This is a genomic window from Pedobacter aquatilis, assembly GCF_030409415.1.
In the GTDB taxonomy this organism is placed as follows: Bacteria; Bacteroidota; Bacteroidia; order Sphingobacteriales; family Sphingobacteriaceae; genus Pedobacter; species Pedobacter aquatilis.
On sequence record NZ_JAUFPW010000011.1, the window covers coordinates 57672 to 115342 of the forward strand.

At 34.8% G+C, this 57671-nt stretch carries 53 protein-coding genes, 1 tRNA gene and 1 other RNA gene (2 of these 55 cut by a window edge); 34 read left to right on the forward strand and 21 right to left on the reverse strand.

Translation table 11 applies throughout. From position 1 onward, the window contains the following. A protein-coding gene (locus tag QWY86_RS03315; RefSeq protein ID WP_290238732.1) for a helix-turn-helix domain-containing protein crosses the window boundary here: on the forward strand, positions 1-284 show its 3' portion. 127 nt of this gene lie to the left of the window's left edge; the window shows 284 of its 411 coding nt (coding positions 128-411); its start codon lies beyond the left edge, outside the window; the stop codon is at positions 282-284. Between the two features lie 104 nt (positions 285-388). Here the strand turns inward: QWY86_RS03315 and QWY86_RS03320 are convergent, their stop codons facing one another. The 3 genes from QWY86_RS03320 to QWY86_RS03330 all read right to left on the reverse strand — a co-directional run bounded on the left by QWY86_RS03320 (position 389) and on the right by QWY86_RS03330 (position 2483). Continuing rightward, on the reverse strand, positions 389-922 hold the full coding sequence (locus QWY86_RS03320; protein ID WP_290238733.1) for an ORF6N domain-containing protein: 534 nt from the start codon (positions 920-922) through the stop codon (positions 389-391). Continuing rightward, a complete protein-coding gene (locus QWY86_RS03325; RefSeq protein WP_290238735.1) occupies positions 915-2153 on the reverse strand; it encodes a site-specific integrase in 1239 nt (412 codons plus the stop codon). The genes QWY86_RS03320 and QWY86_RS03325 overlap by 8 nt, the downstream gene beginning before the upstream one ends. A gap of 257 nt (positions 2154-2410) precedes the next feature. Beyond that, positions 2411-2483 (reverse strand) — tRNA-Lys (locus QWY86_RS03330). Positions 2484-3222: 739 nt separating this feature from the next. Here QWY86_RS03330 and QWY86_RS03335 point away from each other — a divergent pair. Together QWY86_RS03335 and QWY86_RS03340 are read left to right on the forward strand one after the other, a co-directional pair. Next, the gene (locus QWY86_RS03335) at positions 3223-4509 is read left to right on the forward strand and encodes a sugar MFS transporter (RefSeq protein ID WP_290238737.1); all 1287 of its coding nucleotides are present in this window, start codon (positions 3223-3225) and stop codon (positions 4507-4509) included. A 283-nt stretch (positions 4510-4792) separates the two neighbouring features. Next, on the forward strand, positions 4793-5287 hold the full coding sequence (locus tag QWY86_RS03340; protein ID WP_290238739.1) for a D-glycero-alpha-D-manno-heptose-1,7-bisphosphate 7-phosphatase: 495 nt from the start codon (positions 4793-4795) through the stop codon (positions 5285-5287). Positions 5288-5444: 157 nt separating this feature from the next. Here the strand turns inward: QWY86_RS03340 and fsa are convergent, their stop codons facing one another. Then, positions 5445-6104 carry a fructose-6-phosphate aldolase gene (gene fsa, locus QWY86_RS03345; protein WP_290238740.1) on the reverse strand — a complete coding sequence of 220 codons (660 nt, stop codon included), beginning with the start codon at positions 6102-6104 and terminating at the stop codon, positions 5445-5447. 111 nt (positions 6105-6215) lie between these two features. Continuing rightward, positions 6216-6315, reverse strand: an RNA gene (ffs, locus tag QWY86_RS03350) — signal recognition particle sRNA small type. Positions 6316-6948: 633 nt separating this feature from the next. Between ffs and gltB the strand changes: the two genes are divergently transcribed. From gltB to QWY86_RS03365, 3 genes are all read left to right on the forward strand, one after another. Next, positions 6949-11448, forward strand: coding sequence for a glutamate synthase large subunit (gene gltB, locus QWY86_RS03355; RefSeq protein WP_290238742.1), 4500 nt, complete (start codon positions 6949-6951; stop codon positions 11446-11448). 2 nt (positions 11449-11450) lie between these two features. Further along, entirely contained in the window at positions 11451-12917 is a 1467-nt protein-coding gene (locus QWY86_RS03360; protein ID WP_290238744.1) for a glutamate synthase subunit beta, read from the forward strand. 201 nt (positions 12918-13118) lie between these two features. Next, positions 13119-14165, forward strand: a complete 1047-nt coding sequence (locus QWY86_RS03365) for a metallophosphoesterase (RefSeq protein WP_290238745.1) — start codon at positions 13119-13121, stop codon at positions 14163-14165. Here QWY86_RS03365 and QWY86_RS03370 read toward each other — a convergent pair whose 3' ends face one another. Then, the gene (locus QWY86_RS03370) at positions 14166-15299 is read right to left on the reverse strand and encodes a sensor histidine kinase (protein WP_290238746.1); all 1134 of its coding nucleotides are present in this window, start codon (positions 15297-15299) and stop codon (positions 14166-14168) included. Positions 15300-15456: 157 nt separating this feature from the next. On the opposite strand from QWY86_RS03370, the gene QWY86_RS03375 reads away from it, so the two are divergent. Further along, positions 15457-16929: a glycoside hydrolase family 130 protein gene (locus QWY86_RS03375; protein WP_290238747.1), complete on the forward strand. Its 1473-nt coding sequence runs from the start codon at positions 15457-15459 to the stop codon at positions 16927-16929. A gap of 263 nt (positions 16930-17192) precedes the next feature. Here the strand turns inward: QWY86_RS03375 and QWY86_RS03380 are convergent, their stop codons facing one another. Next, the gene (locus tag QWY86_RS03380; RefSeq protein WP_290238748.1) at positions 17193-19463 is read right to left on the reverse strand and encodes a glycosyltransferase family 4 protein; all 2271 of its coding nucleotides are present in this window, start codon (positions 19461-19463) and stop codon (positions 17193-17195) included. A 126-nt stretch (positions 19464-19589) separates the two neighbouring features. Here QWY86_RS03380 and ku point away from each other — a divergent pair, with 126 nt between their 5' ends. After that, on the forward strand, positions 19590-20360 hold the full coding sequence (gene ku / locus QWY86_RS03385; RefSeq protein ID WP_290238749.1) for a non-homologous end joining protein Ku: 771 nt from the start codon (positions 19590-19592) through the stop codon (positions 20358-20360). A gap of 446 nt (positions 20361-20806) precedes the next feature. Here ku and QWY86_RS03390 read toward each other — a convergent pair whose 3' ends face one another. Further along, positions 20807-21925, reverse strand: coding sequence for an alpha/beta hydrolase (locus tag QWY86_RS03390; protein WP_290238751.1), 1119 nt, complete (start codon positions 21923-21925; stop codon positions 20807-20809). A gap of 284 nt (positions 21926-22209) precedes the next feature. On the opposite strand from QWY86_RS03390, the gene QWY86_RS03395 reads away from it, so the two are divergent. Together QWY86_RS03395 and QWY86_RS03400 are read left to right on the forward strand one after the other, a co-directional pair. Further along, positions 22210-22362, forward strand: coding sequence for a hypothetical protein (locus QWY86_RS03395; RefSeq protein WP_290238753.1), 153 nt, complete (start codon positions 22210-22212; stop codon positions 22360-22362). 22 nt (positions 22363-22384) lie between these two features. Next, positions 22385-23191 (forward strand): mechanosensitive ion channel family protein, encoded by an 807-nt coding sequence (locus QWY86_RS03400; protein ID WP_290238755.1) that lies wholly within the window; start codon positions 22385-22387, stop codon positions 23189-23191. Here QWY86_RS03400 and QWY86_RS03405 read toward each other — a convergent pair. Beyond that, the gene (locus QWY86_RS03405; protein WP_290238757.1) at positions 23188-23565 is read right to left on the reverse strand and encodes a response regulator transcription factor; all 378 of its coding nucleotides are present in this window, start codon (positions 23563-23565) and stop codon (positions 23188-23190) included. The genes QWY86_RS03400 and QWY86_RS03405 overlap by 4 nt on opposite strands. 136 nt (positions 23566-23701) lie before the next feature. Between QWY86_RS03405 and QWY86_RS03410 the strand changes: the two genes are divergently transcribed. The 4 genes from QWY86_RS03410 to QWY86_RS03425 all read left to right on the forward strand — a co-directional run bounded on the left by QWY86_RS03410 (position 23702) and on the right by QWY86_RS03425 (position 27365). After that, entirely contained in the window at positions 23702-25912 is a 2211-nt protein-coding gene (locus QWY86_RS03410) for an ATP-binding protein (RefSeq protein WP_290238759.1), read from the forward strand. A 4-nt stretch (positions 25913-25916) separates the two neighbouring features. Next, positions 25917-26336, forward strand: coding sequence for a response regulator (locus tag QWY86_RS03415; RefSeq protein ID WP_290238760.1), 420 nt, complete (start codon positions 25917-25919; stop codon positions 26334-26336). Between the two features lie 79 nt (positions 26337-26415). Then, complete coding sequence (locus QWY86_RS03420) at positions 26416-27000, forward strand: biliverdin-producing heme oxygenase (protein WP_290238762.1); 585 nt, start codon at positions 26416-26418, stop codon at positions 26998-27000. A gap of 185 nt (positions 27001-27185) precedes the next feature. Then, positions 27186-27365, forward strand: coding sequence for a BF3379 family histone-like protein (locus tag QWY86_RS03425; protein ID WP_010602585.1), 180 nt, complete (start codon positions 27186-27188; stop codon positions 27363-27365). Between the two features lie 429 nt (positions 27366-27794). Here QWY86_RS03425 and QWY86_RS03430 read toward each other — a convergent pair whose 3' ends face one another. Both QWY86_RS03430 and QWY86_RS03435 read right to left on the reverse strand, forming a co-directional pair. Beyond that, positions 27795-28046 (reverse strand): hypothetical protein, encoded by a 252-nt coding sequence (locus QWY86_RS03430; protein ID WP_290238777.1) that lies wholly within the window; start codon positions 28044-28046, stop codon positions 27795-27797. 29 nt (positions 28047-28075) lie between these two features. Next, entirely contained in the window at positions 28076-28759 is a 684-nt protein-coding gene (locus QWY86_RS03435) for a DUF3291 domain-containing protein (RefSeq protein WP_290238779.1), read from the reverse strand. 118 nt (positions 28760-28877) lie between these two features. On the opposite strand from QWY86_RS03435, the gene QWY86_RS03440 reads away from it, so the two are divergent. The 8 genes from QWY86_RS03440 (at position 28878) to QWY86_RS03475 (ending at position 35117) form a co-directional block, all read left to right on the forward strand. Next, positions 28878-29354 carry a GAF domain-containing protein gene (locus tag QWY86_RS03440; protein WP_290238781.1) on the forward strand — a complete coding sequence of 159 codons (477 nt, stop codon included), beginning with the start codon at positions 28878-28880 and terminating at the stop codon, positions 29352-29354. 13 nt (positions 29355-29367) lie between these two features. Further along, on the forward strand, positions 29368-29973 hold the full coding sequence (locus QWY86_RS03445; protein ID WP_290238784.1) for a DNA-3-methyladenine glycosylase: 606 nt from the start codon (positions 29368-29370) through the stop codon (positions 29971-29973). A gap of 51 nt (positions 29974-30024) precedes the next feature. Continuing rightward, a complete protein-coding gene (locus QWY86_RS03450) occupies positions 30025-30513 on the forward strand; it encodes a pyridoxamine 5'-phosphate oxidase family protein (protein WP_290238786.1) in 489 nt (162 codons plus the stop codon). Positions 30514-30579: 66 nt separating this feature from the next. After that, positions 30580-31869 (forward strand): kynureninase, encoded by a 1290-nt coding sequence (gene kynU, locus QWY86_RS03455; protein ID WP_290238788.1) that lies wholly within the window; start codon positions 30580-30582, stop codon positions 31867-31869. A gap of 7 nt (positions 31870-31876) precedes the next feature. Further along, positions 31877-32737, forward strand: a complete 861-nt coding sequence (locus tag QWY86_RS03460; protein ID WP_290238790.1) for a bestrophin family protein — start codon at positions 31877-31879, stop codon at positions 32735-32737. After that, positions 32737-33639, forward strand: coding sequence for a histone deacetylase family protein (locus QWY86_RS03465; protein ID WP_290238792.1), 903 nt, complete (start codon positions 32737-32739; stop codon positions 33637-33639). Before QWY86_RS03460 ends, QWY86_RS03465 begins: the two co-directional genes overlap by 1 nt. A 21-nt stretch (positions 33640-33660) precedes the next feature. Continuing rightward, positions 33661-34344, forward strand: a complete 684-nt coding sequence (locus tag QWY86_RS03470) for a pseudouridine synthase (protein ID WP_290238793.1) — start codon at positions 33661-33663, stop codon at positions 34342-34344. Between the two features lie 38 nt (positions 34345-34382). Beyond that, complete coding sequence (locus QWY86_RS03475) at positions 34383-35117, forward strand: hypothetical protein (protein ID WP_290238795.1); 735 nt, start codon at positions 34383-34385, stop codon at positions 35115-35117. Positions 35118-35123: 6 nt separating this feature from the next. Here the strand turns inward: QWY86_RS03475 and QWY86_RS03480 are convergent, their stop codons facing one another. The 4 genes from QWY86_RS03480 to QWY86_RS03495 all read right to left on the reverse strand — a co-directional run bounded on the left by QWY86_RS03480 (position 35124) and on the right by QWY86_RS03495 (position 38276). Next, positions 35124-36497, reverse strand: a complete 1374-nt coding sequence (locus QWY86_RS03480; RefSeq protein WP_290238797.1) for an MATE family efflux transporter — start codon at positions 36495-36497, stop codon at positions 35124-35126. 66 nt (positions 36498-36563) lie between these two features. Further along, positions 36564-37187, reverse strand: coding sequence for an AlbA family DNA-binding domain-containing protein (locus QWY86_RS03485; RefSeq protein WP_290238799.1), 624 nt, complete (start codon positions 37185-37187; stop codon positions 36564-36566). Between the two features lie 8 nt (positions 37188-37195). Beyond that, positions 37196-37681 (reverse strand): YiiD C-terminal domain-containing protein, encoded by a 486-nt coding sequence (locus QWY86_RS03490; RefSeq protein ID WP_290238801.1) that lies wholly within the window; start codon positions 37679-37681, stop codon positions 37196-37198. Positions 37682-37925: 244 nt separating this feature from the next. Then, the gene (locus tag QWY86_RS03495; RefSeq protein WP_290238803.1) at positions 37926-38276 is read right to left on the reverse strand and encodes a hypothetical protein; all 351 of its coding nucleotides are present in this window, start codon (positions 38274-38276) and stop codon (positions 37926-37928) included. On the opposite strand from QWY86_RS03495, the gene QWY86_RS03500 reads away from it, so the two are divergent. Both QWY86_RS03500 and hemF read left to right on the forward strand, forming a co-directional pair. Then, positions 38261-39490, forward strand: a complete 1230-nt coding sequence (locus QWY86_RS03500; protein ID WP_290238806.1) for an MFS transporter — start codon at positions 38261-38263, stop codon at positions 39488-39490. The genes QWY86_RS03495 and QWY86_RS03500 overlap by 16 nt on opposite strands. 95 nt (positions 39491-39585) lie before the next feature. Beyond that, on the forward strand, positions 39586-40479 hold the full coding sequence (hemF, locus tag QWY86_RS03505) for an oxygen-dependent coproporphyrinogen oxidase (protein WP_290238808.1): 894 nt from the start codon (positions 39586-39588) through the stop codon (positions 40477-40479). On the opposite strand, the gene QWY86_RS03510 is transcribed toward hemF, so the two are convergent. Beyond that, on the reverse strand, positions 40476-41237 hold the full coding sequence (locus QWY86_RS03510; protein WP_290238810.1) for an endonuclease V: 762 nt from the start codon (positions 41235-41237) through the stop codon (positions 40476-40478). The genes hemF and QWY86_RS03510 overlap by 4 nt on opposite strands. A 55-nt stretch (positions 41238-41292) precedes the next feature. Between QWY86_RS03510 and QWY86_RS03515 the strand changes: the two genes are divergently transcribed. The 8 genes from QWY86_RS03515 to QWY86_RS03550 all read left to right on the forward strand — a co-directional run bounded on the left by QWY86_RS03515 (position 41293) and on the right by QWY86_RS03550 (position 46014). After that, complete coding sequence (locus tag QWY86_RS03515; protein WP_290238813.1) at positions 41293-41688, forward strand: MerC domain-containing protein; 396 nt, start codon at positions 41293-41295, stop codon at positions 41686-41688. Positions 41689-41912: 224 nt separating this feature from the next. Continuing rightward, entirely contained in the window at positions 41913-42539 is a 627-nt protein-coding gene (locus tag QWY86_RS03520) for an ABC transporter ATP-binding protein (RefSeq protein ID WP_290238815.1), read from the forward strand. Continuing rightward, on the forward strand, positions 42539-43747 hold the full coding sequence (locus QWY86_RS03525; RefSeq protein WP_290238817.1) for an ABC transporter permease: 1209 nt from the start codon (positions 42539-42541) through the stop codon (positions 43745-43747). The genes QWY86_RS03520 and QWY86_RS03525 overlap by 1 nt, the downstream gene beginning before the upstream one ends. After that, entirely contained in the window at positions 43748-44200 is a 453-nt protein-coding gene (locus QWY86_RS03530; RefSeq protein ID WP_290238819.1) for a hypothetical protein, read from the forward strand. Further along, positions 44197-44649, forward strand: coding sequence for a hypothetical protein (locus QWY86_RS03535; protein WP_290238821.1), 453 nt, complete (start codon positions 44197-44199; stop codon positions 44647-44649). Before QWY86_RS03530 ends, QWY86_RS03535 begins: the two co-directional genes overlap by 4 nt. A 17-nt stretch (positions 44650-44666) precedes the next feature. Beyond that, positions 44667-45098 (forward strand): hypothetical protein, encoded by a 432-nt coding sequence (locus QWY86_RS03540; RefSeq protein WP_290238823.1) that lies wholly within the window; start codon positions 44667-44669, stop codon positions 45096-45098. Positions 45099-45116: 18 nt separating this feature from the next. Continuing rightward, on the forward strand, positions 45117-45551 hold the full coding sequence (locus QWY86_RS03545; protein ID WP_290238825.1) for a Fur family transcriptional regulator: 435 nt from the start codon (positions 45117-45119) through the stop codon (positions 45549-45551). Between the two features lie 16 nt (positions 45552-45567). Next, complete coding sequence (locus QWY86_RS03550) at positions 45568-46014, forward strand: hypothetical protein (protein WP_290238827.1); 447 nt, start codon at positions 45568-45570, stop codon at positions 46012-46014. A 365-nt stretch (positions 46015-46379) separates the two neighbouring features. Here the strand turns inward: QWY86_RS03550 and QWY86_RS03555 are convergent, their stop codons facing one another. From QWY86_RS03555 to gyrA, 3 genes are all read right to left on the reverse strand, one after another. Continuing rightward, entirely contained in the window at positions 46380-47525 is a 1146-nt protein-coding gene (locus QWY86_RS03555) for a tetratricopeptide repeat protein (protein WP_290238829.1), read from the reverse strand. Positions 47526-47611: 86 nt separating this feature from the next. Next, positions 47612-48700 (reverse strand): tetratricopeptide repeat protein, encoded by a 1089-nt coding sequence (locus QWY86_RS03560; protein WP_290238831.1) that lies wholly within the window; start codon positions 48698-48700, stop codon positions 47612-47614. A gap of 29 nt (positions 48701-48729) precedes the next feature. Next, positions 48730-51321 carry a DNA gyrase subunit A gene (gyrA, locus tag QWY86_RS03565; protein ID WP_290238833.1) on the reverse strand — a complete coding sequence of 864 codons (2592 nt, stop codon included), beginning with the start codon at positions 51319-51321 and terminating at the stop codon, positions 48730-48732. A 364-nt stretch (positions 51322-51685) separates the two neighbouring features. Between gyrA and QWY86_RS03570 the strand changes: the two genes are divergently transcribed. Continuing rightward, positions 51686-52897: a TCR/Tet family MFS transporter gene (locus QWY86_RS03570; RefSeq protein ID WP_290238835.1), complete on the forward strand. Its 1212-nt coding sequence runs from the start codon at positions 51686-51688 to the stop codon at positions 52895-52897. A 162-nt stretch (positions 52898-53059) separates the two neighbouring features. Here QWY86_RS03570 and QWY86_RS03575 read toward each other — a convergent pair whose 3' ends face one another. Further along, positions 53060-54409 (reverse strand): PhoH family protein, encoded by a 1350-nt coding sequence (locus QWY86_RS03575; RefSeq protein ID WP_290238837.1) that lies wholly within the window; start codon positions 54407-54409, stop codon positions 53060-53062. A gap of 710 nt (positions 54410-55119) precedes the next feature. Between QWY86_RS03575 and QWY86_RS03580 the strand changes: the two genes are divergently transcribed. After that, the gene (locus QWY86_RS03580; RefSeq protein WP_290238838.1) at positions 55120-57279 is read left to right on the forward strand and encodes an FUSC family protein; all 2160 of its coding nucleotides are present in this window, start codon (positions 55120-55122) and stop codon (positions 57277-57279) included. Here the strand turns inward: QWY86_RS03580 and QWY86_RS03585 are convergent. Continuing rightward, positions 57276-57671: the 3' portion of a hypothetical protein gene (locus QWY86_RS03585; protein WP_290238840.1), read on the reverse strand. The gene runs 42 nt beyond the window's last position; the window shows 396 of its 438 coding nt (coding positions 43-438); its start codon lies beyond the right edge, outside the window; the stop codon is at positions 57276-57278. The genes QWY86_RS03580 and QWY86_RS03585 overlap by 4 nt on opposite strands.

The window sequence follows — 57671 nt, forward strand, 5'->3', positions numbered from 1 at the left end:
AACTTGAACAGAGTGAAGATATTGAAGATTCGACCTTAGACAAAGTTGCCCAAGCTTTAGGAGTAACTGCTGAGGCAATAAAGAATTATTCTGATGAAGCAGTTATTAATAACATTCAAAATAACTATGATAGCTCAGTTGTAAATTCTGGACCTACGGTTAATAACAACTGTACCTTCAATCCGCTTGATAAACTGTTAGAAGCGTTAGAAGGCAATAAGCAACTTTATGAAAGATTGTTAGCAAGTGAAAGAGAAAAGATCGACATTTTAAAAAAGTCTTAGATCCTCGTTTAAATATTAAAATGCAAAAGAGCTTATCACAAATTGTGATGAGCTCTTTTGCATTTTTTGGCACATACTGTTGACCTTTGAAAACTATTGGTCTTTTACAAATCATCTGGTTTGAAGCCTATTCGCTTCCTTATTGGTTTCGGTAATTCTGGCTTATTCAATAATTCATCAAGATATTTAAATACGATCTCCATATTCTTATCCTGATTATCCAACTTTTTTTTAATCTTTTCGACTTCGAGTTTGATTTCCATATTATCATGTAATATGTTTCTGACCCTGGTGAAAATTCGTATAATTTGAATATTCATTTGTACCGCTCTTGGACTTGATAATACGCTCGAAAGCATTGAGACGCCTTGCTCTGTGAAGGCCATGGGAAGGTATTTTAAATTAGTCCCAGATTCCAAGGTGCCAGATTGGCACCTTGCATTATAATACTCGTCAGCCGTGATTTCGAACATAAAATCATCAGGGAAACGTTCAATATTTCTCCTTACCTGCCTTTTAAGCTGTTTATTTTCCACGCCATAAAGGTTAGCAAGATCTGAATCAATCATTACCTTGTAACCTCTAATGAGATAAATCTGGTTAAGGACCAATTCATCAGTAATTATGTGATTATCCATCTGAATTTTTCTTATTTAATTTTTGCAATAATTTTTCTCTCAGCCTGGCCATATCAGCACCAACCTTAATGTCCACAACTTTGGCATATTGTTGGGTAGTTCTGATGTTGGTATGGCCAAGCATTTGGGATACGCTTTCAATTGGAACCCCGTTTAACAGCGTTACAGTTGTTGCGAAGGTATGGCGGGCAATATGTGTTGTTAGTTTTTTATTTATCCCGCATATGGCCGCTATTTCGTGCAGATACTCATTCATTTTCTGGTTGCTATGAACCGGCAGTAGCATATTCCCATCGCACATAGGATGGTCAGCGTATTTATCTAATAGCACTTGCGCTTGTGGGAGAATCGGTATTGCAGAACGGGTATTGGTTTTTTGCCTTACCTTGACTATCCACTGCTCACCATCGATACCTTTATTGATGTGATTTTTTCTTAAATTTTTGACGTCTGTATATGCCAGACCAGTATAGCAGCAAAATAAAAATACATCGCGAACTGTGCCAAGTCTTTCAGAGGAGAATTCCTTTTCAGTAATTTTCTGAAGTTCGTCCTCGTCAATGAAGAATCTGTCTGTCTTCTTTGTTTTGCCTTTATATCCGATGAAAGGATTATTTTCAATTAGTTTATTGTGGTGACTAATGTTGATGATCTTACCGACACTTTTCAATACTTTAACAGTATAATTGTTCGAGCACTTTTTTACCGATCGGATGTAAAAATCAAAATCACTTATAAATTTCTGATCTACCTTCTTTAAATCAAGATCTTCCAGTTTGTATTTTCTTTGAATGAATTCTTGAACATGTTTTCTAAGGACTAGAAAACGTTTGAGCGTACCAAGCGCATAATCTTTTCCGACCAGTGCTCTCATTTCATCATTGTGTTCATCGATAACGTCAAGGATGGACAACATATTAATCTCCTTGCCCTGGAATTTTGCTTTGATTGACGCAATTGAAATTTCTTCATTTGCATTTAACAGCGACTTGTATGCATCGTAGACCTTTCGTTGCAGCTGGTCTAACTGAAAATTCAGAGTCGTTGATTCTTCTTTTTTACCACTGGCTCTACCGGAAAACGAGTTCCACAGGCTAGGATGACAGGAACGTGCAGTAGAAATCTCTGCCCGTTTACCGTTGAGTGTGAGTCGGATGTAAATCGGTGCTACATCACCTTCATAGTTTTTTTGTCTTTTCAAATAGAAAAGAACACTAAAATTGGTTTTCATAATGATAACATTAAGAGTGAAACAAAATTAGGATTGCAGTAAGACCTTTACAAGATGTGCGGGAGGTGAACGGCTTGTAATTCAATTCGTTAAGCCGTCTGGTGAGTAAATTTAAAATTTAGCTCAACTCACCAGATTACTCACCAGACTATGCCAAAACACGCCTAAACGATGCATAAAATGACATTTTCGTAAAAAACTAAAAGCCTGCAAATGTTTGATTTGCAGGCTTTTAGCGTTTTTTGACATTGATTTTGTGATCCCGCTGGGATTCGAACCCAGGACCACTACATTAAAAGTGTAATGCTCTACCAGCTGAGCTACGGAATCAATTTAAAGTTTACGTTTAACCGTTTCCTTTAAAGTGGTGCAAATATAGGGTTCTTAGGTATTTCCTGCAAATAAAATATCTACAAATATTCTATAGTATTGATTTATAGAAAGATTAAATGCTTTTAGGGTAAATTGGTGGTGGTATCAACGTTTTTAGGTTGTATGTCAATTGTCTGATTAGTGTTTTAAATGTTGGCCAATGCATGGCAATAACTAAAAGCTCGTGACAAACAAGTTGCTCATTTCTTAACCCTTCGGTGCAGATTAGTTAACCCTTTGTTAACCCATTCATTACCCATTGTTAACCCTTTGTTAACCCATTCATTACCCATTGTTAACCCCTTGCTTACCTAAAAGGTTAACAAATGGTTAGTAAACGGTATATAAGTAGTAGAAGAACATTGATTTATGCTGCTTGTTGGTACAACCAAAGTGCTAAAGAGTAAGATTAATTTTTTAGACTGAATTTTCTCTTAAATCAATGTTTTGATCTACAATTTGTCTATTTAAAATCTATTAGTTTGTGTTTCGTGTTTAAATTTTAGTGAGTTATACTAAAGCTTAACTCATTATTTTTTTTGTTTCCAGAAATTTGTTTTTTTATACGCTCGTAAGTTTTGTTTGTTCGTTTTAATATTTATTAATGCCATTAGTAAAATTACACAAACGTTTGATGTAAAATATTATAAAATTATTGCTTAGTTTGGCAAAATCAACCAAAACCAAGCAAATCTTTATGTCAAATACTATCAACCAAGTTCAAAATAAGGGACCAAAGCCACTTATTGTTATTTGTGCGCTCTTTTTTATTTTCGGTTTTGTTACCTGGGCAAATGGAACGCTTATTCCATTCTTCAAATTGTCTTTTGGTTTATCCGATATACAAGCCTTCCTGGTAACATTTGCTTCATACATGGCCTATTTCTTTTTAGCCTTGCCATCATCATGGATATTAAAGAAGGTTGGTTTCAAAAATGGTATTATACTGGGCTTATTTATTCTCGCATTGGGTTCACTGCTATTTATTCCGGCAGCAAAAAGCAGAACATTTGGACTTTTCTTAACCGGAATTTTTGTGCAGGGTGCTGCATTGGCTCTGTTGCAAACGGCATCCAATCCGTATTTAACCATAATTGGTCCGATAGAGAGTGCGGCAAAAAGAATCAGTATTGCGGGTATCTGCAATAAATTTGCAGGTATAATTGTACCGTTTATCATGGGCACATTGTTTCTTAAAAATGCTTCAGCTATCGAGAAAAAGATTGAAGCTGCCACGGGTTTAGCTAAGGAGCAATTATTAAATGATCTTTTAGGCAGGGTTAATACGCCTTACTTCGTCCTGGCTATTGTTTTTTCAATATTTGCAGCAATTATCAGATTTACCAATCTACCGGAAATTCAGGTTGAGGAAGATGTTGTAGATGAAGAAGCAGGCAAAGTTGTTCAACATAAAAGCATTTTTCAGTTTCCGCATTTGTTTTTAGGTGCGTTTTGTATTTTCGTTTATGTTGCAGCAGAGGTTATGGCTGGAGATATTATTGGTGTTTATGGTAAAGCTCTGCGCATAAGCGCCGACATCAGTAAATATTTTACATCGCTAACCTTGGGTAGTATGTTGGTTGGCTATATCGTTGGCATAATTGCCATACCGAAATATATTTCACAACAAGCTGCATTGCGGATATGTGCAATTTTAGGTTTAGTATTTACCTTTGTTGCATACTTAACTTCAGGTTACGCTTCTGTTATCTTTATTGCCTTATTGGGTTTAGCAAATTCTTTAATGTGGCCGGCGATATTTCCATTAGGCATTAGTCATTTGGGTAAATTTACCAAAACTGGTTCGGCGATAATGGTTATGGGTATTGCCGGCGGTGCAATCTGGCCGTTGTTGTATGCTTTTATTAAGGATGAGTTGGGATTAGATTTTCAACTTGCGTATTTCGTAACGGTTCTGCCTTGCTACCTATATATTTTATACTTTGCTGTAAAAGGGCATAAAGTTGGATTGAATATTAAGTAGATTTTTGTACAGGCTTAAAATGAAATGTGTTGTTCGTGTTTCGTTTTTCGTTTTTCGTTTTCCGTTTTTCGTTGTTTGTCTTTCGTTGTTCGTTTTTCGCCTTTCGTTTTCCATTGTTTGTTTAGGAATTGATTATTACATTTTGAAATAGATTGCTTGGTACCTCGCAATGACGTGTGATGAGCTATTGACATTTGGAATCTCTTTCTTATACAAGTTATTTTCGCTTATTTTGCCTGCGTAACAATCTGAGGCTTTTGGAAAGCCATTAAATTAATTCCCAATGAATAAAGCTATTTTTTTAGACCGTGATGGTGTTTTAAACCATGAAATATACGATTATATCTGCCGTGTCGAAGATTTCAAAATCCTTGATTATCAAATCCCTGTATTAAAGAAGTTTTTTGATGAAGGTTATTTATTGATTGTAATTACAAATCAGGGTGGTATTGCACTAAAGAGATATTCTGAGCAGGAATTGGCCATTATGCATCAAATGCTTAGAAATGCTTTCGTTGCCAAAGGTGCAGATATTGCTGGTTTTTATTACTGTCCACACCACCCAACTGTTGGCGGCGAATGTAAATGTCGTAAACCTAAGTCGGGAATGATTTTAGACGCAATTGATATGTATGATATCGATCCGTCTTTATCGGTAATGATTGGCGATAAACCACGCGATGTTGAAGCTGCAAACGGAGCAGGAGTGAAGGGGATTTTAATCGAGCCGGATGAACAGATTAACTACGATAAAGTAAAGGAAGTTCTTGCCATGTAAGATGGACTATGCGAGATGGAAAAGGGTAGATGGGAAATAGAAAATAGATAATCGGCATAAAAAAAGTCCTAAGTTTCGAATCAATGTGGTTCTTTTCTTAGGACTTTTTCTTGAAAGTACGCTTTCTGCTTTGAGCTTTTAGCTTTTGACTTTATACTTATTTACCCGCCGCTTTAGCGTGGTCTGCTAAGAATGTTGCTAAGCCGCTATCTGTTAATGGATGTTTTAATAAACCAACAATTGCTGCCAATGGAGCAGTGATAACATCAGCGCCTAATTTAGCGCAGTTTACGATGTGCAATGGTCCGCGGATTGAAGCTGCTAAAATTTGAGTTTCGTATCCGTAGTTGTCAAAAATGGTTCTGATGTCTTCGATTAAAACCAATCCATCGCTAGAAATATCATCTAAGCGGCCTAAGAAGGGCGAAACGTAGGTTGCACCAGCCTTAGCGGCTAATAATGCTTGTCCGGCAGAGAAAATTAAAGTACAATTGGTTTTGATTCCTTTTGATGTGAAATATTTAATTGCTTTAACGCCATCTTTAATCATTGGCACTTTAACAACAATTTTCGGATTAAGCGCTGCTAAAGCTTCACCTTCTTTAACGATTTCATCGTAAGTAGTGGAGATAACTTCTGCACTCACGTTGTCATCAACGATATCACAAATAGCCTTATAATGGTTAATTACGTTTTGATCGCCAGTAATACCTTCCTTAGCCATTAAGCTTGGGTTAGTTGTTACGCCGTCTAAAATGCCTAAATCCTGAGCTTCTTTAATCTGGTCAAGATTTGCTGTGTCGATAAAAAATTTCATGGTTATAAATTCTAAATATTTGAGTTTTTATTGGATTAAACCCTGAAGAATTTAATTAACCCCTTCAGAGTTAACTCCGAACTTTTTCGGAGGGATTAAGGGAAAAGAAAAAATGGGCAAGCAACTTCTATCGCACCGCTACAACCTTCTACCCTTGCTATGTTCCCATCCTGGGGGAGTTCAAAGGGAGCTGGTCGTAAAAGACTTGCCCGGCACAAAGGTAGAAAAAGATGTGGTTTCGCAAAACCCATTTTCCAATTTTTTTAATCTATATGGCTATCATGCTGATTAGTAATTTAATAATTTTGTTTTTTTGATTTGAAGGTGTGGTAATCGTTGTTCGTTGCTCGTTTTCGTTGATTGAAGTAGTAGGTTTTTCGTTGCTCGTTTTCGTTGATTGAAGTAGTAGGTTGTTCGTTGCTCGTTTTTCGTTGATTGTGTTATGCGAAATATGATTTCTGCCATGGTTGAGAAAATCATCCAATAGTATTCTTTATTAGGCTTTCTACTTTAGTTGTTTTGCTTGGCCACGTTTTCTTATTTTGAATATTAAAAGAGCTGGCAATAGGACTTGATATGTTTATTTATAAATAGAGAATTTATATATGAAATTCTTATTAAATCGGTTTAGCTAAGAATTTAGTTGAAAAAGCACATTTTTATTAAAAAATCATCATTATTAGAATTATAAATTTTATGCTAAAATATTATTGATATTTTAATCTATTCATGTTTTTTTACTTAGTAACTAAAATAATTCTAAAAATCGTATCAAGTCTATAATTTGTAATTCATTTTTTTTAACTTAGTGTTTCCTATACACTAACAAACTAACGAGCAAAGAATGGAACCAAACAGTGGATTGTATAATGCGCAATTCGAACACGATGCCTGCGGTATCGGATTTGTGGCGCATGTGAAAGGGAGGAAATCGCATCAAATCATCTCCGATGCACTTACTATTTTAGAAAATCTAGATCATAGAGGGGCAAGTGGAGCAGAACCGAATACTGGCGATGGTGCCGGGATTATGATTCAGATTCCTCACGAATTTTTTTACGATGAATGTCTTAAAGCTGGCTTTAGCCTTCCAGAAACCAATAACTACGGCGTTGGTATGTTATTTATGCCTAAGGATATTCGTTCGAGAGAAGAATGTAGAGAGCTTATTTATCGTGCTGCTGAAAAACTTGGATTAGAAATTTTAGGTTTTAGAAAGGTTGATGTTGATACTACTGATATTGGCAGTATGGCACTTTCAGTTGAGCCGGAGATAGAGCAGGTTTTTATTGCCCGTCCTTACGCGGTTAGTCCTGGAGCCGATTTCGAACGTAAGCTTTATATTTTTAAGAATTACCTGATTAAACTAATTGTAAATACAGTTCATGGCGGTAAGGATTTTTACATTGTTTCCCTTTCTGCGCAAACCATTATTTATAAAGGTCAGCTAACATCATTGCAAGTTCGTACCTATTTTAACGATTTAACTGATAAACGTGTGGTTTCAGCATTGGGCTTGGTACACTCACGTTTCGCTACAAATACTTTTCCATCCTGGAGATTGGCGCAGCCATTCCGTTTTATTGCGCATAACGGTGAAATCAACACATTACAAGGAAACTTAAACTGGTTTAGGGCCGGTGTTAAATCATTTGCTTCAGCCTACTTTACGCCTGAAGAACTGGATATGCTTTTACCAGTTATCGATGAAACGAATTCTGATTCGGGTTGTTTGGATAACGTAATTGAGTTGTTGCTACATGCAGGCAGAACATTGCCACATGTTTTAATGATGTTGGTTCCGGAGGCCTGGGATGGTAATGAAGACATGGACCCGATGAAAAAGGCTTTCTACGAGTTTCATGCAACATTAATGGAGCCTTGGGATGGTCCGGCGGCAATTGCCTTTACCGATGGTAAGTTAATTGGTGCAACATTAGACAGAAACGGCTTACGTCCATCGCGTTACGCCATTACCTCTGATGACCGCGTTATCATGGGCTCTGAGGCGGGCGCATTAGCCATCGACCAAAGTACAATTATTGAAAAAGGTCGTTTAACGCCTGGCAAAATGTTCGTTGTGGATATGGAGCAAGGCAGAATCATCAGCGATGATGAAATAAAAACGCAGGTTTGTAGCAAAAGTCCTTACTCGGATTGGATTAACCAATATCAAATCCGCTTAGAGGAGTTACCAGAGCCACGTGTAATGTTTACCGGGCTTTCAGAAGAATCTATTTTTAAATATCAACAGGTATTTGGTTATAGTAGAGAAGATGTTGATTTGCTTTTAAAGCCGATGGCTATTGATGCCAAAGAACCAATCGGTTCGATGGGAACAGATACGCCCTTGGCGATTTTATCAAAACGTCCTCAGCATTTATCCAATTACTTTAAACAATTATTTGCCCAGGTTACCAATCCACCAATCGACCCAATTAGGGAAAAAGTGGTGATGAGTTTGGCGAGTTTTATGGGTAGCAATGGAAACTTGCTGGATGAAAATCCCAAGCAAGCGCACTGTGTTGCCATTAAACATCCAATTTTAACCAATCAGGAGTTAGAAAAACTAAGAAGTATTGATACTGGCGTTTTCCAGGCAAAAACCTTGCAAACTTATTTCAGAGCTGATGGCAAACCGGGTGCAATGGCTAAAGCTTTAGACAGACTTTGCCGTTATGCGGTTGATGCTGTTGAGGATGGTTTCCAGGTTATCGTGTTAACGGATAGGGCAATCGATTCGGAACATGCCGCAATGCCATCTTTGTTAGCCGTTTCAGCTGTTCACCACCATTTAATTCGCAAAGGTTATCGCGGTGCGGTAGGTATCGTTATCGAGGCTGGCGATATCTGGGAAGTTCATCATTTCGCTACCCTGTTAGGTTTTGGGGTTACGGCAATCAATCCGTATTTAGCTTTAGAAACCATTAATGGTTTCCAGGAAGAATCGGGTTTATCAGCAGAAAAATTAACCAAAAACTATATTTATGCGGTTAATGCGGGTTTACTTAAAATCTTCTCGAAGATGGGTATCTCGACCTTACAATCTTATCAAGGGGCTCAAATCTTTGAAATCCTTGGCTTAAATAAACAAGTTGTAAATACATATTTTACTGGTGCTGTTTCTCGTGTAGGCGGTTTAGGTTTGGATGAAATTGCTAAGGAAACGTTAATTAAACACCATCGCAGTTTTGGTCCGGCAACGCAAACCGAAAACCTATTGCCTGCTGGTGGAACATATAAATTCCGCAGAAAAGGGGAGGCGCATTTATTTAATCCGCAAACCATCCATTTACTGCAAAATGCAACGCGTAAAAACGACTACAATATCTTCAAGCAGTATTCGAAACTGGTAAATGAGCAAACACAACAAGCTTATACCATCCGCGGATTGTTTGAATTTAATTATAGCAGAACACCAGTTCCATTGAATGAGGTTGAATCTACAGAAGCAATTTTGAAAAGATTTGCAACAGGAGCAATGTCATTCGGTTCCATTTCTCATGAGGCACACTCTACCTTAGCTATCGCAATGAATCGCATCGGCGGAAAAAGTAATACCGGAGAAGGTGGTGAAGATGAAATGCGCTATACCAAAATGGAAAATGGCGACAGCATGCGTTCGGCTATTAAACAGGTGGCCTCAGCACGTTTTGGTGTAACGAGTTATTACTTGACTAATGCTGATGAGTTACAGATTAAAATGGCTCAGGGTGCTAAACCTGGGGAGGGCGGTCAATTACCGGGTGATAAGGTAGATGATTGGATTGCAAAAGTTCGTCACTCTACACCAGGCGTTGGTTTGATTTCGCCACCGCCGCATCATGATATTTATTCAATCGAAGATTTAGCACAGCTGATTTATGATTTGAAAAATGCAAATCGTGCGGCAAGAATTAACGTTAAGCTCGTTTCAAAAGCAGGTGTTGGTACGATTGCAGCCGGTGTGGCTAAAGCACATGCCGATGTAATTCTGGTTTCAGGCTTTGACGGAGGAACAGGTGCATCGCCCTTAACTTCAATTCAACACGCAGGTTTACCCTGGGAATTAGGTTTGGCAGAAGCGCATCAAACATTAGTTAAAAACAGGTTACGTAACAGAATCGTTTTACAAACCGATGGTCAACTAAAAACAGGAAGGGACATTGCCATTGCAGCCTTACTAGGCGCTGAAGAATGGGGTGTTGCAACCGCAGCATTAGTAACCGCTGGTTGTATTATGATGCGTAAATGCCACTTAAATACTTGCCCGGTTGGTGTGGCCACGCAAGACCCTGAGTTAAGAAAATTATTTAGCGGTGATGCAGACCATGTTGTCAACTTATTTCATTTCCTGGCGGAAGAATTACGTGAAATTATGGCTGAATTAGGTTTCAGAACCATTCACGAAATGATTGGACAAGCAGACATTTTAAAAGTACGCGAATTACCTGAGGAAGATTGGAAGTTGAAATATCTGGATTTATCGGCCATTCTTTTCAAAGCAGAAGATAATGGATTGCCGTTATTTAATACTGAAAAACAAGATCACGGGTTAACCCATGTTTTAGACCACCAGTTGATTGCTGCAGCCCAACCAGCTATAGAACACAACGAACCGGTTTTTGCAAGCTTTAACGTTAAAAATACCGACCGTTCTTTGGGTACGATGTTATCTAACGAAATTTCGAAAGTACATTTGAGTGCAGGTTTACCTCCAGATACCATTAACTTTAAATTCATCGGCTCTGCCGGACAAAGTTTTGGTGCTTTTAATACTAAAGGGGTTACATTGTCACTTGAAGGTGAAGCAAATGATTATGTTGGAAAGGGATTATCGGGTGCTCGTTTAGCTATCTATCCATTCGCTAACTCAACATTTGTTCCGGAGCAAAATATTATCATTGGTAACGTTGCACTCTATGGAGCAACATCTGGTGAATTATTCGCAAGAGGTAAAGCAGGTGAACGTTTCGCTGTGCGTAACTCAGGTGCTACGGCAGTTGTAGAAGGTGTTGGCGACCACGGTTGCGAATATATGACAGGTGGCGAAGTTTTAATTCTTGGTGATACAGGAAGTAATTTTGCAGCTGGTATGAGTGGTGGTGTAGCTTGGATTTACGATGCGAATAAGACTTTTGCAAGAAAATGCAATAAAGAAATGGTCGATCTAGATCCGTTACAAGCTGAGGATGAAGAAAGAATATTAGCCTTACTTAAAGCGCATATCCGATTGACAGACAGTAAAGTTGCAGAGTTTATTTTAAGCGATTGGAAAACGCAATCGAACCATTTTGTCAAGGTATTCCCTAAAGAATACAAAGCGGTATTAGCAAAACGTAGTCAACAAGTTAAAACACACTAATCATGGGAAAAGTAACAGGATTTCAAGAATACGATAGAGTTGCGCCCACTAGAGAAGCGGCTACAGCTCGTGTTAAACATTATGGTGAATTCTTAAATGAATTACCATCAACAGAATTAAATAAACAAGCTGCCCGTTGTATGGATTGCGGCGTTCCATTCTGCCAATCAGGTTGCCCATTGGGTAACGTAATTCCAGAATTTAACGATGCCGTTTATCAAGGTAAATGGGAACAAGCAGCAAATATTTTGCTAAGTACCAATAACTTTCCTGAATTCACAGGAAGAATCTGTCCGGCACCATGCGAATCTGCATGTGTTTTAGGGATTAATCGTCCGCCAGTTTCCATTGAAGAAATTGAAAAGCACATTATCGAAATTGCTTTCGACAAGGGCTTTATCAAAGCAAAAGCACCATTAATCAGAACGGGTAAAAAGGTAGCGGTTATTGGTTCTGGTCCGGCTGGTATGGCCGCAGCGGCACAGTTAAACAAGGCCGGACACGAGGTAACGGTTTTTGAACGTGATGATGCTCCGGGAGGTTTATTGCGTTACGGCATTCCTGATTTTAAACTTCAAAAAAATGTTGTCGACAGACGCATTGATTTGATGAAGGAAGAAGGTATCATTTTTAAATGCAATGCAAATGTTGGCGAAAATGTAGAAATCAGCACTTTGCTGAGAGATTTTAATGCAATTGTTTTAGCAGGAGGTTCAACTATTCCAAGAGATTTACCAATTGCCGGCAGAGCAGCTAAAGGCGTTCATTATGCTATGGATTTCTTGAAGCAACAAAATAAACGTGTAGCCAGCAGGGAAGTGTTATCAGAAGATATTATGGCAACCGGCAAAAATGTAATTGTTATTGGTGGTGGCGATACAGGTTCGGATTGTATAGGCACTTCAAATCGTCATGGTGCTAAATCTGTAACCCAGTTCGAAATTATGCCGATGCCGCCGCAAGCAAGAACAGAACATATGCCTTGGCCAAATTATCCAATGTTATTGAAAAATACATCATCGCATGAGGAAGGTGCACAAAGGGCATGGTCGGTAAATACGAAAAACTTTATTGCAGATGAAAATGGCAACCTGAAAGCATTAAGAGTGGTTGATGTGGAATGGGAAATTGATGCAAATGGTCGTCCGGTTACTTTTAAAGAACTTGCCGGAACGGAAAGGGATTTGCAATGTGAACTGGTTCTATTGGCAATGGGTTTCTTACATCCACAGAAAGAGGGCTTGATAGAAAAATTAGGCGTTGAGTTGGATAACAGAGGTAATGTTAAAGCATCAGAACATACATATCAAACTAATATAGCAAAAATATTTGCTGCCGGTGATGTTCGCCGTGGACAATCCTTAGTGGTTTGGGCAATCTCTGAAGGAAGAGAAGCCGCCCGTAAAGTTGATGAATACTTAATGGGTAAGACTAAATTACCATCTAAAGATGCAGTTGCATACGCATAATTTCTAACCTAAATAATTCAAAACCGGAGGCTGCAAGTAATTGCAGCCTTTTTTTTATCTTGTCATTGCGAGGCATTAAGCAATCTCTCTTGCTTCAAGATTGCTTTGTGCCTCGCCATGTAGACTTTAAATTTAAGCTAATTCAACAAAAATTTTATGCGCAAGCTGCTTCAACGCTTATTAAGTAACTGGGTAATCCGAATGTCGAATAAATTCGGCTCAAGACCTAATGCAGCAAGAATAAATGAAGCATTATCTAAACTTCACAAAAAAATTGATAGCAACGATAGCAAAAGGGGCTTAATATTCGATGCTGATTTCAACCAAAAATATATTATCCTATCCGATCAGCATAAAGGCGCTAGAGATTTTGCCGATGATTTTACCTTAGCTGAAAGAAATTACCTTGAAGCTTTAAATTTTTACAATCAGCAAGGTTTTCATTACCTCAATTTAGGTGATAGCGAAGAACTCTGGGAGAATTTACTGGAATCAGTTATCAAACACAATAAAAATACATTTGATGCTGAGCGCAAATTTATCGATCGAAATGCCTTTACCAAAATTTTCGGTAACCATGATCTATATTGGGATAATGATCCTTTGTCGTCTTTCAACTTAAACAGGATTTATGGCAAAAGCATTCGGATTTACGAGGGCGCAGTTTTACGTTATAGCATCAATGATAAAAAACTCGATATTTTCTTAACACATGGTCATCAAGGCGATTTACAAAGTGATGGTAATTGGTTTAGCAAATGGTTTGTGAGTACCATTTGGGCGCCTTTACAATCATACTTAAAAATTAATCCAAATACGCCTGCTTATGATAATCAATTGAAAACTGTTCATAATGCAATGATGTATAATTGGGTTGAAAAGGAAAATAATATGGCATTAATTACCGGACACACGCATCAACCTGTATTTGCATCGTTAACACATTTAGAACGTTTGTATGTAAAAATACAATTGGCAGAACAAAAGAATGATGTGGTTGAAATCGAAAAATTACAAGCAGAACTGAATAAGCTAATTGGTAAGGGCGAAAAAATGCCTCCACTCAAAAAATATAAATCGGCTTACTTTAATACTGGTTGCTGCTGCTTTAATGATGGCGATATCACAGGCATTGAAATTGAAAATGGTTTTATCAGACTGATAAAATGGTCTTACAAAAAGACCAACGATTCAAAACGATTTGTTTTAGAAGAAATGAAATTGGAATCGCTTGTTAGCTTTACTTGATTATTTTAGGGGCAGTTCTACGTGAAATGTTGTGCCTTTATCTTCTCCATCACTTTCTGCCCAAAGTTTTCCATGGTGTAAATCAACAATAGTTCTGGCTAATAATAAGCCCAAACCTTCTGCTCTATGTAAGTTAACTGGGGCATTACTAAAATTGGCAAACTTTACGAAAAGTCTTTCTAAATCTCGACCAGAAATTCCGGTACCATTATCTTTTATGGAGATGATTAGTCTATCATCACTTTGTGCAGACCAAACTGTAATTTCGTTACCAGCTGACGAAAATTTAATGGCATTATTAATGAGTTCTTCAAAAATTTGGTATAGTTTTTCCTCATCTCCATAAATTTCTGAAGCCTCTGAGATATCAACCAAAAGTGTCAAATCATTTCTCCTAAGTCTTATTTCGAAGTCATTAGTAATTTTCTCCAAAAGTATTTTAATGTTTACTTTGGTTTTTTGAAGCTTTACTGATGCATTTTCACTTCGTGCGATGCTTACAATGTGATTTAAGCGCTCAACAATATTTTTCGATTGTGAATTAATTTTTCCGGCAATCATTTTTGTTCGTTCATCAATACCTGGCATTTTTCCAACTAATTCCGATTGAAGTGAAATCGTTGTCATTGGGTTTTTTAAATCATGCACAAGCATATTTACCCGGTGATCTTGAGCACGCATGGTTTTTCGCATAGCTAATCTGGTTTCTAACTTATCAATTATTAACACAGTCAAATTTCTAAGCATTTCTTTTTGTTCCTCAGAAGGATTTACCTCAGAATCGACCAAGACATGGAGTGTGCCAACAATTAAATTTTCGGGTGTAATTAAGGGCGAAGCAATAAAAAATAGGTTAGCGTTAATTTTAACAACTGTAATTTCAGGATTGTTAATGGCTTTTTTGCATAGCTTATCTATATTAGTTGATGGCGTTCCAGCCATTGCTTTGTGAAATACAGATTCATCGCCTACAAAAGAAATTGCAGCATAATTGGCGTTAAGAATATTGGCAGCAAGTTTTGCTAAAGCATTAAAGGCTAATTCTTGTTGTGTTTGTAAAATTTCGTAGCGTTCTAATTTTTTTAAACGATTGTTTTCTTTGTTTAATAAATCGATTTCTAAAATTTCAGACATGTTATGAGAATATTTTACAGATTTTAAAGTTAAAGATTATTATGATAAATATGGGAAACAGACAAAATTGAAACAATTATACTGTAAATTTAGTTACTAATAAATCGAAGAACGGGGTAGGTAAGAAAGAAATTTTTATCTCCAAAATACATACATAATGAGATTACACATAGAACGGAAACCAGTAAAAGTTAATCCTGATACAAAAAGAGTCATAGCCCGATTTTTCTTTAATGGAGAAGAGCGAGCATTGGAAGTCATAAAAAAGGTTTTGCAATTTTCTGATGAAAAAATCTTTTCTCTTGTTTCGCCAATTTTACAAGAATATTCTAAACGGCATAGAAACATTACCAAAATATTAAACAGACATTGTAAAAAACTCAAAAAGCAGCTTTCTTTATTAAATGTAGATTTAGAAGATTTACATCCTTACACAAAACTTTTGATTGGTGCTTACTTTACACATGAGTATTCAATAGAATCAGCAGCATTTTTTAACCCCAGCATTATTGATGATCCAGACCAAACTGATTTGGTTGAAGGCGAAAAAAGGGTGATCATTAGCTTTAGAGCAGTAGGTGAAGGTCACATCTCATCAATAGTTTTTAGAAGGGCTTTAATTGATGCTAAAAATAATATATCCGTTTTACCTGTAGGTAATTACGTTGATGAAGCTGAAGTAATAAGGAACGCAATTTATGTTAAAAAATTGTTTCTTAAAAAGGCGGCATATGCACAAATAGATCCTTTAGTTTTAGAAGAAATTGAATCTAAGTTGGATGATAAATTTGAATATACCAGTCTAAGTAATATCATTAAAGATTCTAAAACACTGCATAAAGATAATCCTGCCAGGTTGATAGAATATGATAAAGTTTTGTGGCTTTCTGATACCTACCATACCATTAGTTTTTCGAAAGATACAGATTTATCTGACCGGGTAATCTTCCCGATTTCGGAATTTGAACGAAAGGGAATTGAAGATGCCAGATTTGTTAAGTTTATTAAAGAAGATGGAAAGGTAAGTTATTATGCAACCTACACAGCATTTGATGGTTCTTTAATTATTCCGAAGCTGGTTCAAACAGAAGATTTTTACGAATTTAAAGTTATTCCATTATACGGCGATGGTGCGCAGAATAAAAACCTGGCATTGTTCCCCAGAAAAATTAATGGAAAATATGTAATGATGAGTAGGATAGATGGCTGGAATAATTATCTTATGTTTTCTGATAAAATTAATGTTTGGGAGAATCCTGTTTTACTTAAACAACCACGCTATGATTGGGATTTAGTACAAATCGGTAATTGCGGTTCGCCAATAGAAACTGACAAGGGCTGGATTCTAATGACACATGGCGTTGGTCCGATGCGTAGATATTGCATAGGCGTAAGTTTATTAGATTTGGAAGATCCGAGTAAAGAAATCGGTCATTTAAAAGAACCCTTAATTATTCCAAATGGAGATGAACGTGAAGGTTATGTACCAAATGTAGTCTATTCATGCGGTTCAATAATCAGCAACGGAGAATTGATTATTCCTTACGGATTATCCGATTATAGTTCATCATTTGCTACGGTAAATTTAGAATTATTGCTAAACAAGTTATTAGAGAATAATGCAGAATAGCTTTGGGTAAGTTCCATCCTCTGGAGTAAAATATTTTAAAACCTCAAAATTAATGTTTGAGGTTTTTTCTTGGAAGTGAATGTTCAGCAAATTATGGCTAATGCAGCCCCGCTGTTCATTAATATTCTGTGAAACTTTTCACGTCTTGATTGTTTCTGCTACAGAATGTCATTACCATCGGGCTTATTAACAACGGATGGTTTAGCACAAAAATAAAAAAGCCAGATTATAAAATCCGGCTTTTTTTATTCACATTAATATTGTTAGCACATTTTTTCTGCATTCAACAAAGGCGATGAAAGGCTTTGAAATTCAATTTCTGCAGCCATTAAAACCGTTAAATGCGATATAAAATAGGCTAAAGTACTTTCTGCACCTTGATTCCTATTTACACTATTAAATTGTAGTCCATCTGCACATCCATGTGTTTCAAAATCATATAAAGGAATGTGCAAACTGTTTCTGCCTAAAAACCATTCATAACTAATGTGCATTAAACTTAAATATTTATCATCTTTAGTTACCTCAAATGCTTTATAATATAATAATACCATTGCCATTGTTTCAAGCGCCTGCTGGTCGTAAACTGGATTTTTGCCATTTTTTTTCATCCACCCCGCATTACCAACAGGGTTTAAATACCCATTTTCAAATGAGAAGCTGTTTAGAAATTCAATTGATTCCATTGCAATTTCAAATGATTCTAAATCGCCTGTAACATCATAATGGTTTAGTAAGGCCAAGGGCAAAATGGCATTATCGTAAGTTAAAATATCTTCAAACCAATGCCAGTTTCCATCCTTGTTAGCAATGTATGCATCTTTAAGGGTTTTCGACAAACGGTTAATTTCATTAATCAATAATTCATCGCCATCATGCGCTTTTAAATAATATCCAATACCAATTATTGTATTTGCAATAGAACGGATATGTTTTAAATCTTTGAAATGCTTCACAGCGTTTGAAAATAATTCCCGCCCAAACTCTCGGTAAGAATTGTTGGGTGCTGCGCAAATTAAATAACCTAAAGACCAAACTGTTCTTCCAAAAGAATCTTCTGACCCCACTTCATCCAGATAATTTCTGTTAAAACTCAGGAAATTCCTAAAATTACCATCCTCACGTTGCATGTATTGAATAAAACTTAAATACACGGGCATTAATTTCAGCGCTTTTTGGTTTTTGTCTTGTTCGTACGCAAGTATTGATAATATTAAAGCTCTGGCATTATCATCAATACAATATCCTTCCTTTAAATTGGGTATGCCAAACTTAGCGTGTTGTATAATTCCGGTATCATCCGTTAATAAAGCAACATGACTAAGATTTAACGCTGGCATATTATCTACATCTATAATAGGAGGTATAGCTCTATTTGGTTTTCTAACCATTTTAATAGCTTCGTCTAACGTGTTGATATAAACATTTCCTATTTCAGGCCATCTTAATTTTAAGCCATACTGATATGCGTTATTCTTAAGTTGCTCATGTTTATCTTTATCTTCTAGAAGCGAATTGGCGATTTCAGCGAGTTGTTTATCATTTTTAAAATCAAACAATTTGCCTCTATTATCGGCAAGTAATTCTTGTGCATGCCAGTAAGGCGTAGAAATTACTGCGGCACCAGCGCCAACGGCGTAAGATAAAGTTCCGCTTGTAATTTGTGCTTCGTTAAGATAAGGCGTGATATACAAGTAACACGCAGTTAAATATTGGTGAAGTTCTGTTTCTGATACAAATTTATTTACAAACGCGATGTTGTTTTCAACGCCTAAGTTTTTTGCTAAAGCTTTTAAGCTATCGCGATATTCTTCTCCATTATGCTTAACCACACCAGGATGTGTATTTCCAAGGATAACGTATAATACTTCAGGATGCTTTTTTACAATGGATGGTAAAGCCTTGATTACAGTTTCCAGCCCCTTGTTCCGACTTATTAAACCAAAAGTAAAAAGTACTTTTCTATTGTTAAATAAATCGCTGTGCAACAATTCATTATCAGAGGAAGGCTCTAAATCTGGTACACCGTGTTCAATTAGCTGTATTTGTGCTGATGGAATCTGATATATGCTGGTTAAAAACAAAACTGCTTTTTTGCTCATCACTACAATTTTTGCTGACTTTAATGCAATTTCTTTAATTATAGTTTGTTGCATAAAATTCGGTTCTTTTAAAACCGTATGCAGCACTGTAATAAATGGTTTTTTTAAATTGTTTATTAGTGATAATAAAAATACGCCACTGTTGCCGCCATAAATACCAAATTCATGCTCAATTATGCAAGCATCAACTTCGCTATCATTTATAAATTTTGCTGCTTCTAAATAATCTTGCTGGTTTTGCTGGCGGATTACAAACTTAACTTCATTTGGGTACTGATGTTCGTTTAAATCATCAGATTCATTCATAGCAATTATAAAACTTTTATCTGCTTCGTAAGTTGAATTTAGCGCTAACGCATTAACCAAATTCTGGTTAAATGTAGCAAGTCCGCATTCTCTTGGTGGATAGGTTGATATATACGCAATTTTCATATTTCAAGGATAGATATATTGATAACATGAGTAATCTGAAATAGTTTGCTTTGTGTATAATTTGACAATTCCATCTAAAAACAATATGAAACGCTGTCTTGTTATAAAAAAATAAAATAAAATGATATGAGATCGATTTGGAAAGGTTCAATTGGCTTTGGTTTAGTAAATATTCCGGTAAAGTTATTTTCCGGAGTACAGAGCAGTAATCTGGATTTAGATATGCTTGATGAACGCGATCATGCTAAAATCAAATACATGCGTGTTAATGAAAACACCCATAAAGAAGTTCCTTTCGAGAAAATTGTAAAAGGACATTTTTTAAAAGATAAATACATAATTCTTGAAAAGCATGATTTTGAAGAAGCTGCTCCGGAGAAAACAAAAATTATAGAGCTGGAGAATTTTGTTGATATAAAGGAAATTAATCCAATTTATTACGAAACATCCTATTATACCGAACCCGAAAAGCAGGGTAGAAAGGCTTACGCTTTGTTGTTAAAAGCTTTAGAAAAATCGGGTAAAGCAGGTGTTGCCCGTTTTGTATTGCGTAACAACGAAAATCTTTGCGTTATTCACCCAATGGAGGGCGTAATTGTAATTACAAAAATTCGGTTTGAACAAGAAATCAGAAGTTTATCTGAGGTTACTAAGGTTGATGACATAAACATTACCAAGAAAGAAATGGATGTTGGTTTGGCTTTAATAAAACAATACTCCAGCAAATTTGATTTAAGTGCTTTTAAGGATGAATACCATAATGAGCTTTTAAAAATTGTTAAAGCAAAAGCTAAAGGAAAACGTGCTACGGTTAAGAAAATGAAACCTCAAAAAGCGAGTAGTGATGATTTATACGAACAACTTATGCAAAGTTTGAGTTCGAAAAAAGGAGCGTAAAAATTTTAGACTTCTATGGCGCTTTAGGATTCTCGCCTTTGCGGGAATGAAGTGAAACCAAATTGTAATTAATATTTTGAACAGTCATCATTCCCAATTTAATTGGGAATCCTAAAGCGGTTAATATTTGTTTTAAGAATCCCGCCTTCGCGGGAACGACACGTGAAACTAAATTTAAAGAAATATTTTAAAACAATCGTCATTCCCAATTTAATTGGGAATCCTAAAGCGATTAATATTTGTTTTAAGATTTCCGCCTTCGCGGGAACGACACGTGAAACTAATTTCAATGAATATTTTAGAACAATCGTCATTCCCAATTTAATTGGGAATCCTAAAGCGGTTTGTATGGCGCTTTAGGATTTGCGCCTTGGGGGATGACGATAAGATAAAATCATTTCTCAAATTATCAAATTCTAATTTGAAACAGCCTCTAAAAGAAAGTTTTATTTAAACGCTGCTTTCAATTGTTCAGAGGCGTATGCCTGTGCTTCTTTTGCTTCAGGAACAATAATTGCCATTCCAAAAAACTCATGGGTAACACCCTCATAGTTTCTGCTATTTACTTTCACACCTGCTGCTGCTAATTTATTGGCTAACATTGTACCGTCATCATGCAAAGGGTCAATCTCTGCCGTAATAATGGTTGTTGCAGGTAAACCAGCAAGCTTTGCATCAACTAAAGAAATTTTAGGATTTTTTGCTTCAACCATAGTATTCAAATACTTCTCTGTAAACCAAGTCATCATTGCCTTGTTTAAAGGTTTTGCCTCTGCATACATTTTGTACGATTCTGTTTCCATATTCGCCTGTGTAATTGGATACACCAAAACCTGATGAACAGGAACCATTATCTTCTTGTCGCGAGCCATAAGAGAAACATTTGCAGCAAGATTACCACCTGCGCTTTCACCAACAACAGCAATTTTGGCAGGGTCTCCTTTTATATTTGCTGCATTTTTTACCACCCATTCGTAAGCAGCAAAGGCATCATTATGTGCCGTTGGAAACTTATTTTCTGGTGCTAATCTATATGCTACGGAAACAACAACTGCGTTAACCTGTTCTGCTAAACCTTGTGCTGAAGCATTATAAACATCCAAATTTGCAATTACAAAACCACCACCGTGATAATAAACAATAACCGGATAAGGTCCTTTGGCTTCTTTTGGTGTATATATTCTAACATGAATTTTTGCACCATTTGCATCAATGTCTCTACCAACTGTATCTACTTTTGGTGCAGGTATTGCAATATTGTTAGCGGCAACTAAATCCATAACGGCATCAGTTGGCGTATGGTTTTTACGGGCATCAACAGCGCTTAAAGTTTCTAAAGGTTTGTCTTCATAACTGGCTAGTTTTTCAATAACAGCCTGCATTTCTGGCTTTATTGTTTTTCCCCATTCGGGTGGTGGTCCAGCAGGTTTAAGTGTTGATGTTTTAGCAGAATCAGCTGATGTTGAATCGGTTGTAACAGAACTATTTGAGCCACTGTTACACGCTGATATTGTTATGGCTAAAGCTACAATAGCGGTTGGCCATTTTAATACATTGTTTTTCATAGGGTTAATCTAATTGTCTTCGAAATTTGAATCTATAACATTATCAATCAGATAAGTGTTTCATCTATTTCACAACTTTTTAGAATTTATATGATGACCAAACATCTTAAGCAAAAGCTTGTTCTATATAAATAATTAAAATGATGTTAACAGAATAACTGGCTTAACAGATAATATTTTTGGCCTAAGAGACACAGGTGAAGTTGATAGCAATGATTTTAAAGAATGTGCTTTTAACTGGATTAGAGAGAACAATTTAAATATATTATTATAACCAATCGTTTATGAAAAATTCAAAAACATCGGCAGAAAGTAGCAAGGCTACTGCGCCAAAAACATCAAAGGCAAAAGGTGCCGGTGATAAAGTGACATCATCTAAAGATGCTAAAACAGTAAATGTAGAAAAAGATTCATCGGCAAAACATAAAAAACCTTAATTAAAGCGCAATCACCAATTGTATGAATGTAGACGCAAGTACAATTAATAAATTTAGTGATAGGGCGATAAGTTGGATAATCGAAAAAGGCCCTACAGTTCTATTAGGTATTTTCATTCTAATATTAGGTTTTTGGCTTATTAAACTTTTGGGTAGATGGCTTAAAAATGGTATGACTAGAAAGGATGTGAACCCTTCGTTAAGACCTTTTTTAACCAGTTTAATACTAATTGCGCTTAGAATATTGTTGGTTTTAACCGTGATGCAAATCATTGGTTTGCAGCTAACTTTCTTAACGGTTTTAATTGGTGGGATTGGCGTTGCCGCTGGTTTGGCATTATCCGGAACGTTACAAAACTTTGCTAGCGGCGTACTTATTCTACTACTTAAGCCCTTTGTTGTTGGCGATAATATTTTAGCACAGGGACAAGAAGGTACTGTAACTTCAATTCAAATATTTTATACAATAGTGACCACTTTTGATAATCGTTCTGTTGTTATACCCAACGGAAAGTTATCAAACGAAGTTATTATTAATATAAGCAGGCAGGGAAGTCGCCGTTTAGATATCGAAATGAAATTTAATTATGGAATAGATTTTAATAAAGTTGAAGAAATTTTTAATAAAACTGTAGACGAATTTAAGGAATGTTTAAAGACACCCAAACGAAGAATAGGCGTTTCTGCACTTGAAGATGGCGGCTATAAAGTGGCTTTAAATGTTTGGGTAAATGCACATGGTTTTACAGATACTAAACTATCATTCCAAAAAGAACTTATGCAAAACCTAAAAAACAGCGGCTTAAAGTTGCCTGGAATGACCGATTAAGCATCAGTTTTTTTGAGTAACGAATAGATTTTATCCATAAGTTCATCAATATTAAATGGCTTTGCCATAAAATCATCAGCAGCAATTTCATCTAACATATAATTTCCTGCGTTGTATCGTGCAGAAATCATTAAAACAGGTATGTGATTTGTATCCGCAGTTTCTTTAAGTTCTTTAAGCAAAACCCTTCCATCAATATCAGGTAGCATGATGTCCATGATGATAACATCAGGCTTAAAATCTCTAACATGCTCAATAAAGTCGGCGCCTTTATTTAAGCCATCAACGTTAAAAGCTTCACTTTCAAGAATAAGAGTTATAACATCTAAAATAGCATGGTTATCTTCAACAACCAAAATGTTTTTTTTTGCCAACGGGATAAATTTTAATTTTCAACAAATATATAATAAAAAATAAACCGCAAAACTGAATTGAATAATTTCGCCATATTTAGCTCTAGAGGATTTGATAATTCAGAAAATCTGATACTTTTGCAATACAAATGCATTTATGAATAAATTCTCTGTAGATTTAACAAATTGTGATAAAGAGCCAATTCACATCCCTGGAAAGGTTCAATCACATGGCTTTCTTATTGCTGTTAATAAAGTAAGTTTCAAAATATCATACTTAAGTGAAAATGCTGAAACATTTTTAGGAGCGCCAGCTAAGAATTTACTCGATAAATCGCTTGAGGTTCTTAATAATTTTATAACTCAAAACGATCAGCAGTTTAATGTAGAGGATTTACTTAAGCTTGGAATCATCAGAAAGAGTTTCGATGCGATAAGTCCGCATCCAACAGAAATTAATGGTAAACAATACTATCTAATTATTTCATCATCTGTAAACGATTGGCTACTTGAATTTGAACCGCTCACATTACAATATGATATTCAGAGTTCAATTGGTCGTTCCGCCTCTGCAATGCTACAAGGCAAAACTGTTTCCAGTTTATTACAAGCTGCTGCTGCCGAGGTTAAAAAACTTATCAATTATGATAGGGTAATGATATATAAATTTCAGGAAGATGGACATGGCGAGGTCGTTGCCGAAGAAATGGAGCCTGATTTAGAACCATTTTTTGGTTTACATTATCCAGCATCAGATATACCTAAACAAGCCAGAGAATTATATAAGCTAAACTTAACCCGTTTAATAGCTGATGTAAATACCGACGATGCTCCAATAATTACCTTTGAAGATGAGAAACCTTTAGATTTAACCAACAGTGGTTTAAGGGCCGTTTCACCAATTCACATTCAATACTTAAAAAATATGGGTGTGCATTCTAGCTTTAGTATTTCACTAATGTTAAAAGGAGAACTTTGGGGATTAATTGCATGCCATAACTATAGTGCTAAATTTATCGATTATAAGGCAAGGGAAGGTTCTAAGTTAATCGGTCAAATTCTTTCGTCGGCTCTAGAATATCGTCAGGGCGAGGAAGATTCTGAGATTATTGAAAAATTTAAAAATACAGCTTCTATACTCACAGAACATCTTGCAAGGGATAAATTCTTGCTTGACGCCGTTACCGAGCATAATAGTACAATTCTTGATGTGACCAAAGCGAGCGGTGTTGCTATAATTTTTGAAAAAACGCTTAAGACCTTAGGGAACGTTCCGGACGATGAAGACATTTGGGAACTTTCTGAATGGTTGCAAAAAATTAACGAAGAATCTGTTTATTATACGCATCGTTTATCAGAAATTTTTCATCCTGCAAAAAAGTATAAAAATGTAGGTTCTGGCGTTTTAGCTTGCACTTTAAGCAAAGAGCTAAATGAATTAATTATATGGTTTAAGCCCGAGCAAATTACAACAGTTCATTGGGCTGGAAATCCAGAGAAACCTGTAAATCCATCCGCAGATGGAATGCTTAGTTTATCGCCAAGAAAATCGTTTGAAAAATGGTCGCAGGTTGTTAACAATACTTCAGAAAAGTGGCTTGCAGAAGAAATAGCTTCAGTACTTCGCATACGCGAAATTATTATTACTGATGTAAATAAAAAAGCTAATGAAATCAGGCAGTTGAATGAAAAGCTTCAGGCTGCCTACGATGAACTTGATACATTCAGCTACACGGTTTCTCATGATTTAAGAACGCCACTAACATCGGTTAAAACTTATGCAGAATTATTGTTAAAAAATAAGAGCATAGACGAGAATGGTAGAAAAATGTTAGGTAGGATTTTAAATGCTGCAGATAAGATGAATTTCCTAATTAAGGAAATTTTAAATCTGGCAAGGGTTGGTCGTTCTGATGTTACTTTTGAAACAGTTAATATGCAATCTTTGTTGAAAGAGATTACTACTGAAGTTTGGGCTGCTTTTAAAGCAGACAATGCCGAACTAAAATTAGGGCAATTAGCAGATTTAAAGGGCGATAAAACAATGATTGCTCAAGTATTTACTAATTTAATAAGTAATGCCGTTAAATATTCATCAACAATAGAGAAACCAATAGTTGAAATATCTTCTAAAAAAGATGGTGATGAAATAATCTATACAATTAAAGATAATGGTATAGGAATTGATAATAGATATTATGATAGAGTTTTTGAGCTTTTTAAGCGCATGGACAATGTTAAGGAAATAGATGGAACAGGAGTTGGGTTAGCGATTGTGAAGAGAGTTGTAGAAAAACATGATGGAAGAGTTTGGTTTGACAGTAAACTAAACGAAGGCTCTACTTTTTACGTAGCTTTTAAAAACTAAAAAAATGAAAACGCCCGATATATTTTACGTGGAAGATGATATGGACTATGCATTCTTTATGCAAAGTGCCGTACAAGAGGTAAAGGATACCTTGAATTTATCGATTGTAGAGGATGGGACTGAGGCACTGCAAAAGCTTCAACTGTTTGCTGATACAAGAACAAAACCGAAATTAATATTATTGGATTTAAACCTACCTGGACTTTCAGGCTTAGATTTACTTAAATTTATCCGCGATATTCCTTATTTAAAATCGGTGCCCGTAATTTTGTTTTCAACATCTGATAATCCTGAAGATGTAAAAGCATCTATTGAGTTTGGTGCAAATGCTTACTTAACCAAGCCAAATGGTTACGATAATCTTGTAAAATGTGTGCATTCGGTACACGATTTTTGGTTTAACCAACATCTCCGTTTAAATTAATTACACATCAATATTTTAAAGATTCGGTTTTATATCGAATCTTTTCTTTTTAACCACATTTTTAATTTTATATATTTCTATGATTGCCGATATATTGAGAACTCAAACTGCTGAAAAACACCAACAACTCGAAGCGTTAATGTTTGTTAATGAAATTATGAACAATACGCTAAGTGTTGATAATTATAAGAAACTGCTGACCATAAACTATCTCATTCATCAAAAGCTTGAATATAAACTCGCAAATATGCTTGATAGCGACCTTGCAGAAAAACTTGATATGAAAAATCGGTTAAAACTAGAATACCTGGAGAAAGACTTAGCATTTTGGGGAATTGATTCTTTAACCTTACCGGCTTTAAATTTTGAATTATTTGTACCTGATAATAATAATGTTGAAGTTCTTGGAGCATTATATGTGTTGGAAGGCGCTACACTTGGCGGAAATGTTATTAGAAAGCATATACTCGCAAATAATAATTTTGAGGGCAAGGAAGATGGTTTAAACTATTATGGTGTTTATGGCGATGAATTAGGTTCTAAATGGAAAACTTTTGTTTCTGTATTAAATGAAACAGTGCAAGAGGATGATTACGAAAAAACCGTAAATAGTGCTAACGAAACCTTTAATAATCTGATAAAACTATCGAAACAATTAAGCTAGGTTTGAAGGATATGAGGCCATAAAAAACAAAAAGATACCTTAGATTATGTAGTGGGGGCATGTTGGGGGTTTTTATAATGTGCAAAACTTCTTTCAAATTAATATTTGCATTCTCTTGTTAATTCGAGGTAAATATGTATTATTGACAAAATAAATTTTTTAAACCTTAAAAACATCAATTAGCGATGGAAAAATTCTCAAAAGTTAAAGCTGCTGTAGCTGCAATCGAAGCAGATGTAGAAAAATTTTATAATGCTGGCAATGCAGCTGCTGGTACTCGTGTACGTAAAGCAATGCAAGATCTTAAAGTTTTAGCACAAGAAATCCGTGCAGAAGTAACTGACAAGAAAAACTCTGGAAAATAATATTTCGCGAGTAAAGATAAAAAGGTCCTGATATAAAATCGGGACCTTTTTGCGTTTAATTGGGTTGGGGTGGATAATATAAGCCATTGCAGAAAACCTGTTGTAATTATGGTCTATAGATATACATTTCAGCACATACGACTGATAAGTGAGTGTAAGCTTTTGTTTCTGTAATGGTTAATTCAATTGATTTTGTATGAGATTGTGTGGAAGCACTGGTATTATTGAAACTTCTCATTTATTTGGTAAATTATACTCCCAAAATATTATTTCGTATCACATATTAAATATATGTTTATCAATTTCTTATCCTTTTTTATGTAAACTGAAATTTCAATTGAGACTTAAAAAATGATCATTTTTATTACTAAATTTCAAAATTAAATTCTGTATACACATATTATAAACTGTATATCAGTGACTTAAGTACTAAAATTGATGTCTATTATAAGCTAAACCAAAGTCAGTTCTCATAATCTTAAATCGTTCAATCACGGTTGATATAAATTCCTCATCTAATATTTCAAATACATCGTTAACACCACCTCCACTCAAATCTAATTCAGCCAGTTTATAACTTTGCTCAAACGTACCTTGTTCAAATTTTACAATGTATTTTTGATTCATTGAAAAGATTGATATTTTACACTCCGGATGCGGAAGTTCTGCTATTACTCTCATGGATGTTGTTATATTTTGATTTGATTTTTTTATAATGATTGACCATTCAAGCTTCCGGCACATTTCAATATCTCAAAACGTGCAAATAACTCTTCAGAATACCACTGGCGTGTTCTGGTGAGTTTAATCACATCCGAATGGTCAACGGATTTGTAAGCATAGTTTTTCATGCTGTCTAAGCTCTCCCAAACCGAAAAAGTTGCCTGATCAAAAAACGGATTTTCGCCTATGCCAGCAGATAGTACAAAACCATCAGCCTTTCGCATTTCTTCCGCGGCTCTTTTAATATTACTCCTAAATTCTTTTAATTTACCAAAACGGATTGCTGCCCTTGTAATCACTGCTACTCTTTTGCCTGCATTTTCACCCTTATTCTCAACAATGAATGGTTGTTTGCCTGACCATAAACCATGCGATGATAATGGTTTGAGTAGTACTGTGAATTCTTCAACGCCAAACATCCGAAACCATTTCAGCGCAAACGAGTTAGTATAGAACGCATCACAATCTGTTCGGCCCTCCCAAGTTGTTAGTATTGCCCAATGTTTAAAATCTGGTGCTAAATCAACCTGTGCATTTTTTCCGCTGCCCATTAATTTCCAAAATTTACATTTTTTATTTAACCATAAAGGCAAGCGCAAAATAGCCATACCTAAGAATGCAAATGGAATATTATAGTATCGAAATTTGGTTATTGTTAAGGCGACAATCATTTTAATTGGGTTATTGTGTCAAAACTAATCAAATTACGCTTAGGATCTTTTCAATTTTTTGTCATTATCAGAAAGGAAATCTCATTATCACCAAATTCCTGATTAACTTTGTTTACTTATGGCAGAAGATTTAATAATTGATAGAGGTATCGCGAAAGCTGAACAGTATAAATCGCTAATTCCGCAGATTGAGGGATTGCTCACTGGCGAAACAGATTTTGTGGCTAATATGGCAAATGTGGCCGCAGCATTAAAGGAGCAATTTAATTGGTTTTGGGTAGGGTTTTATCTTGTAAAAGATGATGAGCTGGTTTTAGGTCCTTTCCAAGGTCCGGTGGCTTGTACGAGAATTAAAAAAGGTAAGGGTGTTTGTGGTACATCCTGGTTACAAGCTGAAACGCTGATTGTGCCAAATGTGGATGAATTTCCGGGTCACATCGCTTGTGCATCAGCATCAAAATCTGAAATAGTATTGCCATTGATAAAAGGTGGGGAAGTTATTGGTGTATTGGATGTTGATAGCGAATACTTAGAGCATTTTGATGATATAGATAAGATTTATCTACAGGATGTTATATCAATCTTATTAAAGTAAAATATTATATAATTTGAAGCTAAATAGAGAATATTTTATTAATCAAGATGCAGTACTCTTAGCCAAAGATTTACTTGGTAAAGTTCTTTTTACTAAAATTGATAAACAAGTAACTGCTGGTGTAATTGTAGAAACTGAGGCTTATTTTGGGGTTAAGGATAAAGCTTCTCATGCTTATGGTGGCAGGCGCACAAACCGTACTGAAACTATGTACAGTTTAGGCGGTGTAGCTTATGTTTATTTATGTTATGGGATGCATAATCTTTTTAATGTTGTGAGTTCAGTAAAAGATGAACCACATGCAATCCTAATAAGAGCCATTGAGCCACTCATTGGCATTGACATAATAGAGCATAGAAGAAATATGCCACGTACCAAACCTGCAATTTCATCAGGGCCAGGTTCTGCTGCAAAAGCTTTGGGTATTGATAGATCTTTTAATGGAAAAGATTTATCAGGGAATAAAATTTGGATAGAAGATTATAAAATCAATTATATGGATTCCGAAATCATTGCCGCTCCGCGTGTGGGAATTGCATATGCTCAGGAGCATGCCTTACTGCCTTGGCGCTTTTTTATTGCTGGTAATAAATATGTAAGTAAACCAAATAAAGTATAATACAAACCTTTTGTACTGAATTCTGTTTTTCATTAAATACATCTATAAGTTATGAAAAACGAAAAAAATATATCGATTTTAAAAGAAATGGCAGAAAGTGTAAGAACCTGTATGTTCACAACATTTTCTGATGATAATGAATTTGGTAGTCGCCCGATGGGAACTGCGAAAATTGAAGAAGATGGAAGCATTTGGTTCTTTACAAACGAGTATTCTTTAAAATCAAAAGAAGTTTCTAAAGATAATAATGTGCTTTTAGCTTACAGCGAGCCATCTAAAAATACATATTTATCTGTAAAAGGGAAGGCAGAATTAGTAGATGATAAAGTAAGAAAAGAAGCTTATTTTAATCCATTTGTTAAAGCTTGGTTTCCTGATGGGATTGAAGATCCGAGATTGATATTGATAAAGGTTACGCCTGAAGAAGCAGAATATTGGGACGCTTCATCATCAAAAATTGTGGTACTATTTAGTATGTTAAAAGCAGTTGTAACCGGAGATACTCCAGATTTAGGTAAACACGATACAATTAAGTTTTAGAAAATATTTAAATTCGAATGAAGCAGGATTGGAAACAATGCCTGCTTTTTTTGTATAATTGAAGAAATGAATTTTGAAAATAATTTAGCATTCGCAAAAGGGCAAGATGCAGCCGATGTCTTTAAAGATTTTAGGGCTGAATTTCTATTTCCAAAGCATAAGGGAAATGATTTTATATACCTCTGTGGTAATTCTTTAGGGCTTCAACCTAAAGCTGTTAAACAGGTTTTAAATAATCAATTAGATAATTGGGCGAACTATGCTGTTGAGGGCTGGTTTGATGGTGAAGAACCTTGGATGTTTTATCATAAGGAATTAAAAAAGTTGATGGCTCCAATTATTGGTGCTTCACCCGTGGAGGTTTGTCCGATGAACACCTTAACAATTAACCTTCATTTGTTGATGGTAAGTTTTTACCAGCCGAAAGGTAAACGGTTGAAGATTATAATGGAAGGCGGGGCTTTTCCATCTGATCAATATGCGCTTGAGAGCCAGGTTAAGTTTCATGGCTTTGACCCAAATGAAGCCATTATAGAGGTTTTTCCACGTGATGGCGAAGAAATCCTTAGAACTGAGGATATTATTGCTAAAATAAAAGAAAACGGTGATGAAATAGCTTTAGTGCTTTTCGGAGGTATTAATTATTACACCGGGCAATTTTATGATATGGAATTAATTACCAAAGCCGGACATGAAGTTGGAGCTTTGGTTGGATGGGATTTAGCCCATGCTGCCGGCAATGTGCCGCTTAAGCTTCACGACTGGGATGTAGATTTTGCCTGTTGGTGCTCTTACAAATATCAGAATTCTGGCCCTGGTGGCATTAGCGGAATTTTTGTTCATGAAAAACATTTTAGTAACACTGATTTAAATCGTTTTGCCGGATGGTGGGGCTATCAGGAAAGTAAGCGTTTTAAGATGGAAAAGGGATTTATCCCAGAAGTTGGTGCCGACGGGTGGCAGGTGAGTTGTACACAAGTTATACCAATGGCTATCTATCATGCTTCACTAGAAATCTTTGATAAGGCAGGTTACATCGAGCCATTAAGAGATAAAAGTATTAATTTAACTGGATATTTAGAATATGTTATAAATCAAATCAATATAGATCTAGATGTCGAGCAATATAAAATTATTACTCCAAAAAACTCACAAGAAAGGGGCGCACAACTTTCTATAATTGCTTTAGAAAAAGGTAAGGAGATTTTTGATGGTTTGGTTGAAAATGGAATCCTTGGTGATTGGCGTGAACCAAATGTTATCAGGTTAAGTCCGATTCCGCTGTATAATTCTTTCGAAGATATTTACTTAACCGGAAAAGTATTGTTGCAGGTAACTCAAAACATTTTAAGATAAGTTTGATATGATAAATTATAATCCAAAAGACTGGTTTACTTTCATTTTTCATATCCATAAGGCTGATACTTTTAGGAAGTTGTGGCCCTTGATGATTAGCGTTGCTGTTTTTTCAGCTTTAGTGGCTTTTTTAGAACTTAATATTTTTAAGCTCTCCAAAAGTGATTATGTTAGCAATATCGGCATGATGCACAGCTTACTAGGCTTTGTTATATCCATGTTATTGGTTTTTCGTACGAATACTTCATATGACAGATGGTGGGATGGGCGAAAACTTTTAGGCTCACTAACCAATGTAAGCCGAAATTTTGCAATGAAAATTAAAGCCTTAAAATTGCCAGAGGAAGATACTCGCTTCTTTGAATACGGTATTCCTAAATATGCCTTTGCATTAAAAGAGCATCTTCGGGAGAAAAAATATTTCGGGAAAAATAGTTTCTTAATTGAGGTGGAGGGCACAAAGCATATTCCAAATCAAATAGCAAGCAGTATGATTTCCAGACTTTATGATTTACTTGGAAAAGGATTAATATCACAAGAACAATTAATTGTTTTAACAAATGATGTTAATCAATTCACAGATATATGTGGTGGATGCGAACGGATAAAAAATACACCCATACCTTTTTCATACAGTATCTTTTTAAAGAAATTTATCTTCGTTTATGTACTCACAATTCCGATTGGATGGGTTTTTAGTCTGGGTTATTATTTGGTATTAATTGTACCCTTTATTCTTTATGTATTAGCGAGTTTGGAGTTGATAGCTGAAGAAATAGAAGACCCATTTGGTGAGGATGCAAATGATTTACCTGTAGATCAGATTTGTAATAATATTGAAAAGCATGTTGAAGAAATTTTGGGTTAATGATTAAAATTGCATGGCATCCACTGTATGCGCATCCTTTACCTGAAGGACATCGATTTCCGATGCTTAAATATGAATTGATTCCTGAACAATTATTACACGAAGGCACTATCTCAACTGAAAATATATTTCATCCAGAAATGGTGAGTGAAGAAAACATTTTGCTTACACATGCTGAAGATTATTGGAATCAACTTAAAAATTTAACCCTTCCTGCTAAAGAACAAAGGAGAATAGGTTTTCCATTAAACGCAGAATTAGTAGAACGTGAGTTAAGGATTACGCAAGGTACAATCGATTGTACTCATTTCGCTATGGCAAATGGAATTGCTTTTAATGTTGCTGGTGGTACACATCATTCTGGTAGCAATTGGGGTGAAGGATTTTGTTTGCTAAATGACCAGGCTATCGCAGCTAACTATCTATTAAGTAATAGTTTAAGTAATAATATCTTAATTATTGATTTAGATGTGCACCAGGGTAATGGAACTGCAGAAATTTTCCAAAAGGAATCAAGGGTTTTCACTTTTTCAATGCATGGCGATAAAAATTTTCCTTTTAGAAAAGAAATTTCAAATTTAGATCTTCCGTTAGATGATGGTGTTGGAGATGATGAATATTTGTCTCTGTTAAAAACAAATTTGTTAAAAGTATTTGATAGCGCAAAGCCAGATTTTGTATTCTATTTATCTGGTGTTGATGTACTTTCAACGGATAAGCTCGGCAAACTTTCTTTAAGCAAAGCCGCTTGCAAAGAACGAGACGAATTAGTGCTCAAAGCATGTAAAAGTAGAAATTTACCGGTAGAAGTTAGTATGGGTGGGGGTTATTCAACAGATATTAAAGATATTGTTGATGCACATTGTAATACCTATCGTTTAGCTTTTGATTTGTTTACTTAACAATATCCTTATCTTCGCAGCATGCTGGAAATTATCTATCAGGATGAAAATTTAATTGCGATTAACAAACCTCATGGGTTATTGGTTCATCAATCTTCTATTGCAAGGGACGCTACAGAATTTGCTTTGCAAATGCTTCGCGACCAAGTTGGCAAGCATGTTAGTCCGGTTCATAGGTTGGATAGAAAAACAAGTGGAATATTACTTTTTGCTTTCGATAAAGAATCTGAAATTGCTATGCATCAGCAATTTATGAACACAGAGACCAAAAAAAAATATCTAGCTATTTTACGCGGATTTGCCCCTGATAAAATGGATATAGATTATCCATTAGCAAAAGAGAATGGGACAATGCAGGATGCTTTTACCTCCTTTATAACCTTGCAAAAAGCCGAAATTGATGTGCCCTTTGGTAAACACGCTACTTCGAGATATTCATTAGTAGAAGCAACACCAAAAACTGGAAGAATGCATCAATTAAGAAGACATTTCAGTCATATATTACACCCAATAATAGGCGATAGAACACACGGTTGCAACAAACAAAATAAATTCTTTTTGGAGCAATGGAATATGACAACAATGCTTCTGCATGCCTCTGAATTAAGTTTTACACATCCAATTACTAATGAGCAAATTCATTTAAAAGCTGATTTGCAGCAAGAATTTAAAAGAGTGATGGATTTTATGAAAATAAAACTTTAGCACAATTTTTGTCAGGAAATTCTGTTTATAAAACATCTATGATTAAATACTTACGTTTTACGATTCCGGTTTTAGCGCTTTTTGCAGCAAGTTGTTCTTCAGTTTATATGCCTAATGTTCCAAATACACCAATGCTTAGTCAACAAGGTGAGTTTAGTGGTGGCGGACATATTTCTTTAAAAGGTAATGCAAGTATTAATGGCGCTTATGCAGTTTCTAATCATGTTGGAGTACTTTTTAGTGCATCTACGATGAATAACGAACGGAAAAGTAAAGATTTTGGGCATAAGTTAGTTGAGATTGGTGGAGGTTATTTTGATACTTTCGGTCCAGATAACAATAGAATTATTGAAGTATATGCCGGTGTTGGGAAGGGTTGGAGTGATATTTCATTTAGGGATTACCAGAATGATGTTTTAATCAACAACGAAGTACAGGAAGTAGATTATAGAAAGGCTTTTCTACAGGTAAATTATAGCTCGAAGAAAAAAAATAATTTAAAACTATTCGGCACCAATTTTCCAATAAATTATGGTACTGCACTGAGAATAAGCCACGTTACTATGGATAGATTCTTCATTAACGGCGTTGTTCAACCTAAAGAAGATAATATTTTCTTTGAGCCTATTTTCTTTACCAGAATGGCATTAAATAAAACTATTCAATTGCAATATACTACCAGTAGTAATATCGGATTGAAGAACCGTAAATACATGTCGGCCGGCAACTCAATATTTACTATTGGTGTTGTTGTTAATGTTGGTGGGAAATAATAAAGTTTAGAAAGTTATCTCTGTTTTTAATTTCAATGCCTTGGTTTTATTCTGAAATCTAAAAAAAAGTAGGATGGAAGCGGTTAATAATCCAAAGGTTAAGCCATACCAGATTCCGTTAACGCCTAAATTAAACTTAAATCCTAAAATATATCCAACCGGGATTCCGACAACCCAATAAGCTAAGAAGGTAATAAATGTTGGGATATTTACATCACCAATCCCTCTTAAAACGCCTAATCCGACAACCTGGGTTCCATCGAATAGTTGAAAAAACCCAGCAATAATTAATAGTTGAGCTGCAATGTTTATTACGTTCAAATCTTGAGTGTAGATGAAAGGCATTAAACTATTTGCTAAAATGAATATGATTGCCGTGCAGCTCATAAATAATAAAATTACATGGTAGCTTGCAATGGCCGACATTCTTAAATCATCAAAATTCTTTTTGCCAAAATTATTACCAGTTTTAATTGTTGCTGCTGATGCTATTCCGCTTGCAATCATATATGTCATTGCGGCTAAACTAATGGCAATTTGATGCGCAGCCTGCTCTGTAGCTCCAATTGTTCCGATTAATACGGCTGCACCACTAAACGCACTAATTTCAAAAGAATATTGCAACGCAACTGGTGCACCAATTTTAATTATTTTTATTGCCCGAAGTTTATCAATGAAAGTAGCTTTAAAATTAACCTGATATTTTTTAAAATGCTTTGACCTTAAAACGTAAATAGCCATTACAGTAGCCATCAATAATCTATCAATTAGTGTACTTAACCCAACACCACTAACACCCATTGATTTGATTCCAAACATTCCTTTAACGAAAATAATTCCGAGAATGATGTTAATCGCATTACCCCAAATTGATACAAACATGGCTTGTTTGGTAAAACCCAAGCCTTCGGCGAATTGCTTGAATGTTTGGAAAATTAACAATGGAATAATGGATACTGAAAGTAAACCAAGATAAGGTTTTGCGTATTGTACAACTGCTGGAGTTTGATCTAAATGATCTATAATTAATAAAACGCCAAAATGAACCAAGCAATAAAGGAAAATCCCTACCAACACATTTATAATCAAACTATTAGATAAAAGCCTTCCGCACTCTTCATAATTCTGGCGACCGTTTTCTTGTGCTATTAAAGGTGTTAATCCATAAGAGATACCAAGACCAATTACCATAATTAAAATGAAAATACTGTTTACTAACGATACTGCTGCCAGTTGGGTTGTATCTGTAAAATGACCAACTATTACACTATCTGCCATGTGTACTAAAGTATGGCCAACTTGAGAGCCTACAATTGGTAAAGCCAGATGAAGATTTTCTTTGTAGTAAGGTTTGTATTTGGTATAGATTTTTGAAAACATAAGTTTGCAAAGGTCGGTTTTTTTAACCTCAAAAAAGATGATAAACAGAATTTAACTTTACCTGGATTAAACCGCAGTAAAAAATTCCTCTTTTTCTGTTGTGTTCGATTTTATAACATTAGCAAGGATAAGGTTAACGATTATTTTTTGTGCTTTGCGATAAGAGCATCGGAGCAACTTACTGTATTCTTTTAAGGTGATTTTCTGATTATCATTTAAAAATTCCAGTAACTTTTTTTCATTATCTGAATAGGAAATAAGAACGCCATTTTTATGATCGCTTTTCAAAACTTCGACAACTATCTTGCTCGCTAATACACTCTTATCATCAATGCGGATATACGCCCACCATTTCTTGTCATCATCTAATGCATAATGAGGTTTAATATCACTTTCAGGTATATTAGCTACTAAAACCAGTTTATCATCAACATAAATTTCTTCAAAATTAGGCTCGATAGCAGGTTTACAAAATTGGTGTGCAGCAGTTAGAATCATATATTTTTCTTCTTCTTCTGATTTCACACCTTTAATTGTGCCGTCATCGGCTACACCGATTAGTAATTTCCCACCCTTATTGTTTGCGAACGCAACCAGACTTTTCGCAATCTTTCCGGTATTTGTAATGGTCTTTTTAAAATCAAGCGTAACACCTTCGCCCTGCAAAATCAAACTCTTAATACTCGGCATAATATAAATTAATAGGCAACTCTTGGCTCTTCGCCTTGATGCAGGTTTCTGATGTAAACTTCATTCATTACAGTAGCGCAAAGTTCGCCCTGTTTATTTGTAATTTCCATTGGATAAGCCATTACAAACTTCCCCACTGTTTTTAATGCTTCTTCAGCTTCAGCAATCATTTCTTCGGTAACATTAATCGTAAAATATAAATTAGACCGACCTGGCTTTAAGTATTGAATTGAAGCACTTTTTAGCCAAACCCTAACTTTCATTCCTCTACGCTGCATAAGCTGGTCGAAAAGTAAGGCATAAAATGGATCGGTAGCAGCATAAATTGTGCCTCCAAAAATAGAACCGTTGTAATTCTTATTCAAGAAACTCTTACTCAGTTTTACGGTACAACTTTTAAAGTCATTTTCGAATTTTTGAACCCAAATGCGCTGAAAAAATAATGGTGGATAAAGGCGCATAACCCATTTAAGGGTATTTTGAGAAATAATCATATTTACTAATATCAGAAAGATTTATCAGGTTTTAAAGTTTTACAAGTGATGTTTAAGTAATATTTTGGTCAATAGGAAGTGAGGAATATTTTATGTAGAATATTACTTGTCTATTTTTTGGTTAGCTACTTAAACAAAATTTTATTTAAAATAAAACTAAATGATTAAAAGCTTGTTAGATTAAAAGTTAACAATTAAACAGTGAAACTATCATTTAAATGGTCGCTTCATTTAAAAAAGAAAATTAAAACTCAACCCTAATGAAAAAATTAATCTTAAGCCTTGCTTTCGGAGCTACAATCATGGTAGCAACTTCAGCATGCAATTCGTCAAAAAATATGGCTGGTTCAACAGACAGTACAATGACGGATTCGACAACAACTACTGCACCGATGGATACGACGAGAACAACAACAACTCCGCCGGACACAATGAAAAAGACGACACCGCCAGATACTACAAAGACAATGCCTCCTATGTAGAGTGTAGAAAAGCCCTGAAAAATCAGGGCTTTTTTATTTCCGGCTTTTTTATATTTGTGCTTATTTGTACTTTCAGCAAATAAACCAAATAGAAATAATGGATTCCAAACCATCAAATAACCGCAGTGTTATTTTCTTAGTAATAGTAGCTGCACTTGGCTACTTTGTAGATATTTATGACCTCGTACTTTTTTCTGTAGTTCGGTTAAAAAGCTTTGCTGATATAGGTGTTTCGCCAGAACATATGCGTACCGATGGAGAATATGTTATCAACATGCAAATGTTTGGTTTGTTGCTAGGTGGTTTACTTTGGGGCATCATTGGCGATAAGTTTGGTAGGATAAAAGTTCTTTTTGGCTCAATATTAATGTATTCTCTGGCAAACATTGTAAATGGCTTTGTAACGGATGTGCACAGTTATGCAATTATCCGCTTTATTGCTGGCATAGGTTTAGCAGGGGAGCTTGGTGCAGGAATTACTTTGGTTACCGAAACTATGGAAAAAGAAAAACGTGGTTACGGAACAATGGTTGTGGCAGGTATTGGTTTATTAGGAGCGGCAGCGGCAGCGACAGTAGGTAAACATTTTAGCTGGCAAACCTCTTATTTTGTTGGTGGAGGCATGGGTTTGCTGCTTTTACTTTTAAGAGTTGGCACTTTTGAATCTGGCATGTTTAAAAAGGCTGAAGAAGCTACTGGAGTTTCAAAGGGGAATTTCTTTATGCTATTCTCAGATAGGAAAAGATTTTTGAAATACCTGGCTTGTATTTGCTTGGGTTTACCACTATGGTTTATTGTGGGTATTCTGGTTACACAATCGCCAGAAATTGGCAAAGCATTAGGCGCTAAAGAGGTGTTAAATGCTGGTACAGGGATTATGTACACTTATTTTGGTATCGCCATAGGTGATGTTGTTTGTGGTTTTCTGGCTCAAATACTTAAATCAAGAAAGAAAACTGTGCTAATTTTTCAAAGTTTATCAGTTGTTACTGTAATTATTTACTTAACCAATACTCAATTAACAGAAAGCAGTTTCATTTTAATTTGTTTGTTTATGGGCTTCGCTGTGGGATATTGGGCAACATTTGTTACCATTGCGGCAGAACAATTTGGTACAAATATTCGTTCTACAGTAACTACCACTGCTCCAAATTTTGTTCGCGGCGCTTTAATTCCTATTACTTTAACCTTTGAATATTTTGTTCATCAATTTAATATTGTAACTGCAGGCTTTATTGTAATGGGCATTGTAACCGTAATCGCGATGATTTCTGTTGCGTCGCTAAAGGAAAGCTTTAATAAGGATTTAAACTATTTGGAAGAATAGAAACTTAAACTGTCAATAAAATGTACTATCTAAACATAAATAGGCAATGCTAGTGTAATAGCCTTAAATTTGTTATTTAATTACATAAGGAAGCCATGTTTAAAGAAGAAGTAGCCGAGCGATATAAATTAATACAAGATGAGATTTGCCGTGGATTGGAAATAGCAGATGGAAAAGGTAAATTCCAGGAGGAAATTTGGGAACGAAATGGAGGAGGGGGCGGTCGCACGCGTATTATGCAAAACGGTACAATTATAGAAAAAGGTGGTGTTAATTTTTCTGCGGTTTATGGCAAACTTCCGGAAGCGGTAAAAAAAGCTTTTAACGTTACTGAAGATGATTTTTTTGCTACCGGCGTCTCGATTGTAATTCACCCAAACCATCCGTTGGTTCCAATAATCCATATGAACATTCGTTACTTCGAGCTAAATGAAGAAACAAGATGGTTTGGTGGGGGTATAGATTTAACACCGCATTACGTTTTTGAAAACGATGCAAGATTTTTTCATCATAAATTAAAACAAGCTTGTGACGAATTTAATGAGGATTTTTACCAAAAATTTAAAACGCATGCTGATGATTACTTCTTTATTAAACATCGTGAAGAAACCAGGGGTATTGGTGGTATATTTTACGATCGTTTAAAACCTGATAACACTTCTTTATCATGGGAACAGATTCTTGATTTCTCGGTAAATATTGGGGAAACATTTTTACCAATTTATACAGAACTTATAGATAGAAACCGTGAAAAAGAGTTTACAGAACTTCAAAAAGAGTGGCAATATCAGCGTAGAAGCAGATATGTTGAATTCAATCTGGTTTATGATTCAGGAACTAAGTTTGGTTTAGAAACAAACGGAAGAATTGAGTCTATTTTGATGAGTTTGCCGCCGCAAGCAAATTGGGGATATAATGTTCAGCCTGAAAATGGTTCTGAAGAGTATAAAACCTTACAATTTCTAAAAAAAGGCATTAATTGGGTTTAGAATAAAGTTAAAGGGGATTGAACATTATGAAACCCTTTTTTCAGTTTCCCTATTCTAAATTGGTTGACAATTTCATGCGCAATACGTGTAGGTTCTGGAATTCTATAATTTCCAACACATTTTTTCATTATTTCAATACTTTGTTGCTGAGTAATTAAATGTCCCGCAGAAATATACACCGGCGCACAGTTTACTTTTGTTCTAAGTGAAAAACCTAAAAATTCCTGATTGTTTTTAATTTCTGCAGTACTATATTTAGATTTTTCTGGTAAATAATTCTTACCATCAAGCAGGCTTTTAGCGCAACCAATGGTTGGCTGATTTGATAAAATTCCGAAGTGAGAAGCAACGCCCATTCTACGTGGATGAAGAATTCCATTACCATCCAACACAACAACATCAGGCTTTCTATCAATCAACTCCCAAACCTTTAACAAAGCAGGAACTTCCTTAAAACCCAAGAAACCAGCTTCATATGGAAATGTTGTTTCAAAAGTATCGAGTGCATAGCTCCTTAATTTAAGATCTGGAAAGGATAAAATAACTATAGCTGCATACATAGTAGAACTATCCTTATTAAAGGAAATGTCAGCGCCTGCTATTATTGAAACGTTGCTTATACTTTCAAATTTTAGTTTTTTTGCTAGTTCAATTTGAAGTTTTGCTGCTTCATCGAAAGAATAGTTATCATACATATAACTACAACAAATTAATTCAAAAAAAATCTTGCTAATTATAAAGAATGATAATATTTTCAAATAAATTATAAATGCAACATTATTGCTTTTATATTTGCAGTATAATTTATTTTGTATGAAGCTTTTGAAATCTCCATTAAATTTAGACAATTTAGGCATTACCGCATCAGTACTTTGCGCTGTACATTGTGCTATAGTGCCGCTTTTAATTACATTTTTGCCTTTGTGGGGCTTAAGCTTTTTAGCTAACGAATGGGTAGAAATCAGCATGATTTCGATTTCGTTACTATTAGGGATTTGGTCTCTTGGTTCATCATTCAAAAAAAATCACCATAAAATATCTCCATTATCTATTCTAATAACCGGTTTTGCGCTTATTGCTTTTGGTCATTTTTCTAGTCACGATTTTTTAGAACCAATATTAATACCTGCAGGGGGAATTGTTATAGCTATCGCACATTTTGTTAATCTGAAACTTTTGAAATCCTGCGGTGTAAAGCATAACCATTAACCGTAACCATCTCAATACAGCGATGCTGCCTTTTAATTAAACTATATATTTGTAGCGCATGAAGAATAAAAGTAAACTGCTATTTAGTTTTTCTTTAGCTTTTATAGCAATGCTTAATCCATCTTGTAAGCACGGCACTAATAATCCAACCGAGCTTTACAGAAGATATGCAATTAAAAATTTAATAAATAATCAGGCAAAGCCGATTTTAATAAAAAAATTGAATGATTAATTTGAATTCTATTTCACACCAATATCCTAAAGGTCAAAGAATAATATTTCCCGATTGGACTATTGAAGATAAGGAGCAATGGTTGCTGCTGGGCGCTTCTGGCAGTGGGAAAAGTACTTTAATAAATATTATTTCAGGTTTATTAAAGCCAACAGAAGGATTAGTAAAGTTTGATGAAGTAAGTCTTTATAATTTATCAACCCGAAAAATGGATAAATTCAGAGGGCAAAAAATTGGTATAGTTTTTCAAAGACCTCATTTAATAAGATCCTTAACTGTGTTAGAGAACTTAGAAATTGCTACTTCTATGGCTGGTTGTAAATTTGATAAAATGCGAACAATAGCTATTTTGGAGGATTTGGGATTATTAGAAAAGATAAATAGTTATCCGGATGAACTTAGTCAGGGTCAGCTGCAGCGAGTTTCTGTTGCAAGGGCATTAGTCAATAAGCCATCGCTTTTAATTGCTGATGAACCAACATCCAGTCTGGATGATGAAAATACTGTCCAGGTTTTAGAAATGTTAACCGCTCAGGCAAAAAATAACGATGCAGCCTTAATTATTGCAACGCATGATCAACGCGTTCGTAACCACATTTCAAAAGCTTATTTACTATAATGAACATTCTTAAAATTAGTATCAAAAACCTGTTAAGAAATAAGCTTACAGCAATTTTGAACATATTATTGGTTGCTTTCGGTGTAGGAATACTCTCAATTTTATTTCTGGCATCAACTCAAATTGGTAATAAACTGGAGCAAAATGCAAAAGATATCGATTTGGTTGTTGGTGCAAAGGGGAGTCCTCTACAATTAATTCTCAGTAGCATTTATCATATAGATTTTCCTACAGGAAATATTCCTGCAAAAGATGCTCAAGAACTTATGCAAAATCCTTTAGTTAAAAGAGCGGTCCCGTTAGCTTTGGGTGATAATTATTCGGGTTATAGAATTGTTGGAACAGACACTACATTTATTGGTTTGTATGGCTTAAAAATAGATAAGGGAAGTTTTTGGAATAAAGATTTAGAAGCTACAATTGGTAGTACTGTTGCAAGAGAAGCCAATTTAAAGGTTGGCGATACGTTTTTTGGTGCACATGGTTTAAGTGATAATGGCGATATGCATAAAAATAATGCATACAGCGTTAAGGGGATTTTAAAGCAACAAAATAACGTAACCGACAATTTGATTCTGACTAATATTGGCAGTGTATATAAAATGCATGGTTCAGATGACCAACATGAGGAACATCACGAAGAAGCTGAGCATAATATTGATAATAAGGAGATTACATCAATTTTAATACAATATCGCTCTCCAATGTCTGTAGTGATTTTTCCGCGAATGGTTAATCAAAGTACAAATATGCAGGCAGCTTCGCCAGCAATGGAAAGTGCAAGATTGTTTTCATTAATTGGCGTTGGGATTGATACTTTAAAGTGGTTTGCCTTATTAATTATGGCAATTTCTGCCTTGAGTGTATTTATAAGTCTGTATAATTCTATGAAAGAGAAAAAATACGATTTAGCCATAATGCGATGTTTGGGCGCTTCAAAACTAAAATTATTCTTTTTAGTAATGCTTGAAGGACTATTAATTACAATTGTTGGTGCGGCGTTAGGGTTACTAATTGGCCATTTGGCACTAGAGATTATTGGTAAATATCAAGAATCATCCCAAGCTAAATTAACAGGCTTATATTTTGTTACCGAAGAATTTTATTTGCTCTTAGCAGGATTATTAATCGGGATTGTAGCATCAATTATTCCAGCATTGCAAACTTACCGGGTAGATATTGCTAAAACACTTTCAAAGGATAGATAGATGAAAATATTAGTGCTTTTATTTTTCATAACTATTTCATTATTAAAATATAGTAATGTTAAATCTCAAGTTAAAGTACATAAAGATTTAAGAACTTCTACCTGGAATATTATAGGCTTGAGATATGATAAAGAATTAAGTCCTGGGAAATGGGGAAGTGTATATCCTCCTTCGCTTAAAGCTTTGAACAACAAAATAATCGAGTTGCCTGGTTACATGATACCAACTAAAGTCGGACGAAAATTTACAGAATTTATGTTTTCGATAGTACCTGTTGAATCTTGCCCGTATTGCGGAACTGGTGATATACCAGCGATGTTGCAGGTTAGTACGAACGTTGCAATCCCGATTACGGATAAGCCTATAAAACTGAAAGGTAAATTTGTCATAAACGATTCTGGCAATGACCAAAGTGAATTTTTTCTGTTAAACGCTGTATTAGTTTTAAAATGAAAAACTCAATTCTAAAACTTCCCTTAATCATTTTATTTCTCTTATTTGGTAGTGAAAGATTAAGTGCACAGGTTCAGGTTCACAACGATATGAGAACTAAATACTGGAATTTAATAGGTTTGAGGTACGAAAAACAGGTTAAACCTTTAGAGTGGAAAGTGTTTTTTCCTGCTGAACTTAAGGCTTTAAATAACAAAACAATCGAATTACCAGGGTACATCATTCCAACTAAAGTTGGTAATAAGTTTAGCGAATTTATGTTATCTGTGGTTCCAATAGAATCTTGTCCCTTTTGTGGTTCGGGAGACATACCTTCAATGGTTGAAGTTAAAATGAATAATCCGATTAATTACACCAGCAAACCAATAAAACTTAAAGGCAAAATTATAATTAATGATTCTGGCGATAAACGCTCTGAATTCTTTTTACTTGATGCAGTTCAGTTATGAGATTCTTTTTCTTTACAATGTTTACCCTGATTGGGCTAAATTCCTTTTCGCAATCAAGTAAACAGCATAATGCTAACGACCAGCTTCATTCTTTAAACTGGGATATTATTGGTTCAGTTAAATTTGAACTGACAGAGAAGAATGAACTTTTTCCAATATTTTCTGAATCCATTAAGCGGTTCGAAAACAAAGAATTTGACCTAACAGGATACCTCATCCCAATTAAAGCGGGCACAAATCAGCAAAAATTCTTACTGGCTACTTTACCAATAAACCAATGTTATTTTTGTGGGCAAAATGGCATTCCGGCAATGATAATGATAGAAATGGATAAATGCATATCCTTTACCACCAAGCCAATTAAGCTTTCTGGAATATTAAAACTCGTAAGGAGGGATGCAAGTTATGGAGTTCCTATATCCCTCAAAAATGCCAAAATCATAATATAATTGCTTATTTTTGTGTTGATGAACAACACGGAACGATTTGAAAATTTACTTATAAAGAATGGCTTAAAACGCACAGGACCAAGGCTACAGGTTCTGGATATTTTAAGTAACAGAGATTCGGCAACCTCGCAACCGTATTTAGAGCAAGTTATGGGTAAAGTTGTAGATCGTGTAACTTTATATCGGGTTTTGAAAGCTTTCGAAGAAAAGGGAATCATTCATAAAGTTTTAGATAACCATGGCACTGCTAATTATGCCATCTGCTCAGAAAGTTGTTCTGCACACGAACACCATGATGAACATGTACATTTTAATTGCAATAATTGCCAAAAAGTTTACTGCTTAGATAGCATAAAAATCCCGGCATTTAATGTTCCTAAAGGTTTTCAAGTCGAAAATTTAAATCTAATAGCGTCAGGGATCTGCGCTTCGTGTTCAGAAAAGGTTAGTTAATTTAAAATATCATTCAATGAAAAGAATATTTTTATTTGTATTAATTTTTATAGGTTTTAAGACTGTTGCGCAAGAACACGATTTTAGCGACCAGATAGATTCTCCAAATTGGGATATTATTGGTGATGTAACTTTCAAAACGGTTAAGCCGACTGAAATGTATGCCATTTATAACGCTGGGATAAAAAAACACGAAAATAAAGCATTTGAATTAGAGGGTTATATTGTTCCAATTAAAGATGGTATGAAGCAAACTAAATTTATGCTTTCAACTTTGCCAATTAATCAATGTTTCTTTTGTGGAAAAAATGGAATCCCGATAATGGTTTTAGTCGAAATGGCTGAACCAATTAAATTTACTTATTTGCCAGTTTCTGTAAAAGGCATTTTAAAACTTAACAAAGGCAATGCTGCTGATAATCCGCCGTTGGTAATTACTGCAGCAAAACAAACTACCAATTAGCATTCATTTTTGTTTTTTCAGTTTAGGACGAATTGAAAAATAATAATCAAAGAAACCCCAAATTGGCCACCATGTTACTAAGTTGGTCAATTCTCGCTTTGTTTCCCTGTCAAGATTTTTATTTTTATTAATTTCCCAAACTGCCCAGATACTAAAGCTTACGATAACAATCAGAATTATACAAACTGGAATTAATAGTATGAAAACTAATGCCGAAATATTCATAGTGTGTTTATTATCAATCACAATATAACTGATTTTTTTAGTATTTAAAAAGATACAAGGATATTGTCCTATAATTAATATTATGTTAAGTTGTTTTTTTGAAGACTACTCCCATTCCCTAAATATAATATTAAAAATTGCTAAAGTTCTTGCAAGCGACGTTTTAAATCCTGCACTTTATCTTGTGCATTTTTTCTGGAATAAATTTCTATGAGTAGCTGAACAGCTTTCTTATCGTTAGGATTAATTTCATTTGCTCTTAACAACGCAAACTGCGCTTTATTTATTAGCGAACCGTATTGATTTTTTCTATCTGCATCGTTTTTCTTTAATGCATCGTTTGCTGTATTAACATAAGCTACACCTAGTTGGTAAAGCGCATCAAAATAATTCTGATCGGTTGATAAGGCTTTATTATAAGCTAAGATTGCAGTTGGATTATTTCCACCAACTTGTTGCAAATATCCATATAGAAAAAACAAAAGTTTATTTCCTTTTTCTACCTTTAAGTTATTTTCGATTAGTGACGAAGCTTTAGCATAATTCTCATTATCAAGTAACAGATTTATATAATCGTTTGTTAACGAGTGATTGTAAGGATTTAAACTTAAGCCATCTTCTAAAACTTTAATTGCAGCTTCATTATTATATTTAGCAACATAAAGCTGGGACATTTTTTGAAAAACTGCCGGATTTTTAATACTGTCATCCTTGGCTCTTTTAAAATACTTCAAAGATTCATCATAAAGCTGAACATTTTGAGCACAAATTGCTGTATTTAAGGCTAATGTGGTATCTGCTGGAAATTTATCACTCACTTCTCTTAAATCTTCCAGTGCTTCTTTAAAATCGTTATTGAAATAGGCTAAGTTGCCCCGCTCCTGCTTTTTAATTAAAATATTGTGTTCTGATGCTTTTAGTAATCCAGCCGGATCTTCATACTTTTCTAACCCTTTTGCTTTTTTAACTGCATCAACCGCAGAATCAAAATATTTATCAGATGCAGAACCATCTGTTTCGATGATGGCAGCATAAGAGGTTAAGTAAGATTTAATTGCAAATGTTTCTGGCCAGTTTTTGGTTTTATTATCTTTCTCAGCCGATTCTATTGATTTTAATCCTTCCGTAATTATTCCAAGCTGCTTTTTTGAATCTTCTTTACCTGCAAAAGATGCCTGTAACTTACCAACTGCGTTTCTTGCAATTAGCATTTGGCTTTTCTGAGCAAATGTATTAAATGATAGTGTAATTAGCGTTGCGAATAATAAACCTGAATATTTTTGCATAGAATATTAAAAATGGTAAAGCGTAAAAATAAACAAAAAAAAGAGTCCCGAATTAATTCGGGACTCTTTTTTTACAATGTTAAATATTATTGCTTTGGAAGTGCATCCAAACGTTTCTTAATATCTTCGTAATTTTTAGTGTCATTTTTGAAAGCATAAATCGTTTTCAAAGTTTCTAATGCACCTACATTTTTAGCATCTAAATCTAAAGCTTTCTTGTAATAGGGTAAAGATTTCTCCAACAAACCATTCATTTTTGTGGTTACATCATTAAACTCTTTAACCTTTTTAGCATCAATTTTATTTCTAGCATCTTGCAGTTTTAATGCTTGAGAAAAGTAAACATTACCCAATAAAACCTGATAAGTTGGATTATTTGGCTCTTTTGAAGCTAAAGTAGTTAACATTTGCTCTGATTTGGTTGCATCGCCTCTATCTATATAAATCTGAGTTTCTGATTTGATAAAGTTTGCATCATCCGGATATTTAGCTGCAGCTTCTTGGATTAAGGCCAACGCCGCTGTTGTATCTTTTTGTTGAGATAAAGACATCGTAATTAACTCTGAATACAAATCTTTAGACTGTGGCGCATTTAAAGAAATTACCTTTTTAAATTGCTTAACTGTATTTGGGTAATCATTTAAATACCTTGCAGCAACCCCAGCATTCAAATACATTGAAGTATCAGTTGGATTAATTACAGTTGCCTGAACGAATCTATCGTAAGCCGTTTTATAATCTTTTTTGTTATAAGCTAAAACGCCTGCATTTCTAACTGCATTCGAAATATTAGTTTCAGCTGTTGCGATATTATCCTTTTCAGCACCTTTTGTATCTAATGTTTTAGCTTGAGCAACTGCATCTGTTGCAATTTTAAGCTGAGCATCAGCATTTTGTGCGTTTGTAGTATCTAATAAAGCTGCAGATGATGCGAATAATGCACGATAAGACCAAGCTTCAGGCATAATTTTAGATTTTTCATCAGCAATTGCTTTATCTGTGTGCGCTAAACCTGCTGAAATTGCCTCTAATTTTTTGGCCAAAGGCGTTGCGGTAGCCTGTCCTGTAATTTGGAAAACACCCCAAGCATTTTTGGCTGCATTAACCTCACTCTTCTGAGCAAATGTGATGCTAACAACACTTGCTAAAATGGTACTTAGAACTATTCTTTTCATAAAATTGTTACTCTTTTATAATTTTTAGATTAATTTTCTTCTGTTTCATCATCGGTATCAGAGTCTGCTTCTTCTTCAGTGTCATCAGCTTCTGGAGTTGTGTCTGCTTCTAACTCCTCTCCGTCTGTAACTACAACACTTTCCAAATCTACTTCTTCTTCGTCATCTTCGTGGTCAATTTTTGTTACTGATGCAATTTCATCATCACCTTTTAAAGATATTAAACGAACACCTTGTGTTGCACGTCCCATAACTCTTAGCGCTGATACAGGTATTCTGATTACAATACCCGAACGGTTAATAATCATTAAATCTTCACTGTCGGTAACGTCTTTAATCGAAACTAATTGTCCGGTTTTTTCAGTAACATTAATTGTCTTAACACCCTTACCACCACGGTTTGTTACACGGTAATCTTCAATATCAGTACGCTTTCCATATCCTTTTTCTGATACCACTAACACCGTAACGTCAGGATTGTTTACAGCAATCATGCCAACTACTTCATCTTTATCGTGTGCTAAGCGAACACCACGTACTCCTGTAGCAGTTCTACCCATCGGACGAACAGTTTTCTCATTAAAGCGAATTGCTCTTCCTGAGCGCAATGCCATAACAATTTCGCTCTCACCATTGGTTAAGCAAGCTTCTAATAAAACATCGCCCTCATTAATATTAATTGCATTAATACCATTAACACGCGGACGAGAATATGCTTCTAAAGATGTTTTCTTAATTGTACCTTGTTTAGTACACATTATGATAAAGTTATTCTCTAAATACTCTTGATCTTTTAGATTCTTAACTTTAATATATGCCTTAATTTTTTCTTCCTTCGGAATATTGATGATGTTTTGAATGGCCCTGCCCTTACTAGTACGAGAACCTTCTGGAATTTCATAAACCCTTAACCAGAAACATCTTCCGGCCTCAGTAAAGAACAACATATAATTGTGGTTGGTTGCAACCAGCATGTGCTCAATAAAATCTTCATTTCTTGATGTACTGCCTTTTGAACCTTTTCCACCTCTACCCTGCGCTCTAAATTCGGTTGCTGGTGTGCGTTTAACGTAACCTTCGTGAGAAATGGTGATTACAACTTCTTCATCATCGATGAAATCTTCCATGCTCATGTCTTCAGCAGAATGAACAATGGTTGTTTTACGTTCATCGCCAAATTTCTGTCTGATTTCATCCAACTCATCTTTGATAATCTTCATTCGCAAACCTTCATCTGCTAAAATAGATTTCAAATATTCGATGGTTTTCATTAACTCAGCATATTCTTCCTTAATTTTATCACGTTCTAGTCCTGTTAAACGACGTAAAGTCATATCCAGGATAGCACGGGCTTGGATATCGCTCAAGCCAAATTTCTCCATTAAACCAACGCGGGCTTCTTCTGGCGTTTCTGATGCACGAATTAACTTAATTACTTCGTCTAAGTGGTCTAAAGCGATTAAATATCCTTCTAAAATATGTGCACGTTTTTCAGCTTCGGCTAGTTCATATTTTGTTCTGCGGATAACTACATCATGGCGATGGTCTACAAAATGTACAATTAAATCTTTAAGATTTAACATCTGCGGACGACCTTTTACCAGCGCAATATTATTTACACTGAAAGATGTTTGTAGAGCAGTATATTTATATAGGTTATTTAAAACGATAGATGCATTTGCATCACGCTTAATTTCATAAACAATACGAATACCATCTTTATTCGATTCATCCTTAATGTTAGAAATGCCTTCAAGTTTTTTCTCGCCAACCAATTCAGCAGTACGCTCAATCATTTGTGCTTTATTAACCTGGTAAGGTATTTCAGTTACGATGATTACTTCGCGGTCTTTAAGGTTTTCTATTTCTGCTTTAGCACGCATAACGATACGCCCACGACCAGTTTCAAACGCTTCTTTAACACCAGTATAACCATAAATAATACCACCTGTTGGGAAATCCGGAGCTTTTACAAACTTCATTAATTCCTCAATAGTAATGTCTCTATTGTCGATATAGTTTACAATACCATCGATACATTCAGTTAAATTATGGGGTGCCATATTAGTGGCCATACCTACTGCAATACCGCTAGAACCGTTTACTAAAAGGTTAGGGATTTTAGCTGGTAAAACCGTTGGCTCCTGTAAGGTATCATCAAAGTTTAGCTGAAAATCTACCGTATCTTTATTGATATCGGCAAGCATCTCTTCAGCAATTTTTGAGAAACGGGCCTCAGTATAACGCATTGCAGCCGGCGAATCACCATCAATGTGACCAAAGTTTCCTTGTCCATCAACCATTGGGTAACGCAAACTCCAATCCTGAGCCATACGCACCATGGTAAAATATACAGAAGCATCACCATGTGGGTGATATTTACCTAAAACCTCACCAACAATACGGGCAGATTTTTTATGTGGTTTATTACTGGTAACACCAAGATCGAGCATACCATATAAAACACGGCGGTGAACCGGTTTCAATCCATCGCGTACATCAGGCAAAGCCCTTGATACAATTACCGACATTGAATAGTCAATGTAGGCCGATTTCATCTGCTCCTCTATATTAATTGGGATGATTTTGTCGTTTTGTTGATTTTCTAAATCTTCTGCCATAAATTATTATTCTCGCTATTAAAGCGATGTTTCAAAAAGGTATTATTATAACCTTGCGAATTTAGCAAAAATATGCCGAAATAAGGCATTGTGGAAAAGTTTTAGGGTTTAACGATGGTTTCGAGATGGTAAAGGTTTTTTGGTTTCTTAAACAAGCTTTTAAATGATTTTTAGTATTTGTATAATTAGAATTATTGGAGATTATGCAGCTTATCTCCAACTAAAAATTTGAATTCAGTATTCATTATGTTACCAACCTAGGTTCAATGATCATAAAATGTTTTATAAAATTTGGATTGGTGTTATTGAATTAGAATTACTTAAATTCTAAAATTATATTTTTGTACCAAATCATAAACTTAAAATGGCAAGGAAAAAACAATCAACAATGATATTTATTATGATAACCTTGCTGATAGATTGTACAGGCTTCGGAATTATTATACCTGTTTTACCAGATTTAATAAAGGAGTTTACAGGTGGAGATACTAGCGTAGCAGCCGATTATGGAGGTTACCTGATGGTTGCGTTTGCTCTACCTCAATTTATATTTTCGCCAATTTTAGGAGGACTAAGCGATAAGTACGGCAGACGCCCAATATTACTATTTTCATTATTTGGTTTAGGTGTAGATTATTTATTTCTTTCCTTCGCACCATCAATTTTTTGGTTTTTTATTGGAAGAATTATAGCAGGGATAACTGGTGCTAGTTTTACGACAGGTATGGCTTACATCGCTGATATATCCACGCCAGAAAAGAAAGCACAAAATTTTGGCTTAGTTGGTGCAGCATTTGGTTTGGGTTTTATTTTGGGTTCTGTTGGTGGCGGTCTATTAAGTAATTTCGGATTGCGAGTACCATTTATGGTTGCTGCAGGCTTATCGTTATTGAATTGGCTTTACGGATTCTTTATACTACCCGAATCTTTATCAAAAGAAAAAAGAAGAGAATTTTCCTGGAAAAGGGCTAATCCTGTCGGCTCCTTTATAAATGCATCGAAATACCCGGCAATTTTAGGTTTGCTAGCTACTTTATTACTGCTGTATATCGCCAGCCATTCGGTACAGTCGAACTGGTCATATTATGTTATAGAAAAGTTTGAATGGACACCAACCATGATTGGTTATTCTTTAGCCGTTGTTGGAATTATGGTGGCGATTGTACAAGGCGGCTTAATTAGATTTATAATACCAAAAATTGGAAACCGTAAAGCTATTTACTTCGGATTATCTTTATATGTAATCGGTTTTATCTGTTTCGCATTCGCAGCTAATGGCTTAATGATGATGCTGTTTATTATTCCATATTGTTTAGCGGGTATTGGTGGACCTGCGATGCAAAGTATAATTTCTAATCAAGTACCAGAGAATGCACAGGGTGAAATTCAAGGAATTACAGCGAGTTTACAAAGCTTAGCAGCCATAATTGGTCCGTTTTTAGCTAGCCACATTTTTGTATATTTTATAGAGAAAGGTACACCATTCTATTTTCCTGGGGCACCGTTTATTCTTAGTGCATTCTTAACCTTAATTGGATTATTTATTGCCATAAGAGCATTAAAAAAATATCACTAACCAATCGATTTTACGATTGTATATTCATCAAAAGCCATTACAATATTATAGGCAAGTAATACTATTCCCTCGATTTTTTGTGTCAATATCTAATTAAGATCAAATATAATTAGTGATGTACCCAAGCTGCATTGTTAATTTAGAAGATACTAAAGTAATAATTTACAATAATTCATTAGCAAGATTTGCCAGCTCGCTTCGCTCCCCTTTTTGTAATGTAATGTGTGCATATAATGGATGATTCTTTGCATTTTCTATCAAATAACTTAATCCATTACTTTCTGAATCGAGATATGGTGTGTCGATTTGATATATATCGCCAGTAAAAACAATTTTTGTGTGCTCTCCTGCCCTCGATATGATGGTTTTTACCTCATGGGGTGTCAAATTTTGCGCTTCATCTATTATAAAAAATATTTTAGTAAGCGTACGACCCCTTATAAATGCAAGCGGCGCAATCGCAATTTTTTCGGTGTTTATTAGTTCATCAATTTTGGCAATCATCTTTTCATCACCATTAAATTGTTCCTTTATAAAGCGTAGATTATCCCAGATTGGGGCCATGAAGGGATCAGTTTTGGATTTTGCATCACCAGGAAGAAAACCAATATCTTTATTACTTAGCGATACAATTGGTCGGGTGATGTAGATTTGCCTAAAATCTCGGCGCTGCTCTAATGCACTTGCTAAAGCTAGTAGTGTTTTACCAGTTCCAGCATTTCCTTGTATGCTTACCAGCTTGATATCTGGGTTTAGTAGGGCATGAATTGCAAAAGACTGCTCAGGGTTTTTTGGCTTAATTTTAAAAATAGAATCGTTGGTTATGGTTGTAACTGTTTTTAAGTGATAATTTTGAAAAATGTTTAATGCCTTACGTTTATTTTTCAGAATGTAAAAATGATTGGCTGTTTTTACAGGTAAATTCAAATCATCAATATTGATGTGCTCACTTTTCTTTAAAGTTTCAATTAAATGCTCCGGGAAATTGTTTAATTCTGTTTTGCCCGCATACAATTCATCAACATTTTTAATTTTGCCAGTTTCATAGTCTTCGGCATTTACATCTAATGCTTTAGCCTTTAACCTCAAGCAAATATCTTTAGATACAAGAACAACCTTTTTATCAGGATTTTCTTCTTTTAAAATCAAGGCTGCATTTAATATTTTATTGTCTGTTTTGCCTTTACCAAATACATCCTCTGCATTTATGAACTTGGGGTTTTCGCTCATCAATACCTTAAACATTCCGGTATTTTGCTTTTGAAGTGGTACCCAATTGCTGATTAATTTCTGCTTTGCAACATTATCAATTAACCTGATAAAACTTCTGGCTTCAAAGTTTCGGGTGTCATTACCGCTTTTAAAATTATCCAATTCCTCTAAAACCTGGATTGGAATGGCTACATCATGCTCTTGAAAGTTATTTATTGCATCATGATCGTACAAAATAACAGAAGTATCTAAAACAAAAATCTTTTTTGATGTTGTATCTGATTTACTTTTCTTAGCCATTCTGTAAATTTAATGTTTTAGGCGCAAGATTGTAAGATAGGTTTTGAAAAAAGCACAAAAAAACGGGGACCGTCTTCTTTCGATTCTGTTCCCCGTTTAACCTTAATAACAACCGTAATTGTTATCAGGTATCTAATATTTGTAATTGAATTTCTTCGTCTTTACTTGGTCTTTGCAAACTTTTGTAACTCGTTTAGAAATTATTTCCAATAGCGATATTCCATAGAACAATACTATCTTTAATAATGTTTGTTAAGTCTTTTGATTTAAATAATAACCTTTCGGCTATTAATTTATTTCTGTTAGTTTAACCCTTCAGAACAATCATATCCTTATTAGATTCATCTGAAAGATTTATCCTTTCGGTTAATTTTTTCTTTTTGATGCTCTTTTCAAACTTTCAATTACTCCGTATTTGATATAATCTAATTTAGTGCAGAATTGAACATTTGTCAATAGTTAAATCATTTATTTTATAAACAAAGTTATTAACCTAAAAATCAGTATTGTTAACATATAATTTAGATAAAATATGCCTTCATTTTAAGATTTAACGTATCACTCAATTTTATTAACATTGACTGATTATCAGCTTATTAACAAACTTGCAAAAAACTTTATTTTTTAGATACTGATAATCTGCCTAAAAATTAAAAAGTATTGGAAAAAGCCTCAACAAAAACACTTGTAAATATGTTATTTTTGTACACATGCAGATTAAGCAACCCATTAGAAGTATTCAGGATTTTTTATTAAGCACATACTTTGCTGATGGATTACGCATTACTATTGGTGTTTTACTTCCATCATTAATTTTAGCTCAGTTTGGAATGCTTAAGTATGGAATGACACTTTCTCTTGGTGCATTATGTGTAAGCGTAGTCGATAGTCCGGGACCAATGGTTCACCGCAGAAACGCGATGCTGATTACCACCGTTTTAATTTTTGTGTTTTCGATTTTAACCGGACTAACTAATAAAAACCATTTCTTCATCGGATTTTTACTTACTGCATCAAGCTTTATTTTCAGCATGTTTTACATTTATGGTGTTAGGGCCGCGTCTATTGGAACGGCTACCTTGCTCATAATTGTTTTAAGTATTGATGATATTAGACCATGGCAAGAAGTGTTAACGCATGGTTTGATGATTTTAGCTGGCAGTATTTGGTACACGGCTTTAAGCTATTTTGTTTACAGACTACGTCCCTTTAGGTTGGTGCAACAATCGTTAAGCGATTCTATTTTCGAGGTTGCAGAGTTTTTACGCGAAAAGGCAAAGTTTTACCACCGAAATAATAATTACGATAAAACCTATGCCGATTTGCTACAATTGCAGGTTTCTGTACATGAGAAGCAAGATGCTGTAAGGGAATTATTATTTAGGACTAGAGAAATTATAAGAGATTCTACTCCAGAAGGTCGATTCTTGATGTTGGTTTTTGTAGATATGGTTGATTTGTTTGAGCAAGTAATGTCTACGTATTACAATTACAAACAACTTCATGAGCAATTTGATTCAGCTGGAATATTATCTGATTATGAAATGGCGATAAAAAGAATTTCGTATGCTTTGGATGATATTGCCTTTGCTTTAAAAAGCGGTGGTAAACCAACCATTTCAAAACGTTTATTAATAGAAATTGAACGTTTAAAGATTAAAATAAATCATTTCGAAAAAAATAACAGCGACCAAAAATTTAGTACATCAGGAATTATAGCCTTAAAAAACATTGAGGTTAACATCGAAAATATTTTAGGTAGAGTTAAAACGATAAATAGCTACTTTAAACTTAGAAATAGTAAGGATATTCGTAAAGCCGAAGTTGATACCGAGAAATTTATTACACGACAAAAATTCGATTTCAATTTATTTACTGAAAATTTAAGCTATAGTTCATCTACATTCAGGCACTCATTACGTGTAACGGTAGTTATGCTATTAGGTTTTATTGTATCTCAAATTTTAAATTTTTCTCACAGCTACTGGATTTTACTTACCATACTCGTAATATCGAAACCAGGTTTCAGTTTAACAAAACAAAGAAATTATCAAAGATTAATTGGTACCACAATTGGAGCATTTATCGGTATGGCAGTTGTAAGCTATATCCACGATAAAAACACGCTTTTTGCCATTCTATTATTCTGTATGATTGGTTGTTACAGCTTTCAAAGGAAAAATTATGTAGTTAGCGTTTTATTTATGACGCCGTATATTTTAATCCTTTTCGATTTCTTAGGAATGGGCTCTATTGCTTTGGCTCGAGAAAGGATTTACGATACGTTTATTGGTTCGGGAATTGCATTATTAGCCAGCTATTCCCTTTTCCCAACATGGGAACATGAAAAACTTAAGGAAGCCATGATTGATATGCTTAAAGCTAATAAGGCATATTTTGAGCAAATAGTAAAACTATATTTTGAAAAAACCTATAATAGAACCGAGTATAAATTAGCCAGAAAAGAAGTTTATGTGAGTACAGCAAACTTAGCATCTTTATTCCAAAGGATGTTTTCTGAACCTAAAAGCAAGCAATTATTTATAAAGGAGGTGCATCAATTCACTGCATTAAGTCATTTAATATCATCATATACCGCTACCTTATCACTTTATAATAAAGAACACGATTTCCATACCGAGAATTTTGATTTATTAAAGCCCATTGCTAATAACACGATATATTTGCTCGATACATCAATTGAAAATCTGGAAAAAAGGCAAACAACGATTGATAATGTACCATTAATAAGGTTAAGTGATGCATCATTAAAAGTTGTAACTGGAGAAGATTTGATTCCAGAACAATTCGATTCTATTCAAAAAGTAGCTTATGATGTTTACAAGCTCACGGTTAAGATAAAAATTTAGCCTTTGTTTAAACTTTCTATTATCAAGCATTTATTAAAGGGCAGCGAAACTACTGTTGCGTCATCAAGTTTAAAAGCAATTATGCTTTCACACTTAATGTGCTCTTTAATTAAATCAACTGAATTTATTATTAATGAATAGAATCTAATTTCTGGATTATCAGAACTTGCGGTTTTATTGTTTGTTGTAATTTTCAGTTTGTACTCCTTACCCCCTTCTATTAAACATATTTTTTCTATCTTTTTAAAGGGTTTATTGATGCAAAAATCAATAAATAATAACTTATCTGAAGGTGTTATATTTCTAGAAATGGAATATGCATAGTATGTTTTATCATCACGAAAATATTGATAATCTATACTCTTCGTTAGGCTTTGAGCCAAACAAAATTT

Excerpts from the sequence above, each read along its gene's own strand:
- QWY86_RS03580 (WP_290238838.1), top strand. The coding sequence starts at position 55,120 with ATGCAGATTAAGCAACCCATTAGAAGTATTCAGGATTTTTTATTAAGC.
- QWY86_RS03500 (WP_290238806.1), top strand. The coding sequence starts at position 38,261 with ATGGATTCCAAACCATCAAATAACCGCAGTGTTATTTTCTTAGTAATA.
- QWY86_RS03555 (WP_290238829.1), bottom strand. The coding sequence starts at position 47,525 with ATGCAAAAATATTCAGGTTTATTATTCGCAACGCTAATTACACTATCA.
- QWY86_RS03570 (WP_290238835.1), top strand. The coding sequence starts at position 51,686 with ATGGCAAGGAAAAAACAATCAACAATGATATTTATTATGATAACCTTG.
- QWY86_RS03420 (WP_290238762.1), top strand. The coding sequence starts at position 26,416 with ATGATTGCCGATATATTGAGAACTCAAACTGCTGAAAAACACCAACAA.
- kynU (WP_290238788.1), top strand. The coding sequence starts at position 30,580 with ATGAATTTTGAAAATAATTTAGCATTCGCAAAAGGGCAAGATGCAGCC.
- QWY86_RS03575 (WP_290238837.1), bottom strand. The coding sequence starts at position 54,409 with ATGGCTAAGAAAAGTAAATCAGATACAACATCAAAAAAGATTTTTGTT.
- gltB (WP_290238742.1), top strand. The coding sequence starts at position 6,949 with ATGGAACCAAACAGTGGATTGTATAATGCGCAATTCGAACACGATGCC.
- QWY86_RS03545 (WP_290238825.1), top strand. The coding sequence starts at position 45,117 with ATGAACAACACGGAACGATTTGAAAATTTACTTATAAAGAATGGCTTA.
- QWY86_RS03480 (WP_290238797.1), bottom strand. The coding sequence starts at position 36,497 with ATGTTTTCAAAAATCTATACCAAATACAAACCTTACTACAAAGAAAAT.
- QWY86_RS03370 (WP_290238746.1), bottom strand. The coding sequence starts at position 15,299 with ATGTCTGAAATTTTAGAAATCGATTTATTAAACAAAGAAAACAATCGT.
- QWY86_RS03390 (WP_290238751.1), bottom strand. The coding sequence starts at position 21,925 with ATGAAAAACAATGTATTAAAATGGCCAACCGCTATTGTAGCTTTAGCC.
- QWY86_RS03335 (WP_290238737.1), top strand. The coding sequence starts at position 3,223 with ATGTCAAATACTATCAACCAAGTTCAAAATAAGGGACCAAAGCCACTT.
- QWY86_RS03415 (WP_290238760.1), top strand. The coding sequence starts at position 25,917 with ATGAAAACGCCCGATATATTTTACGTGGAAGATGATATGGACTATGCA.
- QWY86_RS03340 (WP_290238739.1), top strand. The coding sequence starts at position 4,793 with ATGAATAAAGCTATTTTTTTAGACCGTGATGGTGTTTTAAACCATGAA.
- QWY86_RS03320 (WP_290238733.1), bottom strand. The coding sequence starts at position 922 with ATGGATAATCACATAATTACTGATGAATTGGTCCTTAACCAGATTTAT.
- QWY86_RS03400 (WP_290238755.1), top strand. The coding sequence starts at position 22,385 with ATGAATGTAGACGCAAGTACAATTAATAAATTTAGTGATAGGGCGATA.
- QWY86_RS03435 (WP_290238779.1), bottom strand. The coding sequence starts at position 28,759 with ATGATTGTCGCCTTAACAATAACCAAATTTCGATACTATAATATTCCA.
- gyrA (WP_290238833.1), bottom strand. The coding sequence starts at position 51,321 with ATGGCAGAAGATTTAGAAAATCAACAAAACGACAAAATCATCCCAATT.
- QWY86_RS03515 (WP_290238813.1), top strand. The coding sequence starts at position 41,293 with ATGAAGCTTTTGAAATCTCCATTAAATTTAGACAATTTAGGCATTACC.
- QWY86_RS03440 (WP_290238781.1), top strand. The coding sequence starts at position 28,878 with ATGGCAGAAGATTTAATAATTGATAGAGGTATCGCGAAAGCTGAACAG.
- QWY86_RS03425 (WP_010602585.1), top strand. The coding sequence starts at position 27,186 with ATGGAAAAATTCTCAAAAGTTAAAGCTGCTGTAGCTGCAATCGAAGCA.
- QWY86_RS03530 (WP_290238819.1), top strand. The coding sequence starts at position 43,748 with ATGAAAATATTAGTGCTTTTATTTTTCATAACTATTTCATTATTAAAA.
- QWY86_RS03395 (WP_290238753.1), top strand. The coding sequence starts at position 22,210 with ATGAAAAATTCAAAAACATCGGCAGAAAGTAGCAAGGCTACTGCGCCA.
- QWY86_RS03410 (WP_290238759.1), top strand. The coding sequence starts at position 23,702 with ATGAATAAATTCTCTGTAGATTTAACAAATTGTGATAAAGAGCCAATT.
- QWY86_RS03490 (WP_290238801.1), bottom strand. The coding sequence starts at position 37,681 with ATGATTATTTCTCAAAATACCCTTAAATGGGTTATGCGCCTTTATCCA.
- QWY86_RS03360 (WP_290238744.1), top strand. The coding sequence starts at position 11,451 with ATGGGAAAAGTAACAGGATTTCAAGAATACGATAGAGTTGCGCCCACT.
- QWY86_RS03535 (WP_290238821.1), top strand. The coding sequence starts at position 44,197 with ATGAAAAACTCAATTCTAAAACTTCCCTTAATCATTTTATTTCTCTTA.
- QWY86_RS03375 (WP_290238747.1), top strand. The coding sequence starts at position 15,457 with ATGAGATTACACATAGAACGGAAACCAGTAAAAGTTAATCCTGATACA.
- QWY86_RS03550 (WP_290238827.1), top strand. The coding sequence starts at position 45,568 with ATGAAAAGAATATTTTTATTTGTATTAATTTTTATAGGTTTTAAGACT.
- QWY86_RS03325 (WP_290238735.1), bottom strand. The coding sequence starts at position 2,153 with ATGAAAACCAATTTTAGTGTTCTTTTCTATTTGAAAAGACAAAAAAAC.
- QWY86_RS03470 (WP_290238793.1), top strand. The coding sequence starts at position 33,661 with ATGCTGGAAATTATCTATCAGGATGAAAATTTAATTGCGATTAACAAA.
- QWY86_RS03465 (WP_290238792.1), top strand. The coding sequence starts at position 32,737 with ATGATTAAAATTGCATGGCATCCACTGTATGCGCATCCTTTACCTGAA.
- ku (WP_290238749.1), top strand. The coding sequence starts at position 19,590 with ATGAGATCGATTTGGAAAGGTTCAATTGGCTTTGGTTTAGTAAATATT.
- QWY86_RS03495 (WP_290238803.1), bottom strand. The coding sequence starts at position 38,276 with ATGGTTTGGAATCCATTATTTCTATTTGGTTTATTTGCTGAAAGTACA.
- QWY86_RS03525 (WP_290238817.1), top strand. The coding sequence starts at position 42,539 with ATGAACATTCTTAAAATTAGTATCAAAAACCTGTTAAGAAATAAGCTT.
- hemF (WP_290238808.1), top strand. The coding sequence starts at position 39,586 with ATGTTTAAAGAAGAAGTAGCCGAGCGATATAAATTAATACAAGATGAG.
- QWY86_RS03540 (WP_290238823.1), top strand. The coding sequence starts at position 44,667 with ATGTTTACCCTGATTGGGCTAAATTCCTTTTCGCAATCAAGTAAACAG.
- QWY86_RS03460 (WP_290238790.1), top strand. The coding sequence starts at position 31,877 with ATGATAAATTATAATCCAAAAGACTGGTTTACTTTCATTTTTCATATC.
- QWY86_RS03475 (WP_290238795.1), top strand. The coding sequence starts at position 34,383 with ATGATTAAATACTTACGTTTTACGATTCCGGTTTTAGCGCTTTTTGCA.
- QWY86_RS03365 (WP_290238745.1), top strand. The coding sequence starts at position 13,119 with ATGTCGAATAAATTCGGCTCAAGACCTAATGCAGCAAGAATAAATGAA.
- QWY86_RS03430 (WP_290238777.1), bottom strand. The coding sequence starts at position 28,046 with ATGAGAGTAATAGCAGAACTTCCGCATCCGGAGTGTAAAATATCAATC.
- QWY86_RS03450 (WP_290238786.1), top strand. The coding sequence starts at position 30,025 with ATGAAAAACGAAAAAAATATATCGATTTTAAAAGAAATGGCAGAAAGT.
- QWY86_RS03485 (WP_290238799.1), bottom strand. The coding sequence starts at position 37,187 with ATGCCGAGTATTAAGAGTTTGATTTTGCAGGGCGAAGGTGTTACGCTT.
- QWY86_RS03520 (WP_290238815.1), top strand. The coding sequence starts at position 41,913 with ATGATTAATTTGAATTCTATTTCACACCAATATCCTAAAGGTCAAAGA.
- QWY86_RS03380 (WP_290238748.1), bottom strand. The coding sequence starts at position 19,463 with ATGAAAATTGCGTATATATCAACCTATCCACCAAGAGAATGCGGACTT.
- QWY86_RS03560 (WP_290238831.1), bottom strand. The coding sequence starts at position 48,700 with ATGAAAAGAATAGTTCTAAGTACCATTTTAGCAAGTGTTGTTAGCATC.
- fsa (WP_290238740.1), bottom strand. The coding sequence starts at position 6,104 with ATGAAATTTTTTATCGACACAGCAAATCTTGACCAGATTAAAGAAGCT.